Here is a 54,201-nt window from a genome sequence, read left to right on the forward strand (position 1 = left end):
ATGCCCAGGCCGAGCACGAGGCGGGCGCCGAGCCGATCGAGCAGCGCGCCGATGGGCAGCTGGGAAAACGCGTAAGCCAGCGAGAAGGCCGACAACAGCAGCCCCATCTGGGTGGCGCTGAGACCCATTTCGCTTCGTATCGCGGGGGTGGCGATGGAGAGCGTGCTGCGGTCCAGGTAGTTGACCAGTCCCGAAACCACCAACAGCGCGACGGCAATCGTCTGAATGCGCCGAATCTTCGCCGTTCTGCCCGACATCGTTCGCTCCCCCCGGCGGGCCTGTTCGCCCGCTCTGTTGTGCCAGCTGCGCATGCCGACCGCCGGTCCGTCAAACGACTCGCGATCCGAAGCGGCCGCGTGCTATCCCAAATATAGCTCGACGCTGACAGCAATTGGGATTGCTGTCCAACGAAGTCGGGATGGGAGGCGGCGGTGCGCTTGCAGGATGGTCTCACGGATGGGCTTGCCGACCGGCTGTCGGCGGAGGCGGGGCTCATCGATCGTCGGCGTCTGCTGCAGGGCGTGGCGCTCGCCGCCGCGAGCCTCGGCGTCGTAACATCGGTCAGCGCCCAATCCGGAGTAAGCGCCACGGCCGACGCCTTGATGCCGGACGGATCGGCTTTCCCGCGCTGGGAGCAGCCGCTGACCTTTTCGAAGACCTACTACGTCGACAACGGCTCGCCGAACGCCGACGACCAAGGGCCGGGCGACCGAGCGCGGCCCTTCCGAACGATCAACAAGGCCGCGCAGGTCCTGCAACCGGGCGAGCGGGTGGTGATCGCGTCCGGCGTCTATCGCGAGTGCATTCGGCCCGCGCGTGGCGGGGCCGGCCCGGCTCAGATGATCAGCTACGAAGCCGCCCCGGGCGCCAAGGTCTATGTGCGCGGCTCGGAAGTCCTCAAGGACGGCTGGCGGCGGGAGACGATCCGCTCGGGCCCCGGGCCCGCCGCGAGCGGCGCGCCGGAGTTCACGGTGTGGCGGCGCGACCTGACCAGCGACCTGTTCCCCGACGCCTACAACCCCTTCGCCTTGCCCAGCATCATGGGCTCCTGGGGCTGGCTGGATGGCCGCACGGTGGATTTGGGGCCGTACCTGCGTCGTCGCGGCCTTGTCTTCGTCGACGGCAAGCCGCTCGAGCCGATGGAACAGCTGCGCGAACTGGCCATGCCCAGCCTTCCCCAGCGACCGGATTTCACCAAGCCGCCAGCGCCGCAGGCGGGCATGCCGCCACGCCGCCGCGGCGGCGCCCTGATGCAGGAGATCGGGGGCGCGCCCACCGCCCGCTTCTGGGTCGACCACTCGGGGACGGCGATCTACGTCCGGCTGGCGTCCGGGACGCCCGCGGACCACGTGATAGAGGCGACGACCCGCCAGCACGTCCTGGTTCCGGCCCAGCCCGGCGCCGGCTACATCCGGGTGAAGGGCATCACCTTCCAGCACGCGGGCAACGCCTATCCCTTCCCGCAATACGGCATGATCTCCCTGGCGGGCGGCGACCACTGGATCCTGGAAGACAATATCGTCGAGTGGGCGAACGGCATGGCGCTGGCCATCGGTAACGATGGCTACAGCGCCGGGGCTCCGCGTACCGGCGCCGCTCAGATCATTCGGCGCAACACTTTCCGCTACTGCGGCGTCGAGGCGATCGGCGGCATGGGCACGCGCGACGCCCTGATCGAGGACAACCTCATCGAATGGTGCGGCTGGGCCGACGCGGAGCGCGGATGGGAGGCCGCCGGGGCGAAATTCCACCGGGCGCGCAACATGCTGTTCCGTCGCAACGTCATCCGCCACATCCGCTATGCGAACGGCGCCTGGTGGGACGTCGACAACGAAAACTGTCGCATCACCCAGAACGTCTTCGCCGATGTGCTGACGGTCGGGTCCGCGATCCACATCGAGATGACGCCGGGCCGCAACGCCATCGACAACAACATCATCTGGGACGTGCGCAACGCCGAACCGGGCACGCCGGGCCAGCGCGGCTGCGCGGGCTCGGGCATTTTCATCAACGCCAGCGACAACCTGCTGATCGCCCAGAACCTGATCGGCCGTTGCGACAACGCCGGCGTGTTCGCCATCGCCCGGCCCGACCGCGGCGGGGGCACGGGCAAGCTGAACACCATCTCCAACAACATCTTCGCCCGATGCGACAAGGCGGCGATCGTGTTCCTGAGCCGGGACAACAAGGCTGACGCCAACGTCTATGTCGGTTTGCCGACCGCCTTCCAGGGACTGTTCGAAGGCGATCTCACCGTCGTCGATCCCGAGGCCTGGCGCTTCATCAAGTATCGGGATCTGGCGAGTTGGCGGCAGGCGTTCGGCTGGGACGCCGCCTCCGTGATCGCGGATGGACAGATCGGGCTGGACTCTGACAGCCTGCGCCTGACTGTGTCGATTGGTCAGAACCTGCCGCGCGCCGCGTCTGCCGACCCGGCCCGGGTGGACCTTCTGAGCAAGGCTACTGCGACAATGCGCGTCGCTGGTCCTCTGGGGGGCCTCCGCGCGAAGGGGGAGTGGACCGTCGACCCTCGGCTCAACGCCTCGCCGTCGGCGTAGGTCGAGCCGCCCAGGCGTGCCGCGTAGACAAACGACGCCCAGGGAGGGGCGCACAAAATGAAAGCTCGTAAATCGATCGGCTATACGCTGGCGGCCTTCGCCGGCGTTCTCGCGACCGCCGGCGGCGCGCTCGCCCAGGCGCCTCAGGCCGCTCCGGCCCCGGCGCGCCCGCCGCCCAGCACGCCGGGCATGCCCACCCTGAATCTGCCGCCGAACCCGCCGGTGCCACGGATCCGCTATTCCCCCGAACTGGGCGAAGCGGCGAACTACTCCGGCTACAACCTGCAGGTCCCGCCGCCGAAGGTTCCCGAGGGCTTCACGCCGCTGTTCAACGGCAAGGACCTCAGCGGCTTCCACATCAGCAGGACGGCGGGTCACGGTCACACGCCGGACTTCCATGTGATGCAAGGCATGATCCTCGGCACGCAGCAGCCGATCGGCCGCGGCGGCCTGCTGATCAGCGACAGGAAGTTCAAGAACTACGAACTCTACATCGAGGCCAAGGCCGACTGGGGCTCCGACAGCGGCATCTTCATCCGCACGACGGAAGAGGGCGCGACCTATCAGGTCACCATGGACTACATGCAGGGCGGCTCGATGGGCAGCGTGATCGCCGAGGGCGGCATCACCGGTGTCGGCCGTCCCGTCGGCGAGACCACCCCGCCGCCGCGCCCCGCGCCGGTCCCGGGCGCTCCGCCGCCGCCGCCGAACCCGGGCATGATGGCCTGGAAGCATAACGATTGGAACGAAATCCGCGTGCGCGTCGAAGGCGACACGCCGCACATCCAGGTCTGGATCAACGGCAAGCAGGTCACCGACTTCACCGACACCGCCAACCACGCCGCCGGCGGCATGGTCACCGGGCCGTTCGCGCTGCAGGTCCATGGCGGCGACGCCCGCTGGGTGGCCGGCAACTTCTGGCGCTGGCGCAACGTCGGCGTGCGCGAACTGCCGTAGGGCCTTGGCGCTGGAAGCGTCTCTCCGCCGCGGTCGGCGGAGAGACGCTTCCTCCCCTACATCCCAAACAGCTCCCGCGGCATGGCCCCCACCACCGCCGCCGTCATGCACGTCGCCAGGAAGCCGGCCAGCAGCGCCTTCCACACCAGCCCGATGATCTCGTTGCGCCGCTCGGGCATCAGGATGCCCATGCCCGAGACGGTGATGCCCACCGAGCCGACGTTGGCGAAGCCGCACAGGGCGTAGGTCATGATCATCCGCGTGCGCTCGGTCATCTCGGCGACCGGGATCTTGCCCAGTTCGATGAAGGCGATGAACTCGGTCAGCATCAGCTTCACGCCCAGCAGGTAGCCGGCCTTGGCGCTCTCCGCCCAGTCGACGCCCAGGGTCCAGGCCAGGGGCGAGAACACCACGCCCAGGATGCGCTCGATGGTCAGGGGCGCCCCGTGGATCGGCGGCAGGATGGTCAGGATCGCGTTGCCGATGGCCACGAAGGCCACGAACACGATCAGGATGGCCGAGATGTTCAGCACCACCATCAGCCCGTCGGCCACCCCCTTGGAGATGGCGTCGATGGCGCTCTCGTACTTGAGCAGGCTGGTGTAGTCGACGTTCATGCCCCCCTGCCCCGGCCGCTCGGGCACCACGATACGGGCCAGCAGCACCCCGGCCGGGGCAGAGACCACCGAGGCGACGATCACGTGGGCGGCGGCGTTCGGCAGCACGGCCTTCAGCACCGTCGCATACGCCACCATGGTCGAGCCGGCGACGGTGGCCAGGCCCACCACCATCATCATGAACAGTTCCGAGCGGGTCAGCTTGTCGAGGTAGGCGCGGATGATGATCGGCGTCTCCACCATGCCGACGAAGATGTTGGCCGCCGTCGCCGTGGCCGAGGCGCCGCCCATGCCCATGGTCTTCTCGAACAGGAAGCCGAAGCCGCGGATGATCCACTTCAGCACGTGCCAGTGCCACAGCAGCGCCGAAAGCCCCGAGATCACCAGGATCAGCGGCAGCACCTGGAAGGCGAAGACGAACAACGAGGCGCTGTTCTCCACCGGATAGGGCTGGGGCCCGCCGCCCAGGTAGCCGAACACGAACTGCGTGCCCTGGGCCGTCGAGGCCGCCAGGGCGTCGACGCCGGAGTTCAGCACCGCCACCACCGTCCGCGCCGAGGGCAGGCCGAACAGCAGCACGATCAGGCCGATCTGCACGGCCACGGCGCCGAGCGCCAGCCGCCAGGGGAAGCGTCTGCGGTCTTCCGAGACGGCCCAGCAGACCGCGATGGTCAGGGCCAGGCCGATCAGGCTCTGGGCGTTCTCGAGACGAAACATCGACGCTTAGGCTCCACCCGCCCGCCCCCGCGGGCGTCCTTGCTTGATGAACTACATGCGGCCGCCGCTGCGCAAGCGGTTCGACGCCGCAGGGCTCTGCAAACGACTGCAGTCGGCGACGAGATCAACGGCGCCTCGAGACACATGTATTCAGGGCATAGTCTTGCCACGTCGAGCCGATGGCTGGAAAAATTGTAATATCGTCTTACCCCGATTTAACTTGGCCCGCGAGTATTGGCGGGCCACAACCGGGCGTTCTCAGGGGGAGCTCCACGCCGCCATGTCCTTGGCTTCGGCGACACTGATCTACGAGTGGCGACGCTACCTCGCCGCCGTCGTCGCCCTGGCCTTCTCGGGCCTGCTGGTGCTCGCCCAGGTCGGCATGTTCATGGGCATCGGCAAGGCGTTCACCGCCTCGATCGACCGCGCCCGCGCCGATGTCATGGTCCTGGGCCCCAAGGCCGAAAGCCTGATGAACGGCGGCAGCGGCGTGCCCCGCCGCATCCTGCCCCAGGTCTATATGAACCCCCGCGTCGTCGACGTGGCCGACCTCGATAACGGCGGCCTGATGTTCCAGAACCTGCCGACCGGCGCGCAGAAGAAGAAGCGCGAGTACGTGCAGATCACCGCGGTCGACACCGCGCCCCAAGCCGTCACCCTGCCCACCGACTTCGACGAGGCCACCCGCATCGCCCTCTTGGAGCCCTACGCCGTGGTCATCGACCAGACCTCCGAGGGCCGCCTCGGGGTCAAGCTCGGCGACAAGGCCACGCTCGGCGGCAAGACGGTCACCATCCGCCACATCATCACCGGCTATCCGAACATGATGCAGGGCACGGTCTATGTGTCGCGCGACACCCTGCGCCTGCTCGGCCAGTCGTCCGAGGGCGAGCAGATCGGCCCGCTGATGGTCCGCCTCGCCAATCCCGCCGACGCCGTCCGCGTGCGCGACGAGCTCAACGCCAAGAGCAACGGCAAGTACCGCGCCTGGACCCGCGCCGAGCTTTCGGAAGCCAACCAGGGCGCCATGCTCAAGGAGCAGATCATCGGGGTGATGCTCGGCTTCTCCCTGTTCCTCGGCCTCCTGATCGGCATCTCGATCACCTCCCAGACCCTGCGCGCGGCCATCCTCGCCAACATCAAGGAGTTCGCCTCCCTCCGCGCCCTCGGCGTCTCGATGGGGAACCTGCAGCTCACGGTGCTGGAGCTGTCGTTCTGGGTCGGCATCGCGGGCCTGGCCGCCACGGCCGTCCTCACCTTCGGGGTCTATCTGCTGGCCGCCGGCTTCGGCCTGCCGCTGGTGTTCCCCATCCCCACGGTCAGCTTCATCGCCGTCTTCCTGGTCGGCATCGCCATGGCCTCGGGCATGATGGCGCTCGGCATTCTGAAGAAGTCCCAGCCGGCGGACCTGCTGCGATGAGCCACAAGTTCACCGACCGCCCGCCCGGCTCGCCCGCCCTCGTCGCCAGGGGCCTGGTCAAGCGCTTCAAGACCGGCCGCGCCGCCACCATCGAGGTGTTGAAGGGCGTGGATTTCGAGGCCCTGCACGGCGACCTGACCATGGTCATGGGCCCCTCCGGCTCCGGCAAGTCGACCCTCGTCGCCTGCCTCTCCGGCCTGCTGCGCCCCGACGCCGGCGAGGTCACCGCCATGGGCCAACGCCTGTGGGACCTGCCCACCGGCAAGATCGACCAGTTCCGCCTCGACCACTGCGGCTTCATCTTCCAGGGCTTCAACCTGTTCCCCGCCCTCACCGCCGTCGAGCAGGTCTCCACCGTCCTCAAGTACGCCGGACGCGACAAGGCCGCCGCCCGCGCCCAGGCGCTGGAGAGCCTCGCCGAGGTCGGCCTCGCCCCCCGCGTCAATATGCGCCCGCTGGAGCTGTCCGGCGGCGAGAAGCAGCGCGTCGCCATCGCCCGCGCCCTGGCCAAGCAGCCGCAGCTGCTGTTCGCCGACGAGCCGACGTCCGCCCTCGACGGCGAGAACGGCCAGATCGTCATCCGCCTGCTCCAGCGCGCCGCCAAGGAACACAACGCCGCGGTGATCTGCGTCACCCACGACCCGCGCCTGGAAGCCTACGCCGACCGCATCATCCATATCGAAGACGGCCGCATCCTCGACGACCGGCGCACGGCGCCGGCCGGGGTCCCCGCCGCGCCCAGCCTTATCGGAGCCTAGAGACCTGATGCCCCGTTTCCTGCGCCGCCCCGCCTTCTGGGTCGTCATCGCCGTCCTGCTGGTGGGAGGCGTCGGCGCCGCCGCCTTCTCCAGCCAGCAGAAGGCGCAGAAGGCCAAGGCCGCCGAGGCCGCCAAGGCCTCGTCCGACACCCCCTTCGCCGCCATCGCCAACGGCAAGGCCGACGTCGAGGGCGGGGTCATCCCCGTCGCCGCCCGCACCGCCGCCGTCGTCCGCGAGGTGCTGGTCGAGGAGGGCCAGTCGGTGGTCAAGGGCCAGGTCCTCGCCCGCCAGGAGGACGACGCCCCGCGCCTGGCCGCCGCCACCGCCAACGCCGACCTGATGAAGGCCCGCGCCGACATCGCCGCCACCAACGTCCGCATCGCCACCGCCCGGCGCGAATACGCCCGCATGGAAAAGCTCAAGGCCGCCAACTTCGCCGCCGCCCAGCAGCTCGACCGCCTCAACGACGACATCGCCGCCGCCGAGGCCGCCCTCCAGGCCCAGCAGGCCGCCGTCGCCGCCGCCCAGGCCCGCCTCTCGCAGTCCGAGTTCAGCCGCGAGCTCACCATCATCCGCGCCCCGACCGACGGCGTCATCGTCCGCCGCTACGCCAACCCCGGCGCCGGCGCCTCCACCCTCAACGTCTCCACCATGTTCGACCTGGAGCCCAACACCGCCCGCATCGTCCGCGCCGAGATCGGCGAAGCCTCGGTGCCCTCGGTGTTCATCGGCCAGGCCGTCGAGCTTTCCCCCGAAGGCGACGGCTCCAAGGTCTATGTCGGCAAGGTCATCCGCCGCGCCGCCATGTTCGGCGCCCGCCGCCTGCAGTCGGACGATCCCACCGAGCGCACCGACGACCGCGTCGTCGAAGTCGTCGTCAGCGCCGACGGCGCTCCCTTCCTCATCGGCCAGCGCGTCCTGGTGAAGTTCCTCAAACCCGGCCAACCCGCCGGCGCCAAGCGCGTGGCGACGACGGCTCCGCCGGCTCAGTAAGAACCCTTCCCCCTTGATGGGGGAAGGGCAGGGATGGGGGTGACAGCGGCCTATCCGCGCCTCCCGGTTCATCCCGTCGCAAGCCGGCGCTCACACCTCTTATCCCGCGCTGGCGCGGCAGCCCCCCGCCCCATATCCAAGCCTGGCCTCAACCCCGGCCACGCCCCGAGCGACGCGAAGCCCCATGCTCGCCCTAACCCTCGCCGCCCTCGCCCTCCTCGCGGCCCAAACCCGCACCGCGCCCAACCGCACCCTCCTCGACGACCTCGCCATCAAGGCCGCCGCCCCCTCCCCCCGCCACCTCATCCTCCTCACCATCGCTCTCGGCGTCGGCCTCGGCTTCGCCCTCCTCGGCGTCGCCGAGATGTCCCTGGTCATGAGCCTGGACATGACGATGTGCATGGAAGCCGCCATCGCCATCGGCTGGGCGGCCTCGATGGTGCGGGTGAAATGGTTCGCCGCGCGGGCGAAGGCGGTGGTGCTGGGCGTGGTCCGCCGGCCGCCGAGCACGCCTCGCGACCGGGCGGTCAATGACAATGCGCCGAGGGTGCGGACGGAAGCGTCGGATGGGGAGGAGTGGAGGGCGGCCTAGCTCTACTGTTGCGCCAAGGCCTCACCCTTTACCATTTGTTAAACCACCCCTTCGCCTTTTGCAGCGAATCACACCAAATGGCAGGTGCCCTGAGATGAGTTCGCTGGACTCAGGGGGACTCGGTTAAGGATCGCAAGGACAAAGTTTACGACAAGAACGATGTACCTGCACCAGGTTACGACGTGTCCCAAGGACATCGAGTGATCTCCATGATCGGCGTCGCGATTATACGCCACAATGTTGAAGCCGTGGCCGGCGCTGCCGGAACATTCTGAGTAATGCAGCCGGGGGAACAAACGGGTTGAACGGCACCCTCCCCCGGCGCGTAACTGCAAAAGCACTAAAGCCGCGCCGCTACGCGCACTTTGATGACCCCCTAACGGAAGCGGACCTAAGACACTTCGCCATCGAAGGCGATGCCGTCGTCACGCACTCGTTTCTGCCGCTACTCGGCTATCAGCGCGTGACGCGGAAGATGGACTTTAGTGTATTCCCACCGCTGCCGAAGGAAAAGGCGCGGGACATTCGCTACGCGTCGCATACCGACTCCGCCATCTACGCCACCTACTCCCAGTATTTATCTCAGAGTTATGAGAAAATACTTGACGCTTATGACATATCGTCGTGCGTTCTGGCGTATCGAAGCGACATAGGCTACAATGTACCTTTTGCGAAATCCCTATTTGATGAAATTATCACGCGAGGACACTGCGTCGTTTACTGTTTAGATATCACCGGCTTCTTCGACAACCTCGACCACAAACATTTACACAGGATGCTTACCCATACGCTCGATGAACCGCGCCTTCCAGGCGACTGGTACAAAATATTCCGTCGATTAACTCAACACGAATGGGTCGACCGAAAAGATGTTGAGGCAACACTAGGAAGAATTCGCGGGAAGCGGATTTGCAATACGAAAGACTTTAGGGACAAGGTTCGCCCCCTGATAAAGTCTAATACCAATAAATTTGGCATACCACAGGGCACGCCGTTATCCGGGCTGCTAGCTAACGTCTACATGCTAGACGTAGATCGGAAAATGAAAGACCGCCTCGACCGATTGGGCGGGTCTTATCGGCGATATAGCGATGATATTGCGATCGTGTGCCCTGGTGACAGCGAGGCCGAGGAAGCCGTAAGTTTTTGCGAGGAGCTTCTTCGCAGGAACAGCCTAAAGATAAATCCGTCCAAGACCTGCCGAACATCCTTCTCGAATTCGCATGGACAGGTTACTTCAGCGGGAGAAGTTCTACAATACCTAGGCTTCACGTTCGATGGCAAAAGGATACTAATAAGACCATCAAGCGTTAAGAACTTTTATGCTAGAATGAAATCCAATATTAAATCGTATATCAGAGCAGCTAAAGCCAATGGAATTCCGGCCGCATCATTGAGGAAAAGGGTATTGATTGGCCGCTTTACGCATTGGGGCGATGACCGAAACTTCGTTCAATACGCATATCGGGCGGCGAGGGAGCTTAGCGCGCCTGAGATCCGGCGGCAGCTGAGGAATCACGTTTCCATATTTGATCGGTATTGGGCGAAATGCACAGCGTAAGACGCCACCAATCCCGGACGCCATCCACAGCTAACCACCGTTCGGCGACGCCCTAGCCATTGACCCGCGACCGTATGTTCTGCGTTTGTTCGCGCGGAGGTCGCCCACGAATGCCCTGTTTCCCCGAGCAAGTCGGCAAGCAGCCGTACCTGCGTATCCGATGCCGCGCCTGCGGCCGCACTGTTACTTGGTCCAATCGCAAGGCGGTCAGGCTGCTCGGCTATGGAACGGGACCGGCCCACGCATCCGACATGCTCAAATGCAGCAAGTGCGATGTCGCGGGGAAGGTCGAGTTCCTATGACCTGGCCCCCGCCGAAGGAGCGCGTCATCGGGCGGGCAGTGAAGCAACTGACCCGCGTGCGGGAACGCCGTCACGATCCGACCAGCCGCACTTTGCACTTCACCTTCCCAGGCGCCCCGAAAGGGCGGCGGCACACCGTAACGTTCGTGGAAACGCAGAACGTGCCGCCGTTCGAAGGCGACAGCGCCTGGTTCATCATGGAGCAGGTCGCCAGCAAACCTTGGTCCTACTGGCGCGCTGTAGAACAGGCGCCCGGTCCAGGCGCCATCGACCCTCAAACCCACGCCTGGGTTTCGGAGGCCGAGATGGTCCAACGCACGCAGAGGGCGCTAACGAGGTATCGCGAATGAAGGACTGGAAAGGCCTCATCGAGCGCGGTGTCGCCGCTCTCGACTTCGCTTGGATCGCCAACCCCGGCGAGCCGCCGCGTCTTGAAGCGCGCCATGCCCGCCCGCCCGGCGACGCGGACAGCTATAAGGTGATGATCGCAGCCTCCCAGTTGCACGCTATGCTGCCGCTCATCGCCGGTTCGGGTGATCGGCCTGCCGCCGTCACGGCGAAGGCGGTTCTTTGGGAAGCCTTGGCCGCCCCCTCCGCGCAAGCGCGTACGCAGGTTCTCTCGCGTTACAGCGCTGCCTTAGCCCCCGCCCTGTTGGAATACTTCGCCGATGAACCTCAGCAACGGATCGAGGAGTTGATGCGCTGGTACAAGGCGGATCTCAAAAGGGTCGATGATTGAGCTTTCTCGCGACGGGATGCGCCGATGTGCAATGAACACCGTATCCGAAAGTCACTCGACCAGTTGAAGGGCGAGTTCGGTCAGCTGCGCATTCCACTATGGGCGGAAGCAGCGACCAATATGCAGCCGCGCGAAAGCATCCGCATCACGGACCACTCACCGGTCGCTCGGCCCCGCGAGGGCGGCGCCGAGGTGTCGGAGATGCGTTGGAGCTGGCCCGGCCCGCAGGGCAGGCCGGTATATAACTTCCGCAGTGAAGGACGGAGCTTCAAACAGGCTACACGGTGCTTGGTGCTTACCGATGGCTTCTACGAATTCACCGATCCCGAACCCGGCGAGAAGCGTAAAACCAAATGGGTCTTCACCTACGGAGACGACGATTTGTTCGCCATCGCGGGGCATATCCACAGTTGGGAAGGCGGCGAGGCCTTCACCATGCTGACCTGCGAACCCGGTCCCGATGTCGCGCCCTATCACAAGCGTCAGGTGGTCGTTCTCACACCGCCGCAGTGGGCCGCGTGGTTGTCTGGCGCCCCGAACGAGGCCGAATTGCTGGCCCCCGCCCCGGCTGGAACACTGAAGGTCGCCCGCGCATAGCGGGAACGTCCATCGCCCTACGGAGTTTGCGCCACGCCCCGCTCCAGACGGGGAAGACGTGGCCTGGCGTTTCCGCTCTCCCAGCCAAGCGCTAGGCCGCGCGACCTCCATCGCCCAGGAGAGCAGTCACCACCGCCGCCCGCCCACCGTCCCCCACCAGCCGCCAACTACACACCCCACCTCGCCCCGTCGCACCGCCACCGTCACCCGATGCCCCGCCAACGGCCCGAAGGCGTAGGCGCCCCTCGCCGTCCGCACCCGCAGCACCCCGGCGTTGTTGAACTGGCAGACCTGATAGGTGGCGGCGGTCAGCAGGCCCCGCTCGGGGATGTCGGCGCAGTAGCCCGCCCCCGTGTGGTAGGCGAAGTCCGCGCCCATGTAGGCGAACGATTGCTTGAGGTCGTAGGCCGCCCCGACCGGATCGCCCGCCGCCAGCTCGCGGCACCTCGGCCCCGTCACCGTCCAGTCGCGACGCAGCTGTTCCACCGACATCCAGGTGGCGAGGCCGACGCTCAGCGGCACGATCGACAGCAGCAGGCAGCTCAAGCCGACCGCCGGCAGAAGCCCGGCCAGCCTGGACGCCAGGACCATTCGAAGAAGGCGGCGCGTCGGCATTCCAAGCTCGATTGACGCTACAAACGTAAATCAATGTACGTTTGTAATTTTCAATACGCAACAGGCCTCACGGCTGCGGTCACCTTGACAGTTCGCCCATTTTGTTCTCTATTTGTTCTGACATGGAAACGCAAGCCGCCGCCGCGAAAAGTCCCGATACGCTCTCCGAGCGCGTCGAGACGGTCGCGCGCGAGCTGTTCGACATCCAGGTGGCCGATCTCAAGCGCATCGCCGACATCGGCATGCAGATCATCGAGGGCCTCGGCCGCATGGCCCACGAGGCCGAGGCCGCGCCGGACGTTCCGCGTCGCAACAGCGCCGCGCCCGGCGCCGACGCCGTCGTCCTGTCCTTCGCCCGCGCCTCACGCGCCGTCCGCCTCACCTTCGCCCTGCAGAACGACCTCGTGGATCGCATGCGCCGCGCGGGTGGCGCCGCCGCCCTCTCGGCCCGCGTGGCCGAGGCCTTCGCGCCCCCCGCCCCGTCCTCGCCCCCCTCTCCCGAGCGCGTCCGCAAGGACGAGATCGCCAAGGCGCTCACCGACATCCTCCGCGAGGACGCCGCCGGCGAGACCGAACGCGGCGACCGCCTGATCCGCGAAGCCAGCGAATGCCTGAAGGACCGCGAGTCCTTCGCCGACATCCTCGCCCGTCCGATGAGCGAGATCGTCGCCCACGTCTGCGCCGAACTCGGCGTCGAGCCCGATTGGGGGCGGCTGTCGAACGAGGCCTGGGCGCGGGAAGAGGTGGCGAGCGGGAAGGTCGGGGCGCCGCTTACATTCCCCTCTCCCTTGAAGGGGGAGGGGCTAGGGGTGGGGGTGACTCCCGCACATCCGGCAAACCCACCGGAGGCTGACCCGCCTCCACCCCCAATCCCGACCTTTCCCCCTTCGAGGGGGAAAGGAGCGCACCTTACCTGATCACCTTCCACAACGTCTCCGCCGCCCCGGCCAGCGCCTTCGCGGACGGCGCTTCCGGCTGGCTCACCACCAGCGGCCGCCCCGCGTCCCCGCCCTCGCGCATGGCGATCTCCAGCGGAACCTCAGCCAGCAGCGGCACGCCCAGGGCCTCGGCCTCGCGCGCCGCCCCGCCGGTCCCGAAGATCGGCAGTCTCGCCCCCGTCGTCGGGTCGGCGAACCAGGCCATGTTCTCGATCACGCCCAGGATCGGCGTCGCTGTCTTGCCGAACATCGCCGCCGCGCGGCGGGCGTCGATCAGGGCCACCTCCTGCGGGGTCGAGACCACCACCGCCCCGTCCAGCTTCAGCTTCTGCACCAGGGTCAGCTGCACGTCGCCGGTGCCGGGCGGCAGGTCGACCACCAGAATGTCCAGCGGCTCGGTCTCGCTGGCCCAGGCCACGTCGCCGATCATCTGGCGCACGGCGCTGCTGGCCATCGGCCCGCGCCAGATCATCGCCCGCCCCTCGTCGACGATGAAACCCATCGACATGATCTTCACGCCGTGAGCGCTCAGCGGCTGCAGCTTGCCGTCCTCGAAGGCCGGCTCGCCGTCCGTCCCCATCATCCGCGGGGCCGAGGGGCCATAGACGTCGGCGTCCAGCAGGCCCACGCGCAGCCCCATGCGAGCGAAGGCGCAGGCCAGGTTCACCGAGACGGTCGACTTACCCACCCCGCCCTTGCCGCTGGCCACCGCGATCACCCGGCGCACGTGCGGCGGGCGCACGGCCTCCGGCGGCGGGCCGTGGATGGCGGCCTGCGGGTCGTCGGCCACCTTGGCCCCCTTGCGCACCCGGGTCGCGCCCGGCGCGGGAGTCGAGGCGGTCAGCACCACCTGGGCGGCGTCTATGCCCGGCAGGGCGGCCAGCACGCGCTCGGCCGCCTCGCGCACCGGGGCGTAAGCCGCGGCCTCCCCGGCCGGAACCTCCAGCACGAAGCCCGCGCGGCCGCCGCGCACCACCAGGCCCTGCACCAATCCGGCGTCCGCCAGGCCCTTGCCGCTGGCCGGATCGACCACCGTGTTCAGGGCCTTTCGGGCCGCCTCGGCGTCGGTGACGAAGTCTGTCTCGGGGGTGGGCATTGCGCTGTTCAACTTGCGTCGCCGGACGGGGCGTCTCATATCCGCGTGACGGCGCCGTTTTACAAGCGCTCAGCAGACCTTGGGAAACGACGACGCGGCATGCCTTGGAACGACAACGCCAATCCCGGCCCCTGGGGCTCTCCCCCGAAGGGCGATCCGGGCAAGGACGATAACGGCGGCTCGCGCCGCCCCGGTTCCGGCGGCGGACGCGGCCCTGGCGGCCCTCGCCGGCCCGGCGGCGGAATGGGCGGCCCCGGCGGTCCCAACATCGACTTCGATAGTTTCATGCGCGACGCGCAGGATCGCGTCCGCAACTTCTTCGGCGGTCCCGGCGGGGTGAAGCCCGGCGCCGTGGCCGCCGTCGCCGGCGCGGCCGTGGCCCTCTGGGCGCTTTCCGGCCTCTATATCGTCCAGCCGGATCAGGAAGGCGTGGTCACCACCTTCGGCGCCTACTCCCGCTCGGCCACGCCCGGCCTGCGCTACCACCTGCCCGCCCCGTTCGAGTCGGTGGAGAAGGTCTCGGTCACCAGCCTCAACCGGGTCGACATCGGCGGCGTCAGCGACGCCTCGGCGCCGGAAGAGAGCCTGATGCTCACCGGCGACGAGAACATCGTCGACCTGCAGTTCTCGGTGCAGTGGCGCGTCAAGAGCGCCGCCGACTACGTCTTCAACCTCGCCGACCGCGACGCGGTGGTGAAGTCGGTGGCCGAGAGCGCCATGCGTGAGGTGGTCGGCAAGACCCCCCTGGCCCCCATCCTCAGCAACGGCCGCGGCCAGGTGCAGACCCAGGCCCGCATCCTGATGCAGGGCATCCTCGACAGCTACCGCGCCGGGGTCGAGGTGGTGGACGTGCAGATCCGCAACTCCGATCCGCCCGGCCCGGTCGTCGCCGCCTACCGCGACCTGCAGAAGGCCAAGCAGGACGCCGAGTCCTCGATCAACGAAGCCCAGGCCGAGTCCTCCCGCCAGCGTCAGTCCGCCATCGGCTACAGCGAGCAGGTGGTCCGCGAGGCCGAGGGTGAAAGCGCCCGCTTCAACTCGGTCTATGAGCAGTACCGCCTGGCCCCGGGCGTCACCCGCGACCGCCTCTACATCGAGACCATGCAGCGCGTGCTGGAGAAGTCGAACAAGGTCGTCATCGACGGCAAGGGCGCCAGCGCCCCGATCATCCTGCCGCCCGACGTCTTCCGTCCGCGCGCCGGCGCCGCCGCCCGCGCCGGGGCCGCGACCACCTCCGGCTCCGTCACCGTCGACGGCCAGCCGCGCCTTTCGACCGGCAGCACGGGAGTGAGCCGATGAACCGCCGCCTCCTCATCTGGGGCGTCGTCGCCTTCGCGGCCATCGTCGTTCTGGCCAACAGCCTGTTCATCGTCGACCAGACCCACCAGGCCATCATCCTGCGCCTCGGCGAGCCGGTGCGGGTGGTCAACGCCGCCCCCAACGGCGCACCGGGCCTGAAGCTCAAGACGCCGTTCCTGGAAAACGTCGTCCAGTTCGACAAGCGCAACCTGATCCTCGAGGCCGCCCAGGAAGAGATCATCGCCGCCGACAACAACCGGCTCGTGGTCGACGCCTATGTCCGCTACCGGATCAGCGATCCGCTGCAGTACTACCGGACCCTCCGCAACCAGACCAACGCAGAGGCCCGCCTGCAGCCGCTGGCCAACTCGTCGCTGCGCCAGATCCTCGGCGGCGCCGCCAGCCAGAACATCGTCTCCAGCCAGCGCGCCGCCCTGATGACCCGCATCCGCAACGATGTGGCCCAGCGCGCGACCGACAGCCGTCTCGGCATCCAGATCATCGACGTGCGGATCAAGCGCGCCGACCTGCCGACCGAGAACCAGGAGAACGTCTTCCGCCGCATGCAGACGGCCCAGCAGCAGCAGGCGACCGAGACCCGCGCGGTCGGCGAGCGCCGCAAGCGCGAGATCGTCGCCCAGGCCACCGAGGAGTCGGAAAAGATCCGCGGCGAGGGCGACGCCCGCCGCGCCCAGATCTTCGCCGGCAGCTTCGGCCGCGACCCCTCCTTCGCCCGCTTCTACCGCTCGATGCAGGCCTATGAGGCCTCGCTGGGCCAGGGCGACACCACCATGGTGCTCTCGCCCGACAGCGAGTTCTTCAAGTACTTCGGCCGCGGCCCGGCGGCGCCGTAGGGGTATGAAGCGCGTCCGGCAGATCCACCTCGCCGGTCCGGACGACTGGTACCCGGACGCCGCCGCCCACCGCCTGCGGCGGCGCGAGATGGTCGAGGCCGCCGGTTTCGTGCTCCTGGAGCCCGAGCCGCTGACCGAGACCGAGGCCTCGGAGATCATGGCGCGGGAGATGTACGCCGACCGCCTGGCCCGCCTGCGCAAGGCCGACGCGGCGATCGTCAACCTGACGCCCTGGCGCGGCGTCGGCGCCGACCCGGGCGCGGCCTTCGAGGCGGGCGTGCTGGCGGGCCTCGGCAAGCCGGTCTTCGCCTACATGGTGATCGAAGCCGAGGAGCACGCCGAATACGCCGGCCGCGTCGAAGCCTGGATGGGCCTCGACGCCACGCCCGACGGCCTGCGCGACCCCGACGGCTGCCTGGTCGAGGACCTCGGCCTGCCCGAGACCGTCATGCTTTGGGCCGAGGCCCGCCGCCTGTTCCTGGTCGTCGCCGACCCGCTCACCGACCTCACCGGCCTCCAGCTCTGCCTGGAAGCCCTGCAGCAGTACGGGGAGGACTGAGGCGTCCGAAGTCGACGTAGGCGGCGGCTACCTTGGTTTTTCCCCTCTCCCTTGAAGGGGGAGGGGTCAGGGGTGGGGGTGACAGCTGAATCTCAGGAACAAACCCGGCCGCTACACCCAGCCCAGCACCGCCTCGCCTCGCAGGATCGCCTCGACCTCCACGGTATGCTTGGCGACCCCATCACGCTCGTGGAGCACCAGCGGCGGCAACAACACCAAGGGAGCCTTCCCCGTCTTGATCGCCCTGACGATCACCCGCTTGGCCGGCGCGTCGGCGAACGGCGCGACCGGCCTGATCCGGAACGATCCGGCCTTCGGCGCGAGCAACGCCAGCAGGTCCGCCAGCCGGTCGGCCCGGTGGATCACGGTGATCGCCCCGCCTTCCCGCACCGCCTTGGTGAGAAAGCTCGTCCAGGCCGCCAGTCCGTCGTCGGCCATCCAGGCCCCGGCCTTCTCCGCCGCCGGCGCCCGCAGGCTGGCAGGGTCGTCGAAGAACGGCGGGTTGCTCATCGCCGCGTCGAACGGCTCCAGCCCCAGCGCCCGGAACCCCGCCGCCGCATCGCCCGCCACGGCCTCGACCCGATCCTTCATCCCGTTGAGCGCGATGTTCTCCCGGGCCAGGGCCAGGGCCGCCGGATCGCGCTCGACGCCGACGAACGCGGCGTCCGGCCGCCGGTGCGCGGCCGCCAGCAGCGCCCCGCCGACGCCGCAGCCGATCTCGATCACCCGCCGGCCCGTGTCGCAGGCGGCGGCCAGCAGGGCGGCGTCCATCCCCGCGCGGTATCCGCGCTCGGCCTGGCGCAGCCGCACGGCCCCGCCGAGGACGGAATTCTCGCTTGCCCCAGGGCTCTTGTGCTCGTCCAACTTGCGCCCGATCTAACCGTCACCTATCCCCTCGGGGAACGTCCGTCGCATCGACGCGGCGCAAGTACAAGGAGCGGCCAGTTGGAGGCAGCGACGGCGCCCCGCCTGCGCGACCCCGGATCGGTGGACGGCCTGCTGCGGCTGGCCGCCGTCGACATGGCTGGCGTGGACGCTCTGATCCTCGATCGGATGCAGAGCGACGTGCCGTTGATCCCGGCCCTGGCGGAGCATCTGATCACCGCCGGCGGCAAGCGTCTGCGTCCGCTGATCACCGTGGCCGCCGCGCGCCTGGCCGGCTCGGACAACGCCCACTGCCTGCGCCTGGCCGCGGCCGTGGAGTTCATCCACACCGCGACGCTCCTGCACGACGACGTGGTCGATAGCTCCCAGTTGCGTCGCGGCAAGGTCGCCGCCCACCTGATCTGGGGCGCGCCGCAGAGCGTGCTGGTCGGCGACTTCCTGTTCGCCCGCGCCTTCGAGCTGATGGTCGAGACCGGCTCGCTGCAGGCGCTGCAGATTCTGGCCCGCGCCAGCCGCGTGATCGCCGAGGGCGAGGTGCTGCAGCTGACCCGCAGCCACGACCTCAACCTGCCGCAGTCGGTCTATCTGGAGATCATCGGCGCCAAGACCGCCGAGCTGTTCGCCGCCGCCGCCGAGAGCGGCGCGGTGTCGGCCGGGACCGACGCTGCCAAGGCCGCCGCCCTGCGCTCGTTCGGGATGAACCTCGGCCTCGCCTTCCAGCTGGCCGACGACGTGCTCGACTACGGCGGCACGGCCGAGGCCTTGGGCAAGAACGCCGGCGACGACTTCCGCGAGGGCAAGGCCACCCTGCCCCTGCTGCTGGCCATCGCCCGCGGCGGCCGCGGCGAGGCCGCCTTCTGGGAGCGCACGGTCGGGCGCCGCGAACAGGACGAGGCCGACTTCAAGCGCGTGCGCGAACTGATGATCGCCACCGGCGCCCTGGAGGCCAGCCTGGACCTCGCCGGCGACTACGCCGACGCCGCCAAGGCCGATCTCGCCGTCTTCCCGGCCGGCGAGTGGCGGGATTCCCTGGAGGCCCTCGCCGACTTCGCCGTCAGCCGCCGGGCCTGACGATGCCGCTGATCCGTCTGGTGCTGAACATTCTGTGGTTCATCGCCGGCGGCTGGGCGGCCGGACTGCTGTGGCTGCTCGGCGGCGTGCTGCTGGCCATCACCATCATCGGCCTGCCCTACACCGGCGCCTGCTTCCGCATCGCCGGCTTCGTCTTCTGGCCCTACGGCAAGGACATCGTGGACCGTAGCGTGCTCGGCCAAGGCGACCTCGGCACGGGTCCGGTCGGCTGCGTGCTGAACGTGCTGTGGTTCGTGCTGGGCGGCTGGTACATCGCCCTCGCCCACCTGCTGCTCGCCGTCGCCGAGTTCATCAGCATCATCGGCATCCCCTTCGCCCTGAAGGACCTGCAGCTGGCCGGCATCGCCCTGGCCCCGATCGGCAAGGCGGTCGTGCCGGTCCGCTAGGCCGGCTTGCGGTAGACCACGAAGGTCGTGCCCTTCACGCGGATCAGCGGCAGCCGCGTCGACAGCTCGTTGAGGGCCCTGAAGACGCCGGGCGTCTTCCGGCCGACGTAGTCGTGCCAGACCAGCCAGCCGCCGGGCGCCAGCATGGCCATGGCCTTGGCGGTGTCGCTGCGGACGTAGCTCTCGGTATGGGCGCCGTCGACGAAGATCAGGTCGAAGGCGGCGGCGTAGGGCGTCTCGTCGAAGCGCTTGCTGTCGCCGAACAGCTGCTCGATACGCGGCTCGACATCCGTCCCCGAGTAGAGGAACTCGGCGAAAGCGGATTCGCGGTGGGCCGCGACTTGCAAGGCCTTGTCGTCGCCCTTGGCGTGCTGGTCGGAGCCGATGTCGTCCGGGTGCAGGGTGATGGTGGTGATCCGCGCGTCCGGCGCGCTGCGGGCCATCAGATAGGTGGTCTTGCCGGTGGCGGTGCCGAACTCGAAGACCCGGCGAGAGGTCTTGGCGAGGTTGCAGAGAATCCAGCTTTCGAGGTCCGAAATGCCGCCCTCGACATGCACCGCCGCGATGTGGGCGACCTCGGTCTGCCGCGAGGGACCGAACCGCGTCAGGGCGAACAGCGGATCGACGTCCTGGATCGACTTCAACGGAATGGGCGAGCCCGGCACCCGGCTCTTGGTCGCCATCACCTTCTCATCGGCCGCCCGCCACAGGCCGAAGAAAACGACCGCCAGCACGGAGGCGAGGATGGCGAGACCGGTCAATCGCGTGCTCCTGAAGAGGTGTCGCCAGGCGGCTGCCCGCCTGGCTTCGACGACCCTAGCGCCATTTGGCCTCAGCCCGGCGAGATCATCTTCTCCGGGCGGACGAACTCGTCGAACTCTTCGTTGGTCAGGTAGCCGCCGCCGACGGCTTCTTCGCGCAGGGTGGTGCCGTTCTTGTGGGCGGTCTTGGCGATCTTGGCGCAGGCGTCGTAGCCGAGACGGCCGTTGAGGGCCGTGACCAGCATCAGCGAGTTCTCGACGCCCTTCCTGATGTTGTCGACGCGCGGCTCGATGCCGACCACGCAGTTGTCGGTGAAGCTGATCGCGGCGTCGGCGACGAGGCGGACCGACTGCAGGAAGTTGTAGGCCATCACCGGGTTGAACACGTTCAGCTCGAAGTGGCCCTGGCTGCCGGCGAAGGTCAGGGTCGAATGGTTGCCGAACACCTGGGCGCAGACCTGGGTCATGGCCTCGCACTGGGTCGGGTTGACCTTGCCCGGCATGATCGACGAGCCCGGCTCATTTTCGGGCAACGCCAGTTCGCCGAGGCCGGCGCGCGGGCCGGAGCCGAGGAAGCGGATGTCGTTGGCGATCTTGAACAGCGAGGCGGCCACCGTGTTGATGGCGCCGTGGCTGAAGACCATGGCGTCGTGCGCCGCCAGGGCCTCGAACTTGTTGGGGGCGGTGGTGAACGGCAGGCCGGTGACGCCGGCGATCTTCTCGGCCACCAGCTCGGCGAAGCCGACCGGGGCGTTGAGGCCGGTGCCGACGGCGGTGCCGCCCTGGGCCAGTTGCATCAGCTTCGGCAGGGTCTGCTCGATGCGCTCGATGCCGTTGGTCAGCTGCTGGGTGTAGCCGCCGAACTCCTGGCCCAGCGTCAGCGGAGTGGCGTCCTGGGTGTGGGTGCGGCCGATCTTGATGATGTCCTTCCAGGCCTCGGCCTTGGCGCCGAGGGCGTCGCGCAGCTTCACCAGGGCCGGCAGCAGGCGGTGGACGACCTCTTCCGCGCAAGCCACGTGCATGGCCGTGGGGTAGGTGTCGTTCGACGACTGGCTCATGTTGACGTGGTCGTTGGGGTGGACGGGCTTCTTGGAGCCCATCTCGCCGCCCAGCATCTCGATGGCGCGGTTCGAGATCACCTCGTTGGCGTTCATGTTGGACTGGGTGCCCGAGCCGGTCTGCCAGACCACCAGCGGGAAGTGGTCGTCGAGCTTGCCCTCGATCACCTCGTTGGCGGCGGCGACGATCGCCTCGGCCAGCTTCGGATCCAGCTTGCCGAGCGCGAGGTTGGCCTCGGCGGCCGAGCGCTTGACGATACCCAGGGCCCGCACCACCGGCAGCGGCTGCTTCTCCCAACCGATCTTGAAGTTGCCGAGGCTCCGCTGCGCCTGGGCGCCCCAGTAGCGGTCGGCGGCGACCTCGATGGGGCCGAAGGTGTCGGTCTCGGTGCGGGTGGCGGACATAGGCGCTCCAGATAGAAATCTGGCGCGGTTTAGCCCTGCACGGCCGCGTTTTCCACCCGGCGTGCGCCTATCCGAAGGTGAAAGTGAAGACCTGGGCGTCCGCCCCGAGGAACTCGATCTCGAACAGGCGTTCCGCCGCACCGCCGCGCTGCCGGACCAGTTGGTAGAGCCGCTGTTCGCCGACCGTTCCCTCGCCCGCGGCGTTGACGTCGAGGCCGTGGTCGGCGCCCGGCGCGCGGCCGTCGACGCGGATGCGGAAGCGCACCGGACGACCGTCGGCCGAACCGAGCACCATGTGCAGGTCGCGGGCGCGGAAGCGGAAAACCACCCGCGCGCCGGCGCCGCCGCTGGTCGCCTGCTCGGAGCCGACGCGCCATGGGCCGGCGAAGGCCCAGCCGTTGAGCGGATAGGCCATGGGCGTGCGATAGGTCGCGGAGGCGTCGTTCTTCAGGCCGCCCGGCGACAGGAAGCGTTCGGCGCGGCCGTAGCCGAGATAGGTCTCCGGCGAGACCGCGGCGTCGGAGGCCGCGGCCTGGACGCCCTGCCCCGCGGCGCCGACGAGATCGCCGGTGACGGGCGCGCCGTTCCGCTCGGCCAGCAGGGCGCGGATCATCGCCTCGGAGCGCTCGTACTCGCCCTCGCCGACGTGCTGGTAGCGAAGGTTGCCTTCCGCGTCGAAGAAGTAGTGCGCCGGCCAGGAATTGTTGTTGAAGGCGCGCCAGACGCCATAGTCGTTGTCGAGCGCGACGGGGTAGTCGAGGCCGAGATCCTTCACCGCCTTGCGGACGTTGGCCTCGCGCTTCTCGAAGGCGAATTCGGGGGTGTGGACGCCGATCACCACCAGCCCCTGTGGGCCGTAGCGCTCGGCCCAGCGTTTCACATAAGGCAGGGCGCGCAGGCAGTTGATGCAGGAGTAGGTCCAGAAATCGACCAGGACGACCTTGCCCTTGAGGGTCTGGGGCGTGAGCGGCGGACTGTTCAGCCAGCCCGTGGCGCCGGCCAGCGAAGGCAGGGTCTCCATCGGCGCGCCCGCGCCGCCGCCCATCGACGGGCCGGCCATCATGGCGCCGCCGGTCATGGCCGAGCCCCCGGTCATCGCGGACCCGCCGGTCATGGCTCCGCCGCCGGTCATCGCGACGCCCATCGCGGGGCCGCTCATGGCGGGGCCGGTCATCGCGTTTTGAGGCGCGGCGTTCCTGTCGCCGCCGAGCGCCTTCACCAGCCCCTGCTCGATCGCCGTGGTGCCGGCGAGGGAGACGCGGGTCAGGAAGCCGGTGTCGAGGCCGAAGGCGATGGCGACCACGGCCAGCAACACCGCCACGCCGAGGCCCCGCCGCAGCCATTCGACCGCGCCGAGCGAACGCTTCATGGCCGCGAACACCCGGCCGCCGACCAGCAGCGCCAGGGCCAGGGAGGTGGCCGCGCCAAGGGCGTAGACGAGCAGCAGCGCCGCCGTCCCGACATTGGCGCCGTTGAGCGCCGCCCCGGTGAGAATCAGGCCGAGGATCGGACCCGCGCAGGGGGCCCAAAGGAGACCGGTGGCGAGGCCGAGCAGCACCGATGCGCCGACGCCGCCCCTGTGCTCGCCCTCCGCGTCCCGCGACAGGCGTGCGCCGAGCGCGACGAGCGGCCGGCTGAGACGATCGGCGAGCCCCGGCAGCAGCAGCGTCAGGGCGAAGCCCGCCAGCAGCACCATGGCGATGACGCGGCCCGCCGTATTGGCCTGCACCGCCCAGCCCCCCGCCACCGACGCCAGGGTGGCGACGCCGGCGAAGGCCAGCGCCAGACCCGCCAGCATCGGCAGGCCATTGCGCAGGAACGGCCGGTCCGCCCGCGCGAAGACGAACGGCAGCACGGGCAGGACGCAGGGGCTGACAATGGTCAGCACCCCGCCGAGGTAGGCGAGCAGCAGCAGGGTCATGGCCGCGTCAGGTCGCCCGGAAGGTCATGGCGACGCCGTTCATGCAATAGCGCAGGCCGGTGGGCTTGGGGCCGTCCGGAAACATGTGGCCGAGGTGGCCGCCGCAGGTCTTGCAGGAGACGGCGGTGCGGATCATGCCCATCGAGCGGTCGAGGCCGGTGCTGACCGCCTGGGGGCCGATCGGCTGATAGAAGCTGGGCCAGCCGGTGCCGCTCTCGAACTTGGTCTTGGAATCGAACAGGGCCGTGGCGCAGCCGGCGCAGGAGAATACCCCCTTGCGGTGTTCCTTGTTCAGCGGACTGGAGCCCGGCGGCTCGGTCGCCTCCTGACGCAGGACGGCGAACTGGGCGGGGGTCAGGCGCTTGCGCCATTCCGCGTCCGAATAGCTCACCTTGGTCGCCCCGCCGGCGGCGAAGGCCTGGCCGGCCGCGAGCCCCGCCAAGCCGGTGGCGGCTCCGGTGAGCAGCAGGCGACGTGTCAGCATGATCCGTTCTCCACAATCAGAGCCTTATGCGCCTCGACCGGCGCAAAACTATGGTCCGCCGTCGGGTGGCGCTCAAACACCTATTCGCTCGGGAGGGCGAACTGGTTACGGTCCGGGCGCGGATTTCCTGCGGTCCGTGGGAGATACGATGAACGACGACGGTTGGACGTCGCACGGAAAAGTTCGTGCGCGCGAGGCGAACGGGCTGCTGGAGGTAACGGTCGACGGACTGACCACCCAGGCCAAGTACTACAAGCCGCTGATCTATGAATTCTTCCGCAAGGCCTGGCGCGGCTCACGCCCGGCCTGGGGCGAGTTCTCGGTCGAGATCACCATGGAGTACGTCGGCGAGCCGCCGTGGCTGGACCTCGACAACCTGGCCAAGGCCCTGCTCGACTCCATCAAGGGCTACGCCTTCCACGACGACGCCCAGGTGGCGCGCCTGCTGGTCGAGCGTTTGCCGGGCGAACGCGAGCGGATCGCGATCCGCGTGCGGAAGCTGGGCTAGGTCGGCGCGTTCGCGAGACGGCTCGAACTCAGGCGTTCCAGGGCGCGAGCGCGCCGGTCATCAGCAGGACCGCCGAGAATCCGGCGAACAGCAGTGCCGTGAAGGTGAAGCGCAGCTTGCGGCCGACCGTCCAGCTGTCGACCCGCCGGCCGCCGCGCCAGGCCCAGGGCAAGAGCGCGAGAACCGGGACCGCCAGCAGGGAGGCGACGAAGGCGCAGGTCGAGGCCACCAGGAGCCAGATGCCGGGCCAGTCGTCGACCAGGCGCTGCAGGTCGTTGGCGCCCGTCGCCCAGATGGCGAAGGCGCCGAAGGCGATCAGCCAGAGCACCGACTGGGTGGTCTGCATGGCGCCGACCTGGGCCTGCACCTGGGCCTGGCGGAACTCGCGACGGTCGCGCAGCAACGGCGCGCCCAGGGCGGCGAGGGCGGCGGCCCCGACGGCGCCCGTCAGGAGGGTGAGCAGCGCCGGCTGGAACCAGAAGGGCGCCCGCTCGCCGGTGGCGGCGGCGCCGAGAATACGCACGGCGCGGCCGTTCTGCAGCGCGAAGCTGAGGGTCGCGGCGCTGTCCACGCTCTGGAACTCGGTCTCGCTGACCGGCGCCCAGCGGCGCACGCCCCCCTGGCCGCGCGTGGTGAGAAACCCGTCCGGCGTCGCCTTCACGACGAGGCCGGCGCGGAACAGGCCGCTGATGAAGCCCTCAAGACCGCCATAGGCCCGCACGGTGGACAGGAACCGCCCCTCGTAGACCGCCCGCCGCGCGTAGAGCGAGGGATCGCCCTGGGGCGGCGCGGCCGGGGCCGGGCCGTAGAAACGTTCGACCAGCGCCGCCGGAATTCGAGCGGCCGCGCCGGCGCCGGTATCGGTATTGGTCGCCACGAAGACGCCCAGCCCAAGCTCGGGGACCAGCACCATGTTGGCGTTGAACAGGGTGGCGCCGCCCTCATGGCCGAGGCCAAGACGTCCGCCGGGGAGCGGCTCGTCCATGAAGCCGTGCCGCCAGCCGGCCAATCCCGGCGCCGGCCGCCAGAGCGGCGTCGCCAGCATCTGCGCCGCGCGAGGCCCGTAGACCGTGACGCCGTCGACGGCGCCGCCGGCGAGGATCAGGCGCATGTAGCGGCCCATGTCGGCGGCCGTGGACGAGGCGGCGCCGGCGGGCGTGGCCTCCACGAACTCGAACGGCTGGGCGCGGAAGCCGCCGTCGACCCAGCGGTAGCCCTGCGACAGGCCGGCGGCGAGGCCGAGATCCATCGGCGCGGCGACGCCCGGCTTGCCGGGGTTGGGCTGGCGGAAGGTGGTGCGGCGCAGGCCGGCGGGGGCGAGGATGCGTTCGGCGGCGAGACGCTCGAACGGCAGGCCCGTCACCTCGGCCACGGCTTGACCGGCCAGGGCCGCGCCATAGGTCGAGTAGGCGGTGGCCTCGCCGGCCTCACGCACGCGGCGCGGCCGCTCCTGCCGCAGCCAGAGCGCCAGGGGACGCATGCGGGCGGGATCGCGCTGATAGAGCTGACCAAGGCCGCGATCCTCGAAGCCGCCCGTGTGGTCCATCAGGTCGCGCACGCGCAGCGGACGGTCGAAGCCCTGGTCGGGAATCTGCAGACGCTGCGGCAGGTAGAGGTTGATCGGGGCGTCCAGCCGCATGCGGCCGGCCTCGACCTCCTTGAGGATCGACAGCCAGGTGAAGGTGTTGGAGATCGAACCGAGGCGGAACAGGGTCCGTTCGCCATCGACCCGGCGCCCGCCGCCGACATCGGCGAAGCCATAGCCCTTGGCCAGGGTCACCCGGCCGTTCTGCACCACGGCCACGGCCATGCCGGCTATATGGTCGGCAGCCATGGCGTCGCGCGCCAGACCGTCGACGAAAGCCTCGACGGCGGGGTCGGTGGGGCCAAGCGGCGACGGAGGGGCGACGACCGGCGCGCCAGCGGCGACCGGCGCCGTCGGAGGCGCCGCGGCGGGCGTCGCCGCCGGAGGCGGCGGCGGAGCGCGGCGGGCCTGCGGGCGGAGCACCGTGTACGGGATGGGCCGGTTTGGCGTGGCCGGCGCGGGCTCCTGCGCGGCCAGGGGCGCGGCGAAGCCGAGGGTGGCCACAAGAGCGCAGAGAATGGCGGAAAGGCGGAACTTCATCCCGGCGGGAACCCATAAAGCGGCAGCATCGGCTTCAGGCCGCCGCCCACCCACAGCTGGGGTTCGGACGGCGGGGTCGCGCCGGTCTCCTCTTCCTTGCGGGCGACACAGACCTGCACGGCCGCCCCCAGATCCAGGAAATCGCGCGCCTGAGGGGCGGAGCTGAGAAAACAATCGTCGAAGTAAGGGTATCTATCGCTTTCGCCGCAGCCGAACGATGCGCGGTCCGCCCGCGCGGCGGTGAGGATCATGCGTTGGGCGCCGGCCAGGACCGGCACGAAAACCCCCGAGAAACAGGCCGAGATCACCACGATGGCGGGGCGATCGGGACAGGCGCTGTCGACCATGCGGCTCATCACCCCCGGCGGGACGATTTCGTCGCCCAGCACCACGCCGTTCGGAGCGCCGTGGGAGGTGAAATAGATGAGGCAGCCGTCCTTCGCCTTGTCGGCGACATCGGCCAGCCCCCGATAGACGCTGCGGATATCCGAGGCCCCCGGCTTGTCGGCGTAGAGCTTGGGCCGCGTCGAAAACGTGCGGAGGTTCTCCCGCGAAAAGCCCATGCGCTTGACGAGGCTGGCGGCGACGTCGCGGCGGGCGTTGTCGAAGGCTTGGGTGGTCCCGCCCGAGTGGGCGTGAAAATCGCCGGCCACGACGATGGCGGCCCAACTGGCGAACGGCCCGGCGGCGGCAGGCGCCGCCATCGCCGGGCTGGCGAAGGCGATCAGGGCGGCGAGCAGCGCCCCCGTTGCAGCAGCCCCCCAGCCCCGCACCCGGCTATTTCTTTCGGAACTGATCGAGCGAGACGATCTTGGCTTCCTCCCCGCCCTCGGCCGGCGCCTCGGCGGCGGTTTCGGGCTCCGGCTCCGGCGGAGCCTCCTCTCCCTCCGGCGGCGGGAATTGCAGCACGAACTGCACGCTCGGATCGTAGAACCGGGTCACGGCCGAATACGGAATCGACAGCCGCTTGGGCGCGCCCCCGAAGCGCAGGGTGACGGCGAAGAAGGTCTCGCCCGGGGCGAGGTCCTGGTACTGGTGCTGCAGGACGATGGTCATCTCGTCCGGATATTTGCCCAGCACCTCGGGGGGGCCGGAGACGCCCGGCGCGCGGGTGCGGAACGAGATGTAGAAGTGGTGATCGCCGGGCAGGCCGCGCGGCGAGGCGGCGACCTTGAGGGCGGTGCGAACGACGCCGCGCAGGGCGTCCTGCGCCATCGCTTCGTAGCCCATCTGGTCTTGCGGCGGAGGTGTGTTGGCCATGGCGCAAACTAGATCGCCGAGCCTCCGAACGGAAGCCGTCCGAGAGCCCCCGAGCGGGCAAATGTTCAGCGATGGAGGATGAAGTGGAGGGGTTCTGTTGCCAGGCCCCCTCCGAGCCCCGCCTGAGGATCTGAACCCCCAGGGCTTTAGGTCGAACTCACCTGCACCGCATTACGCGGCGACGGCGAACTCTTCAGCGAAGTTATCGTTCGCATTTAGAAAATGGCCCGATACGGCGGAACCATGCCGAGAGAAAGCAAACACCTTTACACGTCTGTCGATGCTGATCGGCCCCGTGCTTCCTCGCGATAACTCGAGGTAAGGTTGGTGGAGCCGCCGGGAATCGCACCCGGGTCCAGGCCGCTTATTACGTGCGCGTTTATCTCCATAGTCCGGGCGAACCCGGACCCCTTCAATATAGGGACCCCGGGCTAAGAGGGGAAGAACCCGACGCCGACGTCGGCGTCGGCAGCCCCGATTGTCAAAGATTGTGACATCGGCGATCGCCGGTGTTCCACGGTCACGTTTGCGGTCATGCTCCCCGCCGTTCCGGTTTCGAGAACTCAAACGGGAGGCAACCATGTCAAAGTACATCGCCGAGTTCATCGGCACATTGGCTCTGGTTCTGTTCGGCTGCGGGGCGGCGGTGTTGGGCGGCGACCATGTGGGTCAGCTGGGCATCGCCCTGGCTTTCGGTTTCGCCATCATCGCCATGGCCTACGGCATCGGCCCCTGTTCGGGCTGCCATGTGAACCCGGCGGTCAGCCTGGCCGCCTTCATCGCCCGGCGGATGTCGGCCAAGGACATGCTGCTGTACTGGGTCGCCCAGTTCGCCGGCGCCCTGGCCGGCGCGGCGATTCTAATGATGCTGGCCAAGAACGGCGCCGCGAGCGGCCTCGGCCGCAACGGCTGGGGCCCGGGCTATCTCGGCGAATACTCGATGCAGGCCGCACTGCTGTTCGAGATCGTGATGACCGCCCTGTTCGTCATCGTCATCCTCGGCGCGACCGGGGCGGGCTCGGCGCCGGGCTTCGCCGGGATCGGCATCGGCATCGCCCTGGCCGTGATCCACATCGTCGGCATCCAGGTGACCGGCGTCTCGGTCAATCCGGCCCGCAGCTTCGGCCCGGCGGTGCTGGTCGGCGGCGAGGCGCTGGGCCAGTTGTGGCTGTTCATCGTCGCCCCGGCGATCGGGGCCGCCATCGGCGGCCTGCTGTTCCGCCTCGACCTGCTGCGTGCGCCGACGGTCGATTAGGGCGCGGGGAGCGCGGGCGCCGGGACCGGAATTCCCGGCGCGAAGGCTTCGTTCGGCGCGTCCTCCGGGGCGTCGTCGCCTTCCGCTGGAGCCGGCTGCGGCTCGGGCGGCGGGGCGGGGGCGCCCCGCGAGGGCTTCAGCCGCCCTCCCCCCGCGATCAGGGCGGCGTAGGCGGCGCGCTCGGCGTCGAGGCCCGCTCCCTTGGGGAAGATGATGTCGAGGCGCGGGTCGCGGCCGAGGGCGGCGGCGAGCGCCGGGGAGACGGCGTTGGCGACCTGGCCCAGCTCCGGATCGTCACAGGCCCGGCGCAGCTGGCGCACCTTCTCGGGCGTGGCGAGGATGACCTCCCAGGAGACGCCGTCGACGCAGATGGCGCTGACCGTGCCGCCGCCGTAGTCGACCTCGACCGTGCGGGGCGTATCCCACATCGGATCATCCTTGAGGGTCAGCAGGGTGGAGGCGGCTGGATCCGGCAGCTCGGCGTCGACATCGACCCGGCGGGCGACGGCGGGCTCGCAGCACAGGAGGCCAGCGCGGGCGTTGACGAAGGCGCGGCCGTCGCCCCGCACGGTCAGGCGAATGACCACCTGGCGCAGGTCCTTGGTCGGGCGGCGCCAGACCTCGAGGATCATCTCGTTGCGGCGGAGAATGCGGCTCTGCAGCGGCTGCAGGCCCCAAAGGCGGTAGAGCGAGGCGTCGACCCCGGCGTCGATGCGGGGCGGCGTCTCCCCCCTGCGGAGGCGGCGGCCGTAGAGCGGATCGACCTGCACCAGCGGCTTGACCAGGGGCGTCGACCACCAGGCGGCGGCGTCGTAAGGCTGCGACGCGGGCGCCTCGGACGTCGCGGCGGCCGGGGGTGGCGCGGGCTCGGGGGGCGGGACCGTCGGCAGGAGCTCAGGCGGGGCCTGGAGCGCGAGCGCGGCGAACAGGAAGGCCAGGCTCACGGCGCGGCTCCTCTACATGCCTTCGGCGCCCCGCTCGATGGAAAGCACCCCCGTGCGGGAGAGTTCCACCAGACCCATGGGGCGCATGAGTTCGACGAAGCTGTCGATCTTAGACGGCGCGCCGGTGAGTTCGAAGACAAAGCTCTGGGCGGTGGTGTCGATCACCCGGGCGCGGAAGATATCGGCCACGCGCAGGGCCTCGACGCGATCGCCGCCCTCGCCGCGCACCTTGATGAGGGCGAGTTCGCGCTCGACGCCGTTGGGATCGCGGGTGACATCCTGCACGCGGCGGACGGAGATCACCTTCTTGAGCTGCGCCTCGATCTGTTCCAGCACCTGCTGGGTGCCGCGGGTGACCACGGTGATGCGGCTGGTGTGGGCCCGCCGGTCGGTCTCGGCGACGGTGAGGCTCTCGATATTGTAGCCGCGGGCGGCGAACAGGCCGACGACGCGGTGAAGGACGCCGGGCTCGTTATCGACCAGCAGGGCGAACGTCGCGGTGCTTTCGGCCACCTTGGCTCCTGGCATGTCGTAGGCGGATGCGGGCTGGGAGGTGGTCATGACGGCTCCAGGCTGACGGCTTGGCTTAGCCCTTCCCCCGCCGGGGGGGAAGGGCTGCAACCCCAAGTCCTAAACCAGCTTGCGCCCCGCCGCGTCGATCACCGAGCCGAGGTCGGCGTCGTCGGTGGGCAGGATCATTTCGTTGTGGGCCTTGCCGGACGGGATCATCGGCAGGCAGTTCTCGGCCTTCTCGACCCGGCAGTCGAAGATCACCGGGCGCGGGCTGTCGATCATCTCGAGGATCTTGGCGTCCAGCTCGGCCGGGTTATCGCAGCGGATGCCGACCGCGCCATAGGCCTCGGCCAGCTTCACGAAGTCCGGCAGGCTCTCCGAATAGCTCTGGCTGTAGCGCTGGCCGTGCAGCAGTTCCTGCCACTGGCGGACCATGCCCATCCACTCGTTGTTGAGGATGAAGATCTTGATCGGCAGGTTGAACTGCACGGCCGTGGAGATCTCCTGCATGCACATCTGGATGCTGGCTTCGCCGGCGATGTCGATGACCAGGCTGTCCGGGTGGGCCAGCTGGGCGCCGACGGCGGCGGGCAGGCCGTAGCCCATGGTGCCGAGGCCGCCGGAGGTCATCCAGCGGTTGGGCTCCTGGAAACGGTAGAACTGGGCGGCCCACATCTGGTGCTGACCGACCTCGGTGGTGATGTAGGTGTCGCGGTCCTTGGTCAGGGCGTACAGCCGCTCGATGGCGTACTGCGGCTTGATCACCGTCTCGCTGGGCGAATAGCGGAAGCACTGGACCGCGCGCCAGGCGTCGATCTGCGCCCACCACTTGCCCAGGGCCTTGCGGTCGGCCTGGTGGCCGGCGGCCTTCCAGGCGGCGATCAGGTCTTCCAGCACGCTGCCGGCGTCGCCGACGATGCCGAGGTCGACGTGGACGTTCTTGTTGATCGACGAGGCGTCGATATCGATGTGGATCTTCTTCGAGCCCGGCGAGAAGGCGTCGAGGCGGCCGGTGACCCGGTCGTCGAAGCGGGCGCCGATGCAGATCATCACGTCGCAGTCGTGCATCGCGTGGTTGGCTTCATAGGCGCCGTGCATGCCGAGCATGCCCAGCCACGCCGGATCGGCCGCGGGGAAGGCCCCCAGGCCCATCAGGGTGGAGGTGACCGGCGCGCCGACCAGGGCCTGGAACTCGCGCAGCAGTTCGCTGGCGCGGGGCCCCGCGTTGATGACGCCGCCGCCGGTGTAGAAGATCGGGCGCTTGGCGCCGGCGATCATCGCGGCCGCCTCGGCGATCTTGGCCGCGTCGCCCTTGGTCTTGGGCGCGTAGCCGTGCAGCGGACGGGCCGCCTCCGGGCCGACATAGGCGGCCTTGGCGAACTGGACGTCCTTCGGAATGTCGATCAGCACCGGGCCGGGACGGCCGGAGGTGGCGATGTGGAACGCCTCGTGAATGGTGCGCGCCAGGTCCGCCGGGTCCTTCACCAGGTAGTTGTGCTTGGTGCAGGCGCGGGTGATGCCGACGGTGTCGGCCTCCTGGAAGGCGTCGGTGCCGATCAGGTGGGTCGGGACCTGGCCGGTGAAGACGACCATCGGAATCGAGTCCATCAGGGCGTCGACGATGCCGGTGATGGCGTTGGTCGCGCCCGGGCCGGAGGTGACCAGGACGACGCCCGGCTTTCCCGACGAGCGGGCGTAGCCCTCGGCGGCGTGGGTGGCGCCCTGCTCGTGGCGGACCAGGATGTGCTGCAGGCCGCTGTTGGCGCCGACCTTCTCGTCATGCTGGAAGAGCGCGTCATAGATCGGCAGCACCGCCCCGCCCGGATAGCCGAACAGCGTATCGACGCCCTGATCGACGAGGGCGCGCACCACGATCTCGGCGCCGGTCATGATTTCAGGGGCGGTCTGATCGATCTCGTCGATCTCGGAGGGCATGGTGTCTTGGGCTGACATGGCTCGGTCCGTTTGGCTCGGGTCCGTTGGAGCGGAAAATCTGGGCTGAAAAACAAAAAAGGCCCCGGTGGGGGCCTATGCGCGCGACCGATGACGGCGTGACCTCTTGCGGGTCAGTCCGTTGTCGGCCGCTCGGTAAGTACCAGGCTCGCGCGCACGAGTTTTCTCCAAAACCAGAGCTCAGGTGCATGCCACGCCAGCAAGGCGGGGTCAACATGGGTTGTTGCGCAAGAAACTACCTCCACGCCGCCTGTGACGCGGCGGCCTCGCCGAAGGCCTCGACGCGCGTCCATCCGCCCATCTGGTTGCGGAACCAGGTCGCCTGGCGTTTGGCGTAGTTGCGCGTGGCCTGGCGGGCGGCGGCCAACGCGTCGTCCAGCGAGGCCTCGCCGGCGACGCAGGCGGCCAGTTCGCGGTAGCCGACGGCTTTCAGGGCCGGGAGGGCGGCCGGCAGGTTGCGGGCGGCGAGCGCCCTCACCTCCTCCAGCGCCCCGGCCTCGATCATGCGGCCGAGGCGGGCGTCGCAGCGGGCGTAGAGCGCGTCGCGCGGCGGATCGAGGACGAGGCCGGTCCAGGCGTTCGCGGCGAGCGGGGCCTGGGTTTCGGCCTGCCAGGCGCTGAGCGCCCGGCCGGTGACCTCGGCGACGGCCATGGCGCGGATCAGGCGCTGGCGATCGCCGACTTCGATGCGGGCGGCGGCGGCGGGATCAAGGACGGCGAGGCGGGCGCGGAAGGCGGCTTCGCCCTCCGCGTCGAAGGCGTCGGTGCGAGCCTGGCGCTCGGCTTCGGAGACGGCGGGGGTGTCGGCGAGGCCGTGGGTCAGGGCGCGGAAGTAGAGGCCGGTGCCGCCGACGACGACGGCGGGACGGCCGCGCGCGGCGATGTCGTCCAGCGCCGCCAGGGCCGCCGTCTGCCAGCGGCCGACCGACCAGGACTCGGCCGCGTCGGCGACGCCGAACAGGTGATGCGGCGCCCGGGCCTCCTCTTCCGGGGTCGGACGGGCGGTGAGCACCGGCAGATCGCGATAGATCTGCATGGAATCGGCGTTGACCACTTCGGCGCCACACTGCTCGGCCAGAGTGAGGGCCAGGGCGGTCTTGCCGCTTGCCGTGGGGCCGGCGATCAGCCAGATGCGGGGCCGCTCCAATATTGTCTCGCTTGAATACGGAAACTCGATGTTCGCTCTTACCCTCGTCAGCCCCGATCCCGAAGCCGTCGAGGAGGCTCGCAAGCGCCTGGTGCTGCACTCGGGCGACGCGCTGGGCCCCGGCGCCCTCGACTATGTGGTCAAGGACGACATGGCGACCTGGACGGATCGCGCGCAGCGCGGCGTCGAGGGCCTGCCGGTCGACTGGTGCCTGCAGCCCGAGGCGGGGCGCAAGAAGCGCCTGCTGATCGCCGACATGGACTCCACGATCATCAACGTTGAATGCCTGGACGAACTGGCCGACTTCGCCGGCAAGAAGGCCGAGATCAGCGCCATCACCGAGCGCGCCATGCGCGGCGAGCTGGAGTTCGAAGGCGCGCTGCGCGAGCGGGTCGGCATGCTGAAGGGTCTGTCGTCCGGCGCGCTTCAGCAATGCTACGACGCCCGCGTGCAACTGAACCCCGGCGCGGCCGTCGCCGTGAAGACGATGGCCGCGCACGGCGCCTACTGCATCCTGGTCAGCGGCGGCTTCACCTTCTTCACCGACCGGGTCTCCGCCGCCGCCGGCTTCCACGCCAGCCGCGCCAACAGCTTCATCATGGAGGGCGATACGCTCGCCGGCGCGGTGGGCGAGCCGATCCTCGGCAAACAGGCCAAGCTCGACGCCTTGTTGGAGGAAACCGCGGTGCTCGGCCTGACGCCGTTCGAGGCCGTGGCCATCGGCGACGGCGCCAATGACCTGGCGATGATCGAGGCCGCCGGGCTGGGCGTCGCCTACCGCGCCAAGCCGGTGGTGGCCGCCCAGGCCGACGCCCGCATCGACCACTCGGACCTGACCGCCCTGCTCTACTTCCAGGGCTATCGCGCGAGCGAGTTCGCCGAGGCCTGAGCGTGACCTCGCCGTTCCCCCGCGTTCCGCGGGCCGTCATCTTCGACATGGACGGCCTGCTCTGCGACACCGAGGCGCTGTATCGCGACGTGATGACCGCGACCGTGGCCGAGATGGGCCACGAGATGCCGATGTCGCTGTTTCTCAGCCTGGTGGGCATGCCCGCCCTGGTCGGCGACGCACGGGTGCGGGACCACCTCGGCGAGACCTTCGACGTCACCGCCTGGCGCGGCCTGGTCTCCGAGCGGGTGGCCGCCGCCTGCGCCGTGGGCATCGCCCTGAAGCCGGGGGTTATCGGGATGCTGGACCGGCTCGACGCCGTGGGCCTGCCACGCGCCATCGCCACCTCGTCGGGTCACCCGGCGGTGGTGGCGCACCTCGGCCCCAGCGGCATCCTGCCCCGCTTCGACGCCGTCGTCGCCGACGGCGACTATGCGCGCGGCAAGCCCGCGCCCGATCCCTATCTCGTGGCCGCCCAGCGGCTGGGCGTCGCGCCCGAGTTCTGCCTGGCGCTGGAGGACAGCTACAACGGCGTGCGCGCCGCCTCGGCCGCCGGGACGATGACGGTGATGATACCCGACCTGCTGGAGCCGACGGACGAGATGCGCGGGCTGACGGTCGCCATCGCGCGGGACATGCACGAAGTGGCGGGGTGGCTAGCGAAGGCGTGAGTTCAGGGTTCGAAGACCCGCAAACCCAAGTCTCGGGCAAGAGCTTCAAGGCGGCGATCTTCAGTCCATAGCTGATTGGCCGGCGCAAGCGCTGAAGACGCCAGAAGATGGACGTCGGTATAGCCGACGCCGCGGCCGGACAGGCGACGCTTTTCGATCATCGCCATCACCTCCGCGTGGCTGGCGACGGGCGCTTGCGGCATACGCTCGAACCAGCCCAGCGTCGCGTTCCGGGTGGGCAGATTGCCCATCGCCAATTCTCCGGCGACAAACGCGTGCATGGCGACGCGTCGCGCCGACAACAGCTCGCGCAAAAGCGGGCGGTCGGCTCGAAAGTGCGCGACCCAGATCGAGGTATCCGCGAGGATCAAAATTCAGGGCGCCGGCGTGGCGGCACATCCAGATCCGGCTGCGAACCGCCCAGCAAGGCCAACCGCCGCGAGGCCTCAATCTCCACCAAGGTCTTGAGCGCCTTCCGTAGAAGCGCCGTCTTCTCGGTGATGCCCGTCATCTCCTGGGCGTCGGCGACGAGGTCGTCGTCGAGAACCACGGTAGTGCGCATGGGAGCGTCTCCTAAGGCATCAAATATGTCATCAAATGGCGTCCATTTCAATGCGCCGAGCGTCCGGAGGCGCCAAAACTAGGCAAGAAGGCGGTCGTGAAAGACACCACGTGTCTGGCCGGTGAGATGCGGACCTGGGCCGACGAGCCCGAGCTTACCCGCATCTTGGTGAGCCACGGCGACGTGATTGAAGAGGCGCCTGGCGGAGCGCTGCGAATGGCGGCGGCGGGGCTGACGGCTTAGTAGGAAGGAGGCATCTCAGTTGGCGTCGCTCATAGCCAACCGCCGGTAGTCGCCATGCCATACATGAGCGCCGCCATGAGCGCGATCCAGGTGTTGACCACGCCCCAAACCGTGAATTCCAACTGAGCTTTTGGGTTTCGGACCCATGCGGCGACGGCGAGCGCCACAGTTGCGATCAGGACACCAATGACAATTGGACCGGCCCAGGGTGAATGACTGGGCGTGTTGACGTCGCGCTCGGTAAGAGCGCTCCAATAGGAAAGAAACACCCAAGGTAGCGAGATGCCCAGAAGCCAAATAACGAGCTTGCGGAACTCGGGCCTTCGCCGCCAACGTCCGAATACAAGCCAAAGCACAAAGGCCAGAGGAAGGACCACCCCGGGGCCCGCAAACGCGATCAACAAGGTGAAGAACGGCGCGAAGACTTCCATACGTCCAAGCTATGCGAGACGCCCAAAAACAAAAAGGGCGGCCGAAGCCGCCCTTTCCGTTCGTTCGCTGGGTGCGATGAGACCGCTTAGTTGCGGGCCTTGTCGACCAGGGCGTTCTTGGTGATCCACGGCATCATGCCGCGCAGGCGTTCGCCGACCTGCTCGATCTCGTGCTCGGCCGCGCGGCGACGGGTCGCCTTGAAGCTGGGGGCGCCGACGGTGTTTTCCAGCATCCAGTCGCGGGTGAACTTGCCCGATTGGATGTCTTCCAGCACGCGCTTCATCTCGGCCTTGGTTTCCGGCGTCACGATGCGCGGGCCGGTCACGTACTCGCCGTACTCGGCGGTGTTCGAGATCGAGTAGTTCATGTTGGCGATGCCGCCTTCGTAGATCAGGTCCACGATCAGCTTCACTTCGTGCAGGCACTCGAAATAGGCCATTTCCGGCGCGTAGCCGGCTTCCACCAGGGTTTCGAAGCCGGCGCGGATCAGCTCGACGAGGCCGCCGCACAGAACGACCTGCTCGCCGAACAGGTCGGTTTCGCACTCTTCACGGAAGTTGGTCTCGATGACGCCCGAGCGCCCACCGCCGATGGCGCTGGCGTAGGCCAGACCGAAGTCCATGGCGTTGCCGGTGGCGTCGTGATGCACCGCGATCAGGCAGGGCACGCCGCCGCCCTTGAGGTATTCGCCGCGCACGGTGTGGCCCGGGCCCTTCGGGGCGACCATCAGCACGTCGACGGTGTTCTTCGGCTCGATGAGGCCGAAGTGGACGTTCAGGCCGTGGGCGAACATCAGGGCGGCGCCGTCCTTGATGTTGTCCTTGATGTCGTTGAGCCAGATTTCGCGCTGCAGCTCGTCCGGCGCCAGGATCATGACGGCGTCGGCCCAGGCCGAGGCTTCGGCGACGCTCATGACGCGCAGGCCGTCGGCTTCCACCTTCTTGGCGGTGGCCGAACCGGGACGGAGCGCGATGACCACGTCCTTCACGCCCGAGTCCTTGAGGTTCATGGCGTGGGCGCGGCCCTGCGAGCCGTAGCCTACGATGGCGATCTTCCTGTCGAGGACGCGGGCGAGGTCGGCGTCGCGGTCGTAGTAGACGCGCATGATCTTGTCTCCAGACAGGTAGGTCGGCGGTTGCTGGCGCAACGGCTCGGTTCGAAAGCCGCGCTTAGGAGCGGCTTTTTGCCGTTTCGTCAAGGGAACGGGTCCGATTAGGAGACAAAAAAGCCCCAGGGAATGAACCCCGGGGCTTCGTTGTGGCGAGCGCGCCGCTTACCAGAAGACGCCGTAGTAGACGCTGAGCACCTGACCGGTCCAGGTATCGACCAGGATGGCGTCGGAGCCGGCCCGAACCCATTCGCAACCGATGGGCGGCATGGGCAGGCCGTACATCATCCAGTTCAAGTAATAGGAAACTCCGAACCAGGCGCGCGGCAGGTAGTCGCCGAACCGCCAGTTGTAGGCGTAATAGCCGACCGGCGGACGCCAGACCGGGGCCCGGAAACGCTGCGGCGCGCGATAGCTGGGACGCCACATGCGCTGGTCGAACCGCTGGCGACCCCGATCGCGGTCGCGAAGCTGGCCGCCGGGGCGGAAGCCGATGCCCGGACGATTGCGATCGAACTGGCCGCCGTTGAACTGCTGCCCCGGACGCCCGTCGAAGCGCCCGCCGTCGAAGCGATCATCGCGCCGCGGGTCGTTGCGGCGTAGATCGTTACGGTCTGGGCCATTGCGATCGGGGCCGCGCTGGTCGAAGCCCGGCCGCTGCTGGTCCTGCCCGCGCGGGTTGAAGCCGGTCTGGCCCGGCCTCCGCTGATCGGGGCGGGGATCGGCGCGATCCGGACCGCGCTGGCGATCCGGCCCGCCCGAGAGGCCTCGGTCGGGTTGCGGCTGGGCTTGCGGCCGCGGCGCGGGCTGGGATCGCTGCTGCTCCGGGGTACGGCCGTTGCGCGGCCCGGGCATGTCGCCCCGACTGGGCCGGTCGCCTCGGTCGAACGAGCCCCGGTCCGGCCGTTGGAAGCCGCCGCCGCCCTGTTGCGCGGCGGCGCCCCCTCCGCGATCGCCACGGGGGCCGCCTCGGCCCTCCCCGCCACGACCTTCCTGCGCGAACGCCGACCCGCTGGCGAGCAGGGTCAGGACGAGCGCAGACGTCACTACGCGTTTCATCTGTCGAACACTCCGAAGGACGAATTGTCCCTTGATGGAAAGTGTTAACGCTGCACGGCTGAACCGGACTTGAACGGAATCGGGCTATCAGGAGGCCATGGCGAGCCCCCAGGACGTGATCACCTTCTGGACCCATGCCGGCCCGAGCAAGTGGTTCCGGGGCGGTCCCTCGTTCGACGAGGCGATCCGGCTGCGCTTCGAGCCGGTGCATCACGCCTGCGCGCGCGGCGAGCATGACGACTGGGCGGCGACGCCCGACGGCGCGCTGGCCTTGCTGATCTGCCTCGACCAGTTCCCGCGCAATCTCTATCGCCGCTCGGGCCACGCCTTCGCCACCGACGGCAAGGCCCGCGCCGTGGCCCGGGCCGCCATCGCCGAGGACTTCGACACCCAGGTCGAGCCGGAGCTGCGGCCCTTCTTCTACCTGCCGTTCGAACACTCCGAGGACCCGGCCGACCAGGCGCTGAGCGTCACCCTGTTCGAGGCGCTGCACGACGACACCGGCGATGAGAACAGCCTGAAGTGGGCGGTGAACCACAAGGAAATCATCGACCGCTTCGGCCGCTTCCCCCACCGCAATCCGGCGCTCGGCCGCGAGACGACCGAGGAGGAGCAGGCGTATCTGGACGAGGGCGGGTTCGCGGGGTGACCACGGTTAGCTGTCTTCTGAGGTCGTCATGCTGAGCAGGTCGCGCAGGCGGCCGTGTCGAAGCACGCACAGCAGCGCCGCCTTGCGTGCTTCGACACGCGCCTGACGGCGCTGCTCAGCATGACGAAGGATTGGGTGAGCAACTAGCTGTGGACGATCGCCCTTCTCCACAGATCAGTGACCTTCCGCCGCTAACCCTTCGTCGGCCGAATCGGTAGACGCTGAAGCGTCTTCGCAGGGTAATGCCCATGTCCGCCCCCACGCCGCACATCGTCGCGATCGAACCGACCGTCTCGGCCGACCCGACGCATCCCGAGCACCAGTACCTCGCCCTTCTGCGCGACATCCTGGAGAACGGCGTCGAGCGGGGCGACCGCACGGGCGTGGGCACCAAGGGCGTGTTCGGTCGGCAGATCCGCTTCGACCTGTCGCGCGGCTTCCCGATGCTGACCACCAAGCGCCTGCCGATGAAGGCCATCGCGCTGGAGCTGCTGTGGTTCCTGCAGGGCTCGACCAACGTCAAATGGCTGCAGGAACGGGGCTGCACGATCTGGGACGAATGGGCCGACGAGAACGGCGACCTCGGCCCGGTCTATGGCAAGCAGTGGCGTTCATGGGCGGCGCCGGACGGGCGGCAGATCGACCAGATCGCCCAGTTGGTCGAGAACCTGAAGGTCAATCCGAACAGCCGCCGCCACGTGGTCAGCGCCTGGAACCCGGCCGATGTCGAGGACATGGCGCTGCCGCCCTGCCATTGCCTGTTCCAGTTCTTCGTGGCCGACGGCAGGCTGTCGTGCCAGCTCTACCAGCGCAGCGCCGACGTGTTCCTGGGCGTACCCTTCAACATCGCCTCCTACGCCCTGCTGACCCTGATGCTGGCGCAGGTGACCGGCCTGAAGCCGGGCGAGTTCGTGCACACCTTCGGCGACGCGCACCTTTATCTGAACCACCTGGACCAGGCCCGCGAGCAGCTGAGCCGCCAGCCCTATCCGTTCCCCGAGCTGAAGATCCTGCCGCGCCGCGACCTCTTCGCCTACGAGCTGAGCGACTTCGTGCTGGAGGGCTACCAGCACCATCCGCACATCAAGGCGGACGTGGCGGTCTGAGGGCCGGAGCATGACCCCCCTCGCCATCGTCGTCGCCCGGGCCAGCAACGGGGTGATCGGCCGCGACGGCGGCCTGCCGTGGCGGTTGAAGTCGGACTTGGCGCTGTTCAAGCAGCACACCTTCGGCAAGCCGGTGATCATGGGCCGCAAGACCTGGGACAGCCTGCCGAGAAAGCCCCTGCCCGGCCGCATGAACATCGTGCTGACCCGCGACGGCGCGTTCGAGGACAAGGGCGCCGTGCCGGCCGACAACTTCTCCGAGGCGCTGCAGATCGCCCGCGAGGAGGCCGCCGACGATGGGGCCGAGGAAGTCTGCGTGATCGGGGGGGCGGGCGTTTTCGCCCTGGCGCTGCCCAAGGCGCGCCGACTTTACCTGACCGAGGTGGACGCCGCGCCCGAGGGTGACGTGCGGTTTCCGTCTTTCGACGAGGCCGAGTGGAGCGAGGTCGAGCGCCGCGCATATCCCGCCGGTTGTGACGACGACCACGGATTCATCTTCCGGGTGCTGCAACGTCGCTAAAAAGGGCCGAATTGCGGCAAATGTAAGATTTCAAAACCCTGTTATCCCACTAAGATGCTGATGGGGTTTGGGGTTTGAGATGATGAAGGCTTCGGCCGTCATCCCTATCGGGGCGCCTTTCGCCCGCGTCGCCGACGACGCGGGGCGACTGGTCGTTGCTCAGCACTCTCCCCATTCCCGGCAAGCTCCTCGCGCCGCGCCCAGGTGCGTTGCGGCGTTCGGCCTGCCCCTCGTCAACGCCTCCGGCGCGATGCGCCCGAGCCCAAGTTCAGAAGACCCAGGAAGGAAGAAGTCCATGCGTGTCCTCAGCGTCGCGGCCGTCGCCGCCCTCGTCGCCGCTCCCGCCTTCGCCCAGGCCCCCGCCGTTCCGGCCGCCCCTCCCGCCGCCGCCGAAGTGTTCCAGGTGCTGCGCCCGACCGACAAGACCATGACCTGCGAGCAGATCAGCACCGAAGCCAACATGCTGAACGCGGTGATCATGCAGCAGCAGCAACAGAACGCGGCCGCCCAGCAGCAGGCCGCCGCCGCCGAACAGAAGAAGGCTCAGGGCCGCGCCGTCGCCGGCCGCCTGCTCGGCCTCGGCGCCGCGCTCGGCGGTCAGGCCGCGATGATGAATGGCGCGCTGTCGAGCCCGGTCGGTCGCGGCCTGTTCAGCGCCGCCAACCAGATGGCCGCCTCGGCCGCGCAAGGCGGCGCCCCGGCCGCCAACGCCGCCGCAATGCCGGCCATGCCCGCCACGGTCAGCCCTGAGCAGCAGCGCATGAACATGCTGCTGGCCAACTATCAGACCAAGGGCTGCTGATCGCTCCAGGCCGATCGCCGTCGTTGGGGGCCCCCGGAAGCGATTCCGGGGGTTTTCCTTTGGCGGCCGGGCGGAACCGAGCCGCTTACGGCGGAGTTTGTTCAGCTTCGAAGGGAGCGGACAAGACATGCGCAAGGTGACCATGGCCGCGGCGCTGCTGGCGACGGGCGGCTTGATGCTCGCGGGATGCGGCGAGAAGAAGGGGGCGTCGGCGCCCCCCGAAGCCCCGAAGACGGCCGAGGCCGCCGCGCCCGCGGCCCCCACGACCACAGAGGTCGATTACCGCTGCAGCAACGGCAAGACGGTGAAGGCTGTCTACGACAACGCCAGGTCGACCGAGGCCAAGGCGAGCCTGACCATCGACGGCATGACCTATGTGACGACCATCGCCATCTCGGCCTCGGGCGCGCGCTACACGGGCGAGAGCGCGCCGACGGCGGGTCGGCGGCTCACCTGGTGGACCAAGGGCGATACCGCCGACTGGTACGAGAGCCTGCTGAGCGCGGGCGACGCCCAGGGCCTGCAGCCGGTGGCCAGTTGCACGAAGGTGGGCGCGGCCGGTTGATCCGGCGGCGAGGCGCCTAAGCGCGGTCGCGCCAGCCGTAGGCGACCCAGGAGTGGCCGCCGACGTTGCGGGCTTCGATCAGGTTGGGATCCGAGGGGGCGCGGGCGCGCACCGTGCGGCGGGCGCGCATGGCCAGGCCGGCGAGCGCCAGGAGGGCGCTGGACATCAGCGCGATAACCACCACGGTGGCCGCGAAGAACACCGCCAGAACCGCACCGATCGCCGCCGCCGCGAGGGTGGCGACGAGGCCGCCGATCCACGCCAGGCCCTTGAAGGCCGGCTGGGGCGGGAGCTGTCGGGATGAAGAGCCTTGGGCCATCACGATCCTGCAATGTTCCTGGCGCATGGCAACAAACGCCAATCTCCAAGTTGGGCGCCCGTGAAGCGCGCGTCAACCGATCGCGATCCTCGACTCCGGAAATTCCGCGTGATCGTCGCCAAAATGCCGCTTATTCGGGCGCTTACGACCTAGGCCGCGCCCAGGGCCAGTTCGCGCCGCTCGCGCATGGCGGTGTCGAAGGCGGCGTTGATGGAGGCGGCCTTGGCTTCGGCCACCTCCACGAACTCGTCCGGCAGCCCGCGCGCGCGGGCGCGGTCGGGGTGCGCCTCGGACAGGGCGCGCTTCCAGGCGGTGCGCAGGTCGTCGTCCGAGACGTCCGGCAGGGCGCCGAGCACCACATAGGGATCGTCAGGCCCGGCGCCGATGTGGGTGGCGGTCAGGCGGCGGAACGACAGGGGCGACAGGCCGAAGAGATGGGCGACGCGCTCGAGGTAGCTCAGTTCGTCATGGCTGACGGCGCCGTCGGCCTTGGCGATGTGGAACAGGCCGTCGAGCACATCCTCCAGCAGCTGCGGGCAGGTGCGATAGCGCTTGGCCAGACGGCGGGCGTAGCTTTCGAAGCCGTGGGTGGTCTGCCGCGCCAGGTCGTACAGGCGATGGACGTTGGCCTCCGAGCGGCGATCCGGCTGGAACACCTGGGCGAAGGCGGCGAATTCATCGTGGTCGGCGTGGCCGTCGGCCTTGGCCAGCTTGGCGCCCAGGGCGGTGACCGCCGTGGAGAACGCGGGGTCGCGCCCGGGCAAGCCCGGGGGACACTCGGTGCACTCCGCCGCGTCAGTCGCGCGCGCGGCGAGGCTTGCAATGTTGCGCCAGAAGGTCATGGGAACGAGGTTGAGCTTAGGACCGTGGCGCGATCATGACAACTGCAACAGCTGCGGGTGGAGAAGGCTGGACCTTCTGGATCGATCGCGGCGGCACCTTCACCGACGTGATCGGCCGCGATCCGCAAGGCGTCGAGCACAGCCGCAAGCTGCTTTCCGCCTCGGCCGCCTATGAGGACGCAGCGGTCGAGGCCATGCGCCGGCTGCTCGGGGCCGAGGCCGGAGCGCCCTTCCCGGCCGAGCGGGTGGCGGCGATCAAGATGGGCACGACGGTGGCCACCAACGCCCTTCTGGAACGCAAGGGCGCCCGGACCCTGCTGGTGGTCACGCGCGGCTTCGCCGACGCCCTGACCATCGGCGATCAGGCGCGCCCCGACCTTTTCGCCCTGTCGCCGGAGCGGCCGGCGCCGCTGCAGGCGCGGACGGTGGAGGCCGACGAGCGGCTCGGCGCCGACGGGACGGTGGTGACGGCGCTGGACGAGCGGGCGCTGGCCGCCGAGCTTATTCAGGCGGTCGCGGACGGCTTCGAGAGCGTGGCCGTCGCCTTCCTGCACTCCGACCTCAATCCCGCTCACGAGATCGCCGCCGGGCGGCTGGCGTCGGCGGCCGGGTTTCAAACCGTGGTGCTGAGCCACGAGGCCTCGCCCCTGCCCCGCTTCATCCCGCGCGCCGAGACGGCGGTCGCCGACGCCTACCTGACGCCGGTGCTGCGCCGCTATGTCGAGCGGGTGGCGGGCGCGGTGGCGGGCGCGCCGCTGTGGTTCATGACCTCGGCGGGCGGGCTGGTGCGGGCCGATGCGTTTCGGGGACGCGACGCCGTGCTCTCCGGCCCGGCCGGCGGGGTGGTGGGCGTGGCGCGGACCACGGAAGCGGCGGGCGCCACGGCGGCGCTGGGTTTCGACATGGGCGGCACCTCGACCGACGTCTGCCGCTACGCGGGGACGCTGGAGCGGCGCGACCAGGCGCGGGTGGCCGGGGCCAGGCTGCGCAGCCCGATGCTGGACGTGGAGACCGTGGCCTCCGGCGGCGGCTCGATCCTGGCGTTCGACGGCTTTCGCGCGCGGGTCGGCCCTGCCAGCGCGGGAGCCGACCCGGGGCCGGCGGCCTATGGGCGCGGCGGACCGGCGACGGTGACCGACGCCAACCTGGTGCTGGGGCGGCTGGACCCGGCGCACTTCCCGCCGATCTTCGGGCCACGGGGCGACTCCCCGCTGGACGTGGCGGCGGCGCGGGCAAGGCTGGGCGAACTGGCGACGGCGATGGGGGCGGATAGCGCGGAGGCGGCGGCCGAGGGCTTCCTCGCGGTCGCCGTCGAACAGATGGCGCAGGCGGTGCGACGCATCTCCACCGAGCGCGGGTTCGACCCGCGCGACCACGCACTGGTGGCCTTCGGCGGGGCGGCGGGCCAGGTGGCCTGCGACGTGGCCGAGGCGCTGGGCGTCACCGAGGTGCTGAGCCCGCGCTACGCGTCGCTGCTGTCGGCCTGGGGGATCGGGCAGGCGCGGGCGCGGGTGCTGCGGCAGGCGGGACTGGAGCGGGCGCTGGATGAGGCAGGGCTGGCGGCTGCGGGCGACCTCGCCGGGCGCTTGGCCGAGGACGCTCGGGCGGGATTGGCGGCGCAGGGCGCGGCGGCGGGTGAAGCTCAGCTGCGGTTGCGTCTGCGGTACGAGGGTTCAGACGCGGCGCTGCCGGTGGCGTTGGGCGGGTTGGCCGAGGCGACGGCGGAGTTCGAGGCGGCGCACCAACGGTTGTTCGGATTTGTCGAGCCTGGGCGGACGGTGCTGATCGCGTCGGTGGAGGTGGAGGCGACCGAACCCCTCTCCCTTGATGGGAGAGGGGCAGGGGTGCGGGTGAATGCGGCGTCGGACGGACCAAAGGACGCTTTGCAGAACCCAACCTCGGCAACCACCCCCACCCCTGCCCCTCCCCCATCGAGGGGGAGGGAAATTGAAACGGTGAACGCCCCGCTTGAAGGCCCCGCCCTTGTCGTGCGCGGCGACACCCAGATCGCGGTGCTGGCGGGTTGGCGCGCCACGGTCGAGGCGGACCAGCTCGTGCGCCTCGTCCGCACCACGGCCGCTTCCGCTCAAACCCTCGACGCCAGCAAACCCGATCCCGTCACCCTGGAGCTGTTCAACCGGCGCTTCATGGGCGTGGCCGAGGCGATGGGGGCGGCGCTGGAGCGGACGGCGCAGTCGGTGAACATCAAGGAGCGGCTCGACTTTTCCTGCGCCCTGTTCGACGCCGACGGCGGACTGGTGGCCAACGCCCCGCACATGCCGGTGCACCTGGGCAGCATGGGCGCCAGCGTGCGGGCGGTGCGCGACCGGCATCCGACCTTGCGGTCCGGCGACGCCTTCGCCCTGAACAACCCCTACGCGGGGGGCACGCACCTGCCGGACATCACGGTGGTCATGCCCGTGTTCGTCGAGCCCGACGCCGAGCGGCCGACCTTCTATGTGGCGGCCCGGGGCCACCACGCCGACGTCGGCGGGGTGCAGCCCGGCTCGATGCCGCCGTTCTCCAAGACGCTCGACGAGGAGGGCGTGCTGCTCGACGCCCTGCCAATCCTGCGGGACCACGTCTTCCTCGAGGCCGAGGTGCGCGCGGCGCTCGCCTCCGGTCGCTGGCCGGCGCGCAATCCCGACCAGAACGTCGGCGACCTGAAGGCCCAGATCGCCGCCTGCCAGGCCGGGGGCGAGGCGGTGGCCCGGATGATCGCGGCCTGGGGCGGCGAGGCGGTGGCCCGCTACATGGGCTTCGTGCAGAGGAACGCCGAGCAGTCGGTGCAGCGGGCGGTCGGCCGGCTGAAGAACGGCAAGGCGACGGCGCCGATGGACGGCGGCGGCGAGATCGCCGTCGAGGTGACGGTCGACGCCGCGGCCGGGACGGCGGTGCTCGACTTCACCGCCTCGAGCGACGAACTGGCCTCGAACTTCAACGCCCCGTCGGCCATCGTCGACGCCGCCGCGCTCTATGTGTTCCGCACCCTGGTGGACGACGACATCCCGTTGAACGCCGGCTGCCTGGCGCCGCTGGACATCCGCGTTCGCCCCGGCTCGCTGCTGGCCCCGCGGCCGCCGGCGGCGGTGGTGGCCGGCAACGTGGAGACCAGCCAGCACGTGGTCGACGCCCTCTATGCGGCGCTGGGGGTGATGGCCAACAGCCAGGGCTCGATGAACAACTTCACCTTCGGCGACGCGCGGCGGCAGTACTATGAGACCCTGTGCGGCGGGGCCGGGGCGACGGCCGGACGCGACGGCGCCAGCGCCATCCACACCCACATGACCAACTCCCGCCTGACCGACCCGGAGATTCTCGAACGGCGCTTCCCGGTGCGGGTGGAGCACTTCGGCGTGCGGGCCGGTTCGGGCGGCGCCGGCCTGCATCGCGGCGGCGACGGGGCCCGGCGACGCATCCGCTTTCTGGCGCCGCTGGAGGCCGCCCTGCTGTCGACCCGGCGGGAGCACGCGCCGCAGGGGATCGCAGGCGGCGGGCCGGCTGTGGCCGGGCGGCAACGCTTGATCCACGTCGATGGGTCTATAGAGGAACTTCCGGGCTGCTTTTCCGTATCTGTAGCCGTCGGCGAGGCCATCGAGATCGAAACCCCGGGGGGCGGAGGTTTCGGGGCGCCGGCCTCGCCCGATGTTTGAAGGATCTTCGATGCCGCGTACCCTCCTTGTCGCCCTGGCCGCGCTCGGCGTCGCCGCTTCCGCCACCCTGCCCGCCATCGCGCAGGACGGCCCGATGGCGACCTCGCCCGAAGCCCCCCGGCCGGTCTTGCCGCCGCCGACCGAGCGGGCCGAGCCGACCGAACCGACCGAGCCGGCCGCCCCCGCGGCGCTGGGGCAGTCGGCGGCCTCGGCCCCGACCGACGACTACGGCTATGTCGCGTGGTGCTATGGCGCGGTCGCCGGTTACGTCGATCTCTACGACGACGCCATGCCGGAGGTGACCCGCATCGAGCGCGCCTTCCCGACGCCCTCGACCGAGGACAACATCAACAAGGTCTATCCCGAGCAGCGCGACGCCGCGAAGGCGAGCCTGATCGTCTACCAGGACGCCATGACCGCCGCCGAGAAGGCGAGCCCGCAGCCGATCAATGTGCGCGGCGGCCAGGCCGTGAACCGCGGCCGCAGCGTCTGGGCCGCCGCCTCGACGGTCGGCAAGGCGCAGCTCGGCCAGTTCTGGATGGGTTGGGCGCCCCCGGCCGACTGCGACACACGCGCCAAGACCCTGCTGACCCGCTCGACCCTGTTCGGCCAGGCGCTCAGCTTCAACGCCGAGGCGGCGCCGCCGGCCGAAGCCGCGCCCTCGCCCGCCGCGAAGGACGACTTCGGGCCGCCCGACATCGAAGCCCTGCGGGCGGCGCTGACGCTCAGTCCTCCGAAATGAGGCTGTGCCGCCGCGTGTCTCGCATCGTCAAGGCGACGAGCGTGGCGACGGCCATGACGGCGGCGACGTAGAAGAAGAAGCCGCTCTCCAGGCCGACGTCCTTGAACCATAGGGCGACGTATTCGGCCGTGCCGCCGAACAGGGCGTTGGCGAGCGCGTAGGGCAAGGCGACGCCGAGGGCGCGCACATGGGCGGGATAGAGCTCCGCCTTCACCAGGCCGCTGATGGCCGTGTAGCCGCTCTGCACCACCAAAGCGGCGAAGATGGCCAGCGAAGCGACGACGGCGCTGGCCGTCCCGCCCACGATTTTGAACACCGGATAGGCGATGATCGCGCCGACGCCGAAGGCGACGACCAGCATGGCCTTGCGGCCGACCCGGTCGGAGAGCGCGCCGATCAGCGGCTGGATGGCCGCGAAGGCCACCAGGGTGGTGAGGTTGATCGCCCCGGCCGCCTCCTTCGAGAAGCCGGCCGTATTGACCAGGTATTTCAGCATGTAGGTGGTGTAGGCGTAGAAGCCGAGCGAGCCGCCCGCCGTCAGCAGGAAGATCATCGCCGTCTCGCGCGGGAACCTGGTGAACAGCAGCAGGGCGTCGCCCCGCCCCTTTTCCTCGCGCGCCGCGGTGAAGGACGCCGACTCCTCGAGGCCGCGTCGGATCCAGAAGACGATCACCGCCAGGACGGCCCCGACCGCGAAGGGAATGCGCCAACCCCAGTCATGCAGCTGATCCGGGGTCAGGATCTGCTGCAGGACGACGAGCACCACGGCCGCCACCAGCTGGCCCATGATCAGGGTGACGTACTGGAAGCTGGACCAGAAGCCGCGCCGCTTCCGGCCGGCCATCTCGCTCATGTAGGTGGCGCTGGCGCCGTACTCGCCGCCGACCGACAGGCCTTGAATAATGCGGGCGATCAGCAGGACCGCGGGCGCGGCGACGCCGATCTGGGCGTAGCTGGGGATGAAGGCGATGATCAGCGAGCCGAAGCACATCGCGCCCACCGCCAGGGTCAGGGCGGCGCGGCGGCCGGCGCGGTCGGCGTAGATTCCCATGATCCAGGCCCCGAGCGGGCGTGCGAGGAAGCCGAGGGCGAAGACGCCGGCGGCCTGCAGGAACTGGGCGGTCTGGCTGCCCTTGGGAAACAGGGTGCTGGCGAAATAGATGCTGAAGGTCGAGTAGACATACCAGTCGTACCACTCGACCAGATTGCCGGCCGAGCCGCCGAGGATGGCCTTCAGCCGGGCGCGCGGGGTCAGGGGCGTCAGCACGACGGCCGGCGTCTCGTCGGCCCCGATCTCGGTCGCGCTCATCGGCCGCCTCCCGCCCCAATCCAGCCGCGATAGTGGCGCTGTTGGCGGACGCCCCGCAACCCGTGGGATTCGGCCCGGGCGGCCCGGATGAAATGTTCTGAGACTTTCATCCAAGGCCGCTCGACGGCTATGCTAGACGCAACTGAGAACAAAGACGGAGAAACGCCCGTGACGTCCATTCAACGCCTGCTCTCGGCCTCGGCCCTGACCGCGCTCTCCGCCGCCCTCGTGGCCTGCGGGCCCGCCGAGAAGACGGCCGAGGCGCCCGCCGCGCCGGAAGCCGCCAAGGGGTACAATGTCTACGTCACCAACGAGATCTCCAACGACCTGACCGTGATCGACGGGGCGACCAACAGCGTGGTCGCCACCGTGCCGGTGGGCCAGCGCCCCCGCGGCGTGCGCGTCAGCAAGGACGGCAAGACGCTTTACATCGCCGTTTCCGGCTCGCCGATCGGCGGCCCGGGCGTGGACGAGGACACGCTGCCGCCGCCGGACAAGAGCAAGGACGGCATCGCCGTGTTCGACGTGGCGAGCGGCAAGGTGCTGCGGACCATCACCGGCGTTTCGGACCCCGAGCAGATGGACGTGACGCCGGACGGCAAGCTGTTCATCTCCAGCGAGGACACCTCGACCGCCGTGGTGGTCGACGCCGCCACGGGCCAGAAGCTGGCCGAGGTGAAGACCGGCGACGAGCCGGAAGGCGTGAACATCAGCCCCGACGGCAAGTATGTGTTCGTGACCTCCGAGGCGCACGGCGAGGTGACCGTGATCGACGTGGCCAGCCTGAAGCCGCTGGGGAACATCAAGGTCGGCGATCGCCCGCGCAACACCCTGTTCTCGGCCGACAGCAAGCGCGCCTATGTCTCGGGCGAGAACGACGCCAGCATCGCGGTGATCGACGTCGACAGCCGCCGGGTGGTCAACACCATTCGCCTGGCCGACAAGACCATTCGCCCGATGGACATGCAGCTGAGCGCCGACGGCGGCCAGCTGTTCGTCACCGGCGGCCGCGCCGGCAAGGTGGCGGTGGTCGACGCCAAGGCCCTGAGCCTGACCACCAGCATACCGGTCGGCCAGCGGCCGTGGGGCCTGGCCAAGAGTCCCGACGGAAAGTTCCTGTACGCCGCCAACGGCCCCTCCAACGACGTCTCGGTGATCGACACCGCGACGCTGAAGGTGGTCGCCACCGTCAAGGCCGGCACGCGGCCCTGGAGCGCCGTCGCCGTTCCCAAGCCGTAAGACGCGTTAGTCTCGCCCAACCCGAAGAGAGGTTCCGACATGAAAACGATTGCCGCTGCTTCCCTTGCCGTCCTCCTGCTGGGTGGGACCGCTATCGCCCAAGCTCCTGCCCCGGCCGCACCCGCCGCGCCGCAGCCGTTCACCGCCGGCCGTCCGCTGGGCGTGGTGGACGCCGCCACCGGCGCCTACACGCCCGCCACCTCGAACGTGAAGATGTACGGCGCCCTGGTGAGCACCGAGAGTTGTTCGTACGACCCGACCCGCAATCTGATCCTCGCTCCGGGCCGTGGGGCCAACCAGACCCAGGCGCAGAACGACGCCTTCGTTTCGCTGATCAACCACGACGGCTCGGTGCATACGCCCAAGTGGATCGGCTTCAACCGCAACGGCCTGACGCTGAACGAGCCCTACGGCAGCGACGTGATGAACGGGAAGCTGTACCTGGCCGACCGCGACGGCGGCACGACGCCCAACGAGCCGAGCGTCTCGGTAATCCGCATCTTCGACCTGGCCACCGGCGCTCCGGCCGGCGAAATCCGCTCGCCCGACGTGGCCTGGATCAACGACATCGCGGTGGCGAAGGACGGCACGATCTACGGCTCGCAGACCGGCAATCCGCAGCGCATCGTGAAGATCACGCCGGACGGCAAGACCTCGAACTTCCTGGAAGCGCCGGTCGTGAAGTCGCCGAACGGCGTGGCCATCGACAACGACGGCAACATCGTGGTGCTGAACATGGCCACCGACGAAATCCTGACCGTCTCGCCGGCCGGACAGGTGCTGAAGACCGAGCATGCCGCCATGCCCGGCAACGACGGCATCGTCATCATGAAGGACGGCACCAAGTACACCTCGAGCGTGCAGCGCGGCGGCGTCTCCAAGATCGTCCCCGGCAAGCCGGCCGAACTGATCGCCAGCGGCATCCCGGCGGCGGCGTCGATGTGCTACGACCCGGTCGCCAACCAGCTGGTCATCCCGATGAACGCCAACAACGGCATGGCGTTTATCAAGCTGCCATGATCGCGAGGGGCGGCCGTCGCGAGGAGGCCGCCCCCAAGCCCGGATCACGCCGACGAGCAGGTTCGGCGTCTGGAAGCGCGCTGCGTGCCGCCGCCGGAAGCTATCTCTCAGGCGCGCCCTCCAGCCGGTGAAACTCCACGAAGAAGCGCACCGGCCCCAGCGGTTCGACCTGGTGCAGGATCGTCGGCTCGACGACGCCCGGCGGCCGTTCCGGCGTGAGGACCACCGAGGACTCAAGCCGGCGGGAATCGACCACCCGGTAGGCGAGCCGCCCTTCGAGGACATGGATCAGCGCCCAGGCCCCCTCCTTGGTGGTGTGGGCCTTGAGAAGGCCCGGCGGGACCGTCACTTCGGTGAAGACGTCCGTGCGCCGGTAGGGCGTGGCGTTTGTGGGCAGCCGCGTGTTCATGACGCCCTCAGGCTCTCAGCCTCTCGCCGGCGGTGGGCAGTTCCCCGCGGCTGACCGCGATGCCCAGCTGCAGGCTTTTGGCGATCATTTCGGACTTGGCGACGAACAGGGCCGCCGCCTCGGGCGGGCACAGCGCTTCCACCGTCTGCCGGAAGAGATGCAGCCACCGCGCGAAGTGGGTGGGCCGAATGTCCTCGATCCGTGCATGGGCCGCCATCGGCGATCCCTTGAAGCGGCCGGTCATCAGCAGCACCGATGACCAGAAATCGCACATCTTCGCCAGGTGGGCGGGCCACTCCTCGTCGGGGATGGCGCGGTTGAAGACCGGCCCGATGGCGGGGTCCTTGCGCACCACGGCGTAGAAGCCGTGCACCACGGCGTGGATCATCTCCTCGGTCACGCCCACGGCCACGCCCGGCCCCAGACGGCTCCGGTCTCTTTGGGTCGGCATCACGCATCTCCTGCGAAAGTCGCTCAAACATGTATTTATCATACTTGTTTGGGCCGGGCGACGGCGCCAAGCGCAAATCGGGCGCCGCTTAAAAGAAATATATTTCATACATCTTTGATTGCGTGATGGCTTAGCCTCCGCCCGAAAGTTCCCTCGGGGTGAGAAAGATGACCACGACGCTGGCGCGAGGCGCCCATGACCACGCGGACGGGAAGCCCCCCTTCCTGGTGCGCTGGCTCTTCTCGACCAACCACAAGGACATCGGCGTCCTCTACATGGTCTTCGCGATCATGGCGGGGGTTCTGGGCGGGGCCCTCTCGGGACTGATGCGGTGGGAGCTCTACGAGCCGGGCGTGCAGGTGTTCGGCGAAGGGTCGTGGCTCAGCCAGCTGGGCGTCTTCGAGGGCAAGCACGGCTTCAATGTCGTGGTCACCGCCCACGCCCTGATCATGATCTTCTTCACCGTCATGCCGGCGCAGATGGGGGCCTTCGGCAACTACTTCCTGCCGCTGATGATCGGGGCGCCGGACATGGCCTTCCCGAGGATGAACAACGTTTCTTTCTGGCTGCTGGTCGCGTCCTTCGTGCTGCTGATAAGCTCGATGTTCGTCGACGGCGGACCCGGCCACGGCGCGGGCACTGGCTGGACGCTCTATCCTCCGCTGTCGACGACCGGGCATTCGGGACCGTCGGTGGACTTCGTCATCCTCGCCATCCACGTCGCGGGGGCGAGCTCGATCCTGGGCGCGATCAATTTCATCACCACCATCCTCAACATGCGCGCGCCGGGCATGACGCTGGCGCGGATGCCGCTGTTCGCCTGGTCGGTGCTGATCACCGCCTTCCTGCTGCTGCTCACCCTGCCGGTGCTGGCGGGCGCCATCACCATGATGCTGACCGACCGCAACTTCGGGACCTCGTTCTTCAACCCGAACGGCGGCGGCGACCCGATCATGTACCAGCACCTGTTCTGGTTCTTCGGCCACCCCGAGGTCTACATCATGATCCTGCCGGGGTTCGGCATCGTCAGCCACGTGGTGGCGACGTTCTCCAAGAAGCCGATCTTCGGCTACATGGGGATGGTCGCGGCCATGGCGGCCATCGGCTTCCTCGGCTCGGTGGTCTGGGCCCACCACATGTTCAGCGTGGGCATGGGCATGGCGCTCTCGGCCTATTTCTCCGCCGCCTCGATGGTCATCGCCGTGCCGACCGGCATCAAGGTGTTCTCATGGGTGGCGACGATGTGGGGCGGCTCGATCGACTTCAAGACGCCGATGCTCTGGGCGATCGGGTTCATCTTCGTGTTCGTCATCGGCGGGGTGACCGGCGTCGCCCTGGCCAGCGCGGCCTTGGACCTGACGTTCCACGACACCTACTACGTGGTGGCCCACTTCCACTACGTGCTGTCGCTCGGCGCGGTCTTCAGCATCTTCGCCGGCTTCTACTACTGGTTCGAGAAGGTCTCCGGCGTGAAGTACAACGAGACGCTCGGTCGGCTGCATTTCTGGATCTTTTTCATCGGCACAAACCTGATCTTCTTCCCGCAGCATTTCCTCGGCCTGCAGGGCATGCCGCGCCGTTACGTCGACTATCCGGACGCCTTCGCGCTGTGGAACAAGGTCTCCTCGATCGGCTACGTGGTCATGGCGATCAGCATGGGGTTCTTCTTCATCATGCTGCTGGAGGCTTTCATCCGCCGCCGCAAGGGCGTCGCCAATCCTTGGGGCGAAGGCGCCACCAC

General features: G+C 68.9%; 57 protein-coding genes and 1 other RNA gene (2 of these 58 only partly in view). 31 read left to right on the plus strand and 27 right to left on the minus strand.

Annotation, left to right across the window (positions count from 1 at the left end; genetic code table 11):
* Window positions 1–257: the start of an MFS transporter gene (locus ACFLIT_RS10720; protein WP_479911224.1), read on the minus strand. It extends 1,030 nt beyond the left edge of the window; the window shows 257 of its 1,287 coding nt (coding positions 1–257); it begins with the start codon at window positions 255–257; its stop codon lies beyond the left edge, outside the window.
* Window positions 258–431: 174 nt separating this feature from the next.
* Here ACFLIT_RS10720 and ACFLIT_RS10725 point away from each other — a divergent pair, with 174 nt between their 5' ends.
* Both ACFLIT_RS10725 and ACFLIT_RS10730 read left to right on the plus strand, forming a co-directional pair.
* Entirely contained in the window at window positions 432–2,558 is a 2,127-nt protein-coding gene (locus ACFLIT_RS10725) for a right-handed parallel beta-helix repeat-containing protein (RefSeq protein WP_479911225.1), read from the plus strand.
* Between the two features lie 57 nt (window positions 2,559–2,615).
* Window positions 2,616–3,515 carry a 3-keto-disaccharide hydrolase gene (locus ACFLIT_RS10730; RefSeq protein WP_479911226.1) on the plus strand — a complete coding sequence of 300 codons (900 nt, stop codon included), beginning with the start codon at window positions 2,616–2,618 and terminating at the stop codon, window positions 3,513–3,515.
* A 56-nt stretch (window positions 3,516–3,571) separates the two neighbouring features.
* On the opposite strand, the gene ACFLIT_RS10735 is transcribed toward ACFLIT_RS10730, so the two are convergent.
* Window positions 3,572–4,849 carry a NupC/NupG family nucleoside CNT transporter gene (locus ACFLIT_RS10735; protein WP_479911227.1) on the minus strand — a complete coding sequence of 426 codons (1,278 nt, stop codon included), beginning with the start codon at window positions 4,847–4,849 and terminating at the stop codon, window positions 3,572–3,574.
* Between the two features lie 280 nt (window positions 4,850–5,129).
* Here ACFLIT_RS10735 and ACFLIT_RS10740 point away from each other — a divergent pair, with 280 nt between their 5' ends.
* The 8 genes from ACFLIT_RS10740 to ACFLIT_RS10775 all read left to right on the plus strand — a co-directional run bounded on the left by ACFLIT_RS10740 (window position 5,130) and on the right by ACFLIT_RS10775 (window position 11,812).
* Window positions 5,130–6,269, plus strand: coding sequence for an ABC transporter permease (locus ACFLIT_RS10740; RefSeq protein ID WP_479911228.1), 1,140 nt, complete (start codon window positions 5,130–5,132; stop codon window positions 6,267–6,269).
* Window positions 6,266–7,027, plus strand: coding sequence for an ABC transporter ATP-binding protein (locus ACFLIT_RS10745; RefSeq protein WP_479911229.1), 762 nt, complete (start codon window positions 6,266–6,268; stop codon window positions 7,025–7,027). Before ACFLIT_RS10740 ends, ACFLIT_RS10745 begins: the two co-directional genes overlap by 4 nt.
* Before the next feature lie 7 nt (window positions 7,028–7,034).
* Complete coding sequence (locus tag ACFLIT_RS10750; protein WP_479911230.1) at window positions 7,035–8,021, plus strand: HlyD family secretion protein; 987 nt, start codon at window positions 7,035–7,037, stop codon at window positions 8,019–8,021.
* A gap of 184 nt (window positions 8,022–8,205) precedes the next feature.
* Window positions 8,206–8,613 (plus strand): hypothetical protein, encoded by a 408-nt coding sequence (locus ACFLIT_RS10755; protein ID WP_479911231.1) that lies wholly within the window; start codon window positions 8,206–8,208, stop codon window positions 8,611–8,613.
* A 301-nt stretch (window positions 8,614–8,914) separates the two neighbouring features.
* A complete protein-coding gene (gene drt2 / locus ACFLIT_RS10760) occupies window positions 8,915–10,174 on the plus strand; it encodes an antiviral reverse transcriptase Drt2 (protein WP_479911232.1) in 1,260 nt (419 codons plus the stop codon).
* A 298-nt stretch (window positions 10,175–10,472) separates the two neighbouring features.
* The gene (locus ACFLIT_RS10765) at window positions 10,473–10,826 is read left to right on the plus strand and encodes a hypothetical protein (RefSeq protein ID WP_479911233.1); all 354 of its coding nucleotides are present in this window, start codon (window positions 10,473–10,475) and stop codon (window positions 10,824–10,826) included.
* Window positions 10,823–11,215: a hypothetical protein gene (locus tag ACFLIT_RS10770; RefSeq protein WP_479911234.1), complete on the plus strand. Its 393-nt coding sequence runs from the start codon at window positions 10,823–10,825 to the stop codon at window positions 11,213–11,215. The genes ACFLIT_RS10765 and ACFLIT_RS10770 overlap by 4 nt, the downstream gene beginning before the upstream one ends.
* A gap of 24 nt (window positions 11,216–11,239) precedes the next feature.
* On the plus strand, window positions 11,240–11,812 hold the full coding sequence (locus tag ACFLIT_RS10775) for an SOS response-associated peptidase (RefSeq protein WP_479911235.1): 573 nt from the start codon (window positions 11,240–11,242) through the stop codon (window positions 11,810–11,812).
* Between the two features lie 126 nt (window positions 11,813–11,938).
* Here ACFLIT_RS10775 and ACFLIT_RS10780 read toward each other — a convergent pair whose 3' ends face one another.
* Window positions 11,939–12,427, minus strand: coding sequence for a hypothetical protein (locus ACFLIT_RS10780; RefSeq protein WP_479911236.1), 489 nt, complete (start codon window positions 12,425–12,427; stop codon window positions 11,939–11,941).
* A 122-nt stretch (window positions 12,428–12,549) separates the two neighbouring features.
* Here ACFLIT_RS10780 and ACFLIT_RS10785 point away from each other — a divergent pair, with 122 nt between their 5' ends.
* Window positions 12,550–13,344, plus strand: coding sequence for a hypothetical protein (locus ACFLIT_RS10785; RefSeq protein WP_479911237.1), 795 nt, complete (start codon window positions 12,550–12,552; stop codon window positions 13,342–13,344).
* Here the strand turns inward: ACFLIT_RS10785 and ACFLIT_RS10790 are convergent.
* Window positions 13,337–14,461, minus strand: coding sequence for an Mrp/NBP35 family ATP-binding protein (locus tag ACFLIT_RS10790; RefSeq protein ID WP_479911238.1), 1,125 nt, complete (start codon window positions 14,459–14,461; stop codon window positions 13,337–13,339). The genes ACFLIT_RS10785 and ACFLIT_RS10790 overlap by 8 nt on opposite strands.
* Window positions 14,462–14,560: 99 nt before the next feature.
* On the opposite strand from ACFLIT_RS10790, the gene hflK reads away from it, so the two are divergent.
* Genes hflK through ACFLIT_RS10805 form a run of 3 tightly spaced genes read left to right on the plus strand, consistent with a single transcriptional unit; the run spans window position 14,561 to window position 17,173 of the window.
* On the plus strand, window positions 14,561–15,760 hold the full coding sequence (gene hflK, locus ACFLIT_RS10795; RefSeq protein ID WP_479911239.1) for an FtsH protease activity modulator HflK: 1,200 nt from the start codon (window positions 14,561–14,563) through the stop codon (window positions 15,758–15,760).
* The gene (gene hflC, locus ACFLIT_RS10800) at window positions 15,757–16,614 is read left to right on the plus strand and encodes a protease modulator HflC (protein ID WP_479911240.1); all 858 of its coding nucleotides are present in this window, start codon (window positions 15,757–15,759) and stop codon (window positions 16,612–16,614) included. The genes hflK and hflC overlap by 4 nt, the downstream gene beginning before the upstream one ends.
* A gap of 4 nt (window positions 16,615–16,618) precedes the next feature.
* Entirely contained in the window at window positions 16,619–17,173 is a 555-nt protein-coding gene (locus tag ACFLIT_RS10805; RefSeq protein ID WP_479911241.1) for a nucleoside 2-deoxyribosyltransferase, read from the plus strand.
* A 111-nt stretch (window positions 17,174–17,284) separates the two neighbouring features.
* Here the strand turns inward: ACFLIT_RS10805 and ACFLIT_RS10810 are convergent, their stop codons facing one another.
* Window positions 17,285–18,037: a tRNA1(Val) (adenine(37)-N6)-methyltransferase gene (locus ACFLIT_RS10810; RefSeq protein WP_479911242.1), complete on the minus strand. Its 753-nt coding sequence runs from the start codon at window positions 18,035–18,037 to the stop codon at window positions 17,285–17,287.
* A gap of 81 nt (window positions 18,038–18,118) precedes the next feature.
* Between ACFLIT_RS10810 and ACFLIT_RS10815 the strand changes: the two genes are divergently transcribed.
* Together ACFLIT_RS10815 and ACFLIT_RS10820 are read left to right on the plus strand one after the other, a co-directional pair.
* On the plus strand, window positions 18,119–19,129 hold the full coding sequence (locus ACFLIT_RS10815; protein ID WP_479911243.1) for a polyprenyl synthetase family protein: 1,011 nt from the start codon (window positions 18,119–18,121) through the stop codon (window positions 19,127–19,129).
* Window positions 19,130–19,137: 8 nt separating this feature from the next.
* Window positions 19,138–19,536 (plus strand): YccF domain-containing protein, encoded by a 399-nt coding sequence (locus ACFLIT_RS10820; RefSeq protein WP_479911517.1) that lies wholly within the window; start codon window positions 19,138–19,140, stop codon window positions 19,534–19,536.
* Here ACFLIT_RS10820 and ACFLIT_RS10825 read toward each other — a convergent pair.
* From ACFLIT_RS10825 to msrB, 4 genes are all read right to left on the minus strand, one after another.
* A complete protein-coding gene (locus tag ACFLIT_RS10825; protein WP_479911244.1) occupies window positions 19,533–20,297 on the minus strand; it encodes a class I SAM-dependent methyltransferase in 765 nt (254 codons plus the stop codon). The genes ACFLIT_RS10820 and ACFLIT_RS10825 overlap by 4 nt on opposite strands.
* Window positions 20,298–20,368: 71 nt before the next feature.
* Window positions 20,369–21,760 (minus strand): class II fumarate hydratase, encoded by a 1,392-nt coding sequence (gene fumC, locus ACFLIT_RS10830; RefSeq protein WP_479911245.1) that lies wholly within the window; start codon window positions 21,758–21,760, stop codon window positions 20,369–20,371.
* A gap of 67 nt (window positions 21,761–21,827) precedes the next feature.
* Entirely contained in the window at window positions 21,828–23,681 is a 1,854-nt protein-coding gene (locus tag ACFLIT_RS10835) for a cytochrome c biogenesis protein DipZ (RefSeq protein ID WP_479911246.1), read from the minus strand.
* Between the two features lie 7 nt (window positions 23,682–23,688).
* On the minus strand, window positions 23,689–24,165 hold the full coding sequence (gene msrB, locus ACFLIT_RS10840) for a peptide-methionine (R)-S-oxide reductase MsrB (protein WP_479911247.1): 477 nt from the start codon (window positions 24,163–24,165) through the stop codon (window positions 23,689–23,691).
* A 148-nt stretch (window positions 24,166–24,313) separates the two neighbouring features.
* Here msrB and ACFLIT_RS10845 point away from each other — a divergent pair, with 148 nt between their 5' ends.
* A complete protein-coding gene (locus ACFLIT_RS10845; RefSeq protein WP_479911248.1) occupies window positions 24,314–24,673 on the plus strand; it encodes a RusA family crossover junction endodeoxyribonuclease in 360 nt (119 codons plus the stop codon).
* A gap of 28 nt (window positions 24,674–24,701) precedes the next feature.
* Here ACFLIT_RS10845 and ACFLIT_RS10850 read toward each other — a convergent pair whose 3' ends face one another.
* The 4 genes from ACFLIT_RS10850 to ssrA all read right to left on the minus strand — a co-directional run bounded on the left by ACFLIT_RS10850 (window position 24,702) and on the right by ssrA (window position 28,505).
* A complete protein-coding gene (locus ACFLIT_RS10850; protein WP_479911249.1) occupies window positions 24,702–26,798 on the minus strand; it encodes a serine hydrolase domain-containing protein in 2,097 nt (698 codons plus the stop codon).
* Window positions 26,795–27,571 carry a C13 family peptidase gene (locus tag ACFLIT_RS10855; RefSeq protein ID WP_479911250.1) on the minus strand — a complete coding sequence of 259 codons (777 nt, stop codon included), beginning with the start codon at window positions 27,569–27,571 and terminating at the stop codon, window positions 26,795–26,797. The genes ACFLIT_RS10850 and ACFLIT_RS10855 overlap by 4 nt, the downstream gene beginning before the upstream one ends.
* Window positions 27,572–27,575: 4 nt before the next feature.
* Complete coding sequence (locus ACFLIT_RS10860; protein WP_479911251.1) at window positions 27,576–28,058, minus strand: SspB family protein; 483 nt, start codon at window positions 28,056–28,058, stop codon at window positions 27,576–27,578.
* An 82-nt stretch (window positions 28,059–28,140) separates the two neighbouring features.
* Window positions 28,141–28,505, minus strand: a transfer-messenger RNA (tmRNA) gene (gene ssrA, locus ACFLIT_RS10865).
* 43 nt (window positions 28,506–28,548) lie between these two features.
* Here ssrA and ACFLIT_RS10870 point away from each other — a divergent pair.
* On the plus strand, window positions 28,549–29,313 hold the full coding sequence (locus tag ACFLIT_RS10870) for an aquaporin (RefSeq protein ID WP_479911518.1): 765 nt from the start codon (window positions 28,549–28,551) through the stop codon (window positions 29,311–29,313).
* Here the strand turns inward: ACFLIT_RS10870 and ACFLIT_RS10875 are convergent.
* From ACFLIT_RS10875 to miaA, 4 genes are all read right to left on the minus strand, one after another.
* A complete protein-coding gene (locus tag ACFLIT_RS10875) occupies window positions 29,310–30,257 on the minus strand; it encodes a hypothetical protein (protein ID WP_479911252.1) in 948 nt (315 codons plus the stop codon). The two genes, ACFLIT_RS10870 and ACFLIT_RS10875, sit on opposite strands and share 4 nt — an antisense overlap.
* A gap of 12 nt (window positions 30,258–30,269) precedes the next feature.
* Window positions 30,270–30,818 (minus strand): acetolactate synthase small subunit, encoded by a 549-nt coding sequence (gene ilvN, locus ACFLIT_RS10880; protein WP_479911253.1) that lies wholly within the window; start codon window positions 30,816–30,818, stop codon window positions 30,270–30,272.
* A gap of 69 nt (window positions 30,819–30,887) precedes the next feature.
* Window positions 30,888–32,705, minus strand: coding sequence for an acetolactate synthase 3 large subunit (locus tag ACFLIT_RS10885; protein WP_479911519.1), 1,818 nt, complete (start codon window positions 32,703–32,705; stop codon window positions 30,888–30,890).
* Window positions 32,706–32,958: 253 nt separating this feature from the next.
* Window positions 32,959–33,870, minus strand: a complete 912-nt coding sequence (miaA, locus tag ACFLIT_RS10890) for a tRNA (adenosine(37)-N6)-dimethylallyltransferase MiaA (RefSeq protein ID WP_479911254.1) — start codon at window positions 33,868–33,870, stop codon at window positions 32,959–32,961.
* Window positions 33,871–33,898: 28 nt separating this feature from the next.
* On the opposite strand from miaA, the gene serB reads away from it, so the two are divergent.
* Both serB and ACFLIT_RS10900 read left to right on the plus strand, forming a co-directional pair.
* Window positions 33,899–34,759: a phosphoserine phosphatase SerB gene (serB, locus tag ACFLIT_RS10895; RefSeq protein ID WP_479911255.1), complete on the plus strand. Its 861-nt coding sequence runs from the start codon at window positions 33,899–33,901 to the stop codon at window positions 34,757–34,759.
* A 2-nt stretch (window positions 34,760–34,761) separates the two neighbouring features.
* Window positions 34,762–35,430 (plus strand): HAD family hydrolase, encoded by a 669-nt coding sequence (locus tag ACFLIT_RS10900; RefSeq protein ID WP_479911256.1) that lies wholly within the window; start codon window positions 34,762–34,764, stop codon window positions 35,428–35,430.
* A gap of 2 nt (window positions 35,431–35,432) precedes the next feature.
* Here the strand turns inward: ACFLIT_RS10900 and ACFLIT_RS10905 are convergent, their stop codons facing one another.
* Window positions 35,433–35,801 (minus strand): type II toxin-antitoxin system VapC family toxin, encoded by a 369-nt coding sequence (locus tag ACFLIT_RS10905; protein WP_479911257.1) that lies wholly within the window; start codon window positions 35,799–35,801, stop codon window positions 35,433–35,435.
* Window positions 35,798–35,992, minus strand: coding sequence for a type II toxin-antitoxin system VapB family antitoxin (locus tag ACFLIT_RS10910; RefSeq protein ID WP_479911258.1), 195 nt, complete (start codon window positions 35,990–35,992; stop codon window positions 35,798–35,800). The genes ACFLIT_RS10905 and ACFLIT_RS10910 overlap by 4 nt, the downstream gene beginning before the upstream one ends.
* 96 nt (window positions 35,993–36,088) lie before the next feature.
* Here ACFLIT_RS10910 and ACFLIT_RS10915 point away from each other — a divergent pair, with 96 nt between their 5' ends.
* Window positions 36,089–36,235 carry a hypothetical protein gene (locus ACFLIT_RS10915; RefSeq protein WP_479911259.1) on the plus strand — a complete coding sequence of 49 codons (147 nt, stop codon included), beginning with the start codon at window positions 36,089–36,091 and terminating at the stop codon, window positions 36,233–36,235.
* A 29-nt stretch (window positions 36,236–36,264) separates the two neighbouring features.
* On the opposite strand, the gene ACFLIT_RS10920 is transcribed toward ACFLIT_RS10915, so the two are convergent.
* The 3 genes from ACFLIT_RS10920 to ACFLIT_RS10930 all read right to left on the minus strand — a co-directional run bounded on the left by ACFLIT_RS10920 (window position 36,265) and on the right by ACFLIT_RS10930 (window position 38,822).
* Window positions 36,265–36,666 carry a hypothetical protein gene (locus ACFLIT_RS10920; RefSeq protein ID WP_479911260.1) on the minus strand — a complete coding sequence of 134 codons (402 nt, stop codon included), beginning with the start codon at window positions 36,664–36,666 and terminating at the stop codon, window positions 36,265–36,267.
* 86 nt (window positions 36,667–36,752) lie between these two features.
* The gene (gene ilvC, locus ACFLIT_RS10925) at window positions 36,753–37,772 is read right to left on the minus strand and encodes a ketol-acid reductoisomerase (protein WP_479911261.1); all 1,020 of its coding nucleotides are present in this window, start codon (window positions 37,770–37,772) and stop codon (window positions 36,753–36,755) included.
* Between the two features lie 168 nt (window positions 37,773–37,940).
* A complete protein-coding gene (locus ACFLIT_RS10930) occupies window positions 37,941–38,822 on the minus strand; it encodes an RcnB family protein (protein ID WP_479911262.1) in 882 nt (293 codons plus the stop codon).
* A gap of 109 nt (window positions 38,823–38,931) precedes the next feature.
* On the opposite strand from ACFLIT_RS10930, the gene ACFLIT_RS10935 reads away from it, so the two are divergent.
* The 5 genes from ACFLIT_RS10935 to ACFLIT_RS10955 all read left to right on the plus strand — a co-directional run bounded on the left by ACFLIT_RS10935 (window position 38,932) and on the right by ACFLIT_RS10955 (window position 42,476).
* The gene (locus ACFLIT_RS10935) at window positions 38,932–39,483 is read left to right on the plus strand and encodes a DUF924 family protein (protein ID WP_479911263.1); all 552 of its coding nucleotides are present in this window, start codon (window positions 38,932–38,934) and stop codon (window positions 39,481–39,483) included.
* Window positions 39,484–39,731: 248 nt separating this feature from the next.
* Entirely contained in the window at window positions 39,732–40,589 is an 858-nt protein-coding gene (locus ACFLIT_RS10940; RefSeq protein ID WP_479911264.1) for a thymidylate synthase, read from the plus strand.
* Window positions 40,590–40,599: 10 nt separating this feature from the next.
* Window positions 40,600–41,109, plus strand: coding sequence for a dihydrofolate reductase (locus ACFLIT_RS10945; RefSeq protein ID WP_479911265.1), 510 nt, complete (start codon window positions 40,600–40,602; stop codon window positions 41,107–41,109).
* A 295-nt stretch (window positions 41,110–41,404) separates the two neighbouring features.
* Window positions 41,405–41,911 carry a hypothetical protein gene (locus ACFLIT_RS10950; protein ID WP_479911266.1) on the plus strand — a complete coding sequence of 169 codons (507 nt, stop codon included), beginning with the start codon at window positions 41,405–41,407 and terminating at the stop codon, window positions 41,909–41,911.
* A gap of 127 nt (window positions 41,912–42,038) precedes the next feature.
* Complete coding sequence (locus tag ACFLIT_RS10955; RefSeq protein ID WP_479911267.1) at window positions 42,039–42,476, plus strand: MliC family protein; 438 nt, start codon at window positions 42,039–42,041, stop codon at window positions 42,474–42,476.
* A gap of 16 nt (window positions 42,477–42,492) precedes the next feature.
* Here ACFLIT_RS10955 and ACFLIT_RS10960 read toward each other — a convergent pair whose 3' ends face one another.
* On the minus strand, window positions 42,493–42,822 hold the full coding sequence (locus tag ACFLIT_RS10960) for a hypothetical protein (protein WP_479911268.1): 330 nt from the start codon (window positions 42,820–42,822) through the stop codon (window positions 42,493–42,495).
* Between the two features lie 122 nt (window positions 42,823–42,944).
* The gene (locus tag ACFLIT_RS10965) at window positions 42,945–43,637 is read right to left on the minus strand and encodes a TerB family tellurite resistance protein (RefSeq protein ID WP_479911269.1); all 693 of its coding nucleotides are present in this window, start codon (window positions 43,635–43,637) and stop codon (window positions 42,945–42,947) included.
* Between the two features lie 35 nt (window positions 43,638–43,672).
* Between ACFLIT_RS10965 and ACFLIT_RS10970 the strand changes: the two genes are divergently transcribed.
* Together ACFLIT_RS10970 and ACFLIT_RS10975 are read left to right on the plus strand one after the other, a co-directional pair.
* Window positions 43,673–47,290 (plus strand): hydantoinase B/oxoprolinase family protein, encoded by a 3,618-nt coding sequence (locus ACFLIT_RS10970; protein ID WP_479911270.1) that lies wholly within the window; start codon window positions 43,673–43,675, stop codon window positions 47,288–47,290.
* A 10-nt stretch (window positions 47,291–47,300) separates the two neighbouring features.
* Window positions 47,301–48,032: a hypothetical protein gene (locus ACFLIT_RS10975; RefSeq protein ID WP_479911271.1), complete on the plus strand. Its 732-nt coding sequence runs from the start codon at window positions 47,301–47,303 to the stop codon at window positions 48,030–48,032.
* On the opposite strand, the gene ACFLIT_RS10980 is transcribed toward ACFLIT_RS10975, so the two are convergent.
* Window positions 48,016–49,341: an MFS transporter gene (locus tag ACFLIT_RS10980; protein ID WP_479911272.1), complete on the minus strand. Its 1,326-nt coding sequence runs from the start codon at window positions 49,339–49,341 to the stop codon at window positions 48,016–48,018. The genes ACFLIT_RS10975 and ACFLIT_RS10980 overlap by 17 nt on opposite strands.
* Window positions 49,342–49,509: 168 nt before the next feature.
* Between ACFLIT_RS10980 and ACFLIT_RS10985 the strand changes: the two genes are divergently transcribed.
* Together ACFLIT_RS10985 and ACFLIT_RS10990 are read left to right on the plus strand one after the other, a co-directional pair.
* A complete protein-coding gene (locus ACFLIT_RS10985; RefSeq protein ID WP_479911273.1) occupies window positions 49,510–50,580 on the plus strand; it encodes a beta-propeller fold lactonase family protein in 1,071 nt (356 codons plus the stop codon).
* A 39-nt stretch (window positions 50,581–50,619) separates the two neighbouring features.
* Window positions 50,620–51,600 (plus strand): NHL repeat-containing protein, encoded by a 981-nt coding sequence (locus ACFLIT_RS10990; protein WP_479911274.1) that lies wholly within the window; start codon window positions 50,620–50,622, stop codon window positions 51,598–51,600.
* 100 nt (window positions 51,601–51,700) lie between these two features.
* Here the strand turns inward: ACFLIT_RS10990 and ACFLIT_RS10995 are convergent, their stop codons facing one another.
* Both ACFLIT_RS10995 and ACFLIT_RS11000 read right to left on the minus strand, forming a co-directional pair.
* Window positions 51,701–52,009, minus strand: coding sequence for a TehB family protein (locus ACFLIT_RS10995; protein ID WP_479911275.1), 309 nt, complete (start codon window positions 52,007–52,009; stop codon window positions 51,701–51,703).
* A 7-nt stretch (window positions 52,010–52,016) separates the two neighbouring features.
* Complete coding sequence (locus ACFLIT_RS11000) at window positions 52,017–52,460, minus strand: group III truncated hemoglobin (protein WP_479911276.1); 444 nt, start codon at window positions 52,458–52,460, stop codon at window positions 52,017–52,019.
* A gap of 167 nt (window positions 52,461–52,627) precedes the next feature.
* On the opposite strand from ACFLIT_RS11000, the gene ctaD reads away from it, so the two are divergent.
* A protein-coding gene (gene ctaD / locus ACFLIT_RS11005; RefSeq protein ID WP_479911277.1) for a cytochrome c oxidase subunit I crosses the window boundary here: on the plus strand, window positions 52,628–54,201 show its 5' portion. The gene runs 82 nt beyond the window's last position; only the first 1,574 of its 1,656 coding nucleotides appear in the window; the start codon lies at window positions 52,628–52,630; the stop codon falls past the right edge of the window.

Source organism: Caulobacter sp. HJHS_5 (assembly GCF_056683955.1).

Excerpts from the sequence above, each read along its gene's own strand:
- ACFLIT_RS10730 (WP_479911226.1), top strand. The coding sequence starts at position 2,616 with ATGAAAGCTCGTAAATCGATCGGCTATACGCTGGCGGCCTTCGCCGGC.
- ACFLIT_RS10765 (WP_479911233.1), top strand. The coding sequence starts at position 10,473 with ATGACCTGGCCCCCGCCGAAGGAGCGCGTCATCGGGCGGGCAGTGAAG.
- ACFLIT_RS10950 (WP_479911266.1), top strand. The coding sequence starts at position 41,405 with ATGCGTGTCCTCAGCGTCGCGGCCGTCGCCGCCCTCGTCGCCGCTCCC.
- ACFLIT_RS10990 (WP_479911274.1), top strand. The coding sequence starts at position 50,620 with ATGAAAACGATTGCCGCTGCTTCCCTTGCCGTCCTCCTGCTGGGTGGG.
- ACFLIT_RS10980 (WP_479911272.1), bottom strand. The coding sequence starts at position 49,341 with ATGAGCGCGACCGAGATCGGGGCCGACGAGACGCCGGCCGTCGTGCTG.
- ACFLIT_RS10995 (WP_479911275.1), bottom strand. The coding sequence starts at position 52,009 with ATGAACACGCGGCTGCCCACAAACGCCACGCCCTACCGGCGCACGGAC.
- ACFLIT_RS10940 (WP_479911264.1), top strand. The coding sequence starts at position 39,732 with ATGTCCGCCCCCACGCCGCACATCGTCGCGATCGAACCGACCGTCTCG.
- ACFLIT_RS10910 (WP_479911258.1), bottom strand. The coding sequence starts at position 35,992 with ATGCGCACTACCGTGGTTCTCGACGACGACCTCGTCGCCGACGCCCAG.
- ACFLIT_RS10850 (WP_479911249.1), bottom strand. The coding sequence starts at position 26,798 with ATGAAGTTCCGCCTTTCCGCCATTCTCTGCGCTCTTGTGGCCACCCTC.
- ACFLIT_RS10975 (WP_479911271.1), top strand. The coding sequence starts at position 47,301 with ATGCCGCGTACCCTCCTTGTCGCCCTGGCCGCGCTCGGCGTCGCCGCT.
- ACFLIT_RS10750 (WP_479911230.1), top strand. The coding sequence starts at position 7,035 with ATGCCCCGTTTCCTGCGCCGCCCCGCCTTCTGGGTCGTCATCGCCGTC.
- ACFLIT_RS10935 (WP_479911263.1), top strand. The coding sequence starts at position 38,932 with ATGGCGAGCCCCCAGGACGTGATCACCTTCTGGACCCATGCCGGCCCG.
- ACFLIT_RS10735 (WP_479911227.1), bottom strand. The coding sequence starts at position 4,849 with ATGTTTCGTCTCGAGAACGCCCAGAGCCTGATCGGCCTGGCCCTGACC.
- ACFLIT_RS10835 (WP_479911246.1), bottom strand. The coding sequence starts at position 23,681 with ATGACCCTGCTGCTGCTCGCCTACCTCGGCGGGGTGCTGACCATTGTC.
- ACFLIT_RS10945 (WP_479911265.1), top strand. The coding sequence starts at position 40,600 with ATGACCCCCCTCGCCATCGTCGTCGCCCGGGCCAGCAACGGGGTGATC.
- serB (WP_479911255.1), top strand. The coding sequence starts at position 33,899 with ATGTTCGCTCTTACCCTCGTCAGCCCCGATCCCGAAGCCGTCGAGGAG.
- msrB (WP_479911247.1), bottom strand. The coding sequence starts at position 24,165 with ATGCTGACACGTCGCCTGCTGCTCACCGGAGCCGCCACCGGCTTGGCG.
- ACFLIT_RS10790 (WP_479911238.1), bottom strand. The coding sequence starts at position 14,461 with ATGCCCACCCCCGAGACAGACTTCGTCACCGACGCCGAGGCGGCCCGA.
- ACFLIT_RS10955 (WP_479911267.1), top strand. The coding sequence starts at position 42,039 with ATGCGCAAGGTGACCATGGCCGCGGCGCTGCTGGCGACGGGCGGCTTG.
- ACFLIT_RS10745 (WP_479911229.1), top strand. The coding sequence starts at position 6,266 with ATGAGCCACAAGTTCACCGACCGCCCGCCCGGCTCGCCCGCCCTCGTC.
- ACFLIT_RS10805 (WP_479911241.1), top strand. The coding sequence starts at position 16,619 with ATGAAGCGCGTCCGGCAGATCCACCTCGCCGGTCCGGACGACTGGTAC.
- hflC (WP_479911240.1), top strand. The coding sequence starts at position 15,757 with ATGAACCGCCGCCTCCTCATCTGGGGCGTCGTCGCCTTCGCGGCCATC.
- ACFLIT_RS10770 (WP_479911234.1), top strand. The coding sequence starts at position 10,823 with ATGAAGGACTGGAAAGGCCTCATCGAGCGCGGTGTCGCCGCTCTCGAC.
- ACFLIT_RS10920 (WP_479911260.1), bottom strand. The coding sequence starts at position 36,666 with ATGGAAGTCTTCGCGCCGTTCTTCACCTTGTTGATCGCGTTTGCGGGC.
- ACFLIT_RS10885 (WP_479911519.1), bottom strand. The coding sequence starts at position 32,705 with ATGCCCTCCGAGATCGACGAGATCGATCAGACCGCCCCTGAAATCATG.
- ACFLIT_RS10785 (WP_479911237.1), top strand. The coding sequence starts at position 12,550 with ATGGAAACGCAAGCCGCCGCCGCGAAAAGTCCCGATACGCTCTCCGAG.
- ACFLIT_RS10965 (WP_479911269.1), bottom strand. The coding sequence starts at position 43,637 with ATGACCTTCTGGCGCAACATTGCAAGCCTCGCCGCGCGCGCGACTGAC.
- ACFLIT_RS10845 (WP_479911248.1), top strand. The coding sequence starts at position 24,314 with ATGAACGACGACGGTTGGACGTCGCACGGAAAAGTTCGTGCGCGCGAG.
- ilvC (WP_479911261.1), bottom strand. The coding sequence starts at position 37,772 with ATGCGCGTCTACTACGACCGCGACGCCGACCTCGCCCGCGTCCTCGAC.
- ACFLIT_RS10780 (WP_479911236.1), bottom strand. The coding sequence starts at position 12,427 with ATGCCGACGCGCCGCCTTCTTCGAATGGTCCTGGCGTCCAGGCTGGCC.
- ACFLIT_RS10775 (WP_479911235.1), top strand. The coding sequence starts at position 11,240 with ATGTGCAATGAACACCGTATCCGAAAGTCACTCGACCAGTTGAAGGGC.
- fumC (WP_479911245.1), bottom strand. The coding sequence starts at position 21,760 with ATGTCCGCCACCCGCACCGAGACCGACACCTTCGGCCCCATCGAGGTC.
- ACFLIT_RS10970 (WP_479911270.1), top strand. The coding sequence starts at position 43,673 with ATGACAACTGCAACAGCTGCGGGTGGAGAAGGCTGGACCTTCTGGATC.
- ACFLIT_RS11000 (WP_479911276.1), bottom strand. The coding sequence starts at position 52,460 with ATGCCGACCCAAAGAGACCGGAGCCGTCTGGGGCCGGGCGTGGCCGTG.
- ACFLIT_RS10755 (WP_479911231.1), top strand. The coding sequence starts at position 8,206 with ATGCTCGCCCTAACCCTCGCCGCCCTCGCCCTCCTCGCGGCCCAAACC.
- hflK (WP_479911239.1), top strand. The coding sequence starts at position 14,561 with ATGCCTTGGAACGACAACGCCAATCCCGGCCCCTGGGGCTCTCCCCCG.
- ACFLIT_RS10960 (WP_479911268.1), bottom strand. The coding sequence starts at position 42,822 with ATGCGCCAGGAACATTGCAGGATCGTGATGGCCCAAGGCTCTTCATCC.
- ACFLIT_RS10740 (WP_479911228.1), top strand. The coding sequence starts at position 5,130 with ATGTCCTTGGCTTCGGCGACACTGATCTACGAGTGGCGACGCTACCTC.
- ACFLIT_RS10860 (WP_479911251.1), bottom strand. The coding sequence starts at position 28,058 with ATGGCCAACACACCTCCGCCGCAAGACCAGATGGGCTACGAAGCGATG.
- ilvN (WP_479911253.1), bottom strand. The coding sequence starts at position 30,818 with ATGACCACCTCCCAGCCCGCATCCGCCTACGACATGCCAGGAGCCAAG.